Below are 56,051 nucleotides of genomic sequence, written 5' to 3'. Positions count from 1 at the left end.
GAACCCCAAAATACGGCGCCGCCGCAACCGGCTTACAATGGACCGGTCGTAGAGATTCCAGGCGTTGAGCCTCGTTATGAGCCAGTTAATCCGGGCACCAGCCAGGATTACAGCGTTAATGGCAAAAATTATCGCATCATCAAAGATCCGTCGAACTACAGCGAGGTCGGCCTGGCCACCTGGTACGGCGAAGAGGCACAGGGCAACCGCACCGCTACCGGCGAAGCCTACGATCCCGATGCGCTGACGGCCGCCCACCCTACTCTGCCGCTGCCGAGCTATGTGCGCGTGACCAATATCGCGAACGGCCGTCAGATTGTGGTGCGCGTTAACGATCGCGGCCCCTACACGCCAGGACGCATCATCGACCTGTCGCGGGCAGCCGGTGACCGTCTGAACATCTCCAATAATTCTCGGGTGCGGGTCGACTATATCAAGGTGGCTCCCGACGGTACGCTCTCAGGCCCGGGCACCATTGGTACTGTGGTCGCCAAACAGAGCTACTCGCTGCCTGCCCGCCCGGACCTGAGTGGTGGTGCGGTGATGAATGGCGGCAACGCCGCAAACGCTGAACCGCCTGCTCAAAACGTGGAAGCCATCAGCAACAGCACGCTGCAGGGCGGTGACAACATGGGCGCGCCGGTACAGAGCAGCGGCTTTCTTGGCGCACCTCAGCCATTAGCGAACGGCGTGCTGGAAGGCAGTGAACCACCCGCCGCCGCGCCTGCCAGTTCCGCACCAGCCGCCAGCAGTGCTGCTCCTGCAGTCGCCAGCGCCGCGCCGGCAGCCAGCAGTGGTGCCGCAGCCGGATATGTCGTACAGGTCGGTGCACTAAATGACCCGGCGCGTGCTCAGCAGATGATGAAAAGCCTGAGCCAGCGTTACGGTGTGCCCGGCAAGGTCGAAGACGCGGGCAACAACGTTTATCGCGTTCAGCTCGGCGGCTACAGCTCCCGCGCCGAAGCGGCTGCGCTACAACAGCGCCTGAGCAGTGAAGGCCAGACCGCCTCATTTATTACTAACACGCGTCGCTGATCGGTTTATCAGACAGCGACACGTTACGTCTGCTAACAACCCAATCATCACGCCCGGTGCCAGACTCACTGGCATTGGGTATGATGAGTGACATTTTTAACCTCAAACTCACGGATGTTGTAGTCCTACACATGAACACGCTGAAATCATCTCGTTTGCTGAAACGCCTGACAGTGGGATCACTGATCGCTTTCTCTCTCAGCCATGCTGCTATTGCTGATGACGTCAATCTCAAGACCATGATTCCGGGCGTGCCGGACATTGATGCCGAAGCGTATGTCCTTATCGACTACAACTCGGGCAAAGTGCTGGCAGAGAAAAACGCCGATGCACGCCGCGATCCTGCCAGTCTGACCAAGATGATGACCAGCTATGTCATTGGACAGGCCGTGAAAGCGGGCAAAATTCATCAGGACGATATGGTCACCGTCGGTCCGGATGCCTGGGCGACCGGTAACCCGGTCTTCAAAGGCTCCTCGCTGATGTTCCTGAAGCCAGGCGACCGCGTACCGGTTTCTCAGCTGACCCGTGGAATTGTGCTGCAGTCCGGTAACGACGCCTGTGTTGCGATGGCTGACTATGTCGCCGGCAGCCAGGATGCGTTCGTTAATCTGATGAACAACTACGTTAAAGCGATTGGCCTGCAGAATACTCACTTCGGGACCGTCCATGGTCTGGACGCTGAAGGTCAGTACAGCTCCGCGCGCGACATGGCGCTGATTGGCCAGGCGCTAATCCGCGACGTGCCGGAAGAGTATGCTGTTTATAAAGAGAAAGAGTTCACGTTCAACAATATCCGCCAGATGAACCGCAACGGTCTGCTGTGGGACACCAACCTGAACGTGGATGGGATCAAAACCGGTCATACTAACTCAGCCGGTTACAACCTGGTGGCGTCAGCGACCGAAGGCCAGATGCGCCTGATCTCTGCGGTCATGGGCGGTCATACCTTCAAAGGTCGTGAAACTGAGAGCAAGAAACTGCTCACCTGGGGCTTCCGTTTCTTTGAAACCGTTGCGCCACTGAAAGCGGGTAAAGAGTTCGCCTCTGAGCCGGTCTGGTTTGGTGATAATGACCGTGTACAACTGGGCGTGGAAAAAGATGCTTATCTGACCATTCCGCGTGGCCGTATGAAAGATCTGAAAGCCAGCTATGTGCTGACCAACACAGAACTGCATGCCCCACTGAAGAAAAACCAGGTTGTCGGCAGCATCAACTTCCAGCTGGATGGCAAGACGATCGAACAGCGTCCGCTGGTGGTGCTGAACGAGATCTCTGAGGGTGGTTTCTTTGGCCGTATCGTGGATTACATCAAACTGATGTTCCATCACTGGTTCGGTTAAGCGTAAAGGGTGATTGAAAAATCGCCCCTTCGTCCCCATTACCAGATATTATGATGCTCCCGCTCAGGCGGGAGCCTGTTTTTTATGCACCGGAGTAAATATGAAAACCAAACTGAATGAGCTGCTCGAATTTCCTACCCCGTTTACCTATAAAGTAATGGGTCTGGCGCAACCGGAGCTGGTTGATCAAGTGGTTGAAGTGGTGCAACGTCATGCGCCCGGCGACTACAGCCCTGAAGTTAAGCCGAGCAGCAAAGGCAACTATCACTCCGTAAACATCACTATCAACGCCACCCACATTGAGCAGGTCGAACGCCTGTACGAAGAGCTGGGCCAGATCGAAATTGTGCGGATGGTACTGTAATTTACGGGTCGGCAAGGCGCCGCTACCTGACGGTTTGCCGACATTATCCTCAGCGTTTTTTCCTTTAGCGGGCTATCGCTTTGTCAGTTGAAACCCTCTTTGTCCGCCAGTCCGGTCTGTCCGACTGGCAATCCGTCTCCGACGCCATGCACCACTATACTGACCAGCGCGATGACCAGAGTCGTGACGAAATCTGGCTGGTCGAACATCCTCCGGTCTTTACGCAGGGTCAGGCGGGAAAAGCAGAACATCTGCTGATGCCCGGTGATATTCCGGTGGTGCAGAGCGATCGTGGCGGTCAGGTCACCTATCACGGGCCGGGACAACAGGTCATGTATGTCCTGATCGATGTAAAACGCCGTAAGCTCGGCGTGCGCCAGCTGGTGACTTTTCTTGAAGAGACGGTGATCGCTACGCTGGCAGAATTCGGCGTCAGCGCCCGCGCCCGCGCAGATGCACCCGGCGTCTATGTCGGGGGAGAGAAAATCTGCTCGCTGGGATTGCGCATTCGCAAAGGCTGCTCGTTTCACGGTCTGGCGCTGAATGTGGCCATGGATCTGTCGCCTTTCCTGCGCATTAATCCCTGTGGTTACGCTGGCATGAGCATGACCCAGTTAAAACATTTCCAGCCAGAGGTGACCACAGAGCATGTACGCGCTCCGCTGGTCAGCGCCTTTGCGCGGCTGGCAGGTTATGAAAATGTTGAATGGATAGCAGGCGATCTTCCTGTTAAGCCTTAACGCAGAATGCGAATTTACAAATATGTAACTTTTCAGCGCTGAGGGTGGCTGCTTCGCAGGCGATGAGATGATATAATTTTTGCACTTTTTTCAAATAAAGTTGAAAGCCCCCTTCCCGGTTTGATTGGGAACGCTTTCCAATCGCAATCCGACCGGAACCTGCTGATTTATGAGTAAACCAATTCAGATGGAACGCGGCGTCAAATATCGTGACGCAGACAAAATGGCGCTGATCCCGGTGAAAACCGTGGCTGTTGAACGGCAGGAGATGTTGCGTAAGCCGGAATGGATGAAAATCAAGCTGCCAGCCGACTCCAGTCGTATTCAGGGTATCAAAGCTGCGATGCGCAAAAACGGGCTGCACTCGGTCTGTGAAGAGGCGTCCTGCCCTAACCTTGCCGAATGCTTTAACCATGGCACCGCCACCTTTATGATCCTGGGCGCAATCTGTACCCGTCGTTGTCCGTTCTGCGATGTGGCGCATGGCCGTCCTAATGCACCGGATGCTAATGAACCCGCGAAACTGGCGCAGACGATTGCCGATATGGGCCTGCGCTACGTGGTCATCACCTCGGTTGACCGTGATGATTTACGTGATGGCGGCGCGCAGCACTTTGCCGACTGCATCAGCGCGATTCGCGAAAAAAATCCCACCATCAAAATTGAAACACTGGTGCCGGACTTCCGTGGCCGTATGGATCGCGCGCTGGAGATTCTCACCGCGACGCCTCCGGATGTGTTTAACCACAACCTGGAAAACGTACCGCGCGTCTACCGTCAGGTACGTCCGGGCGCGAACTACGAGTGGTCACTGAAGCTGCTGGAGCGGTTCAAAGAAGCGCATCCGCATATCCCGACCAAATCGGGTCTGATGGTTGGCCTGGGTGAAACCAACGCCGAAATCGTGGAAGTGATGCGCGATCTGCGTCGCCACGGCGTCACCATGCTGACGCTGGGACAGTATCTGCAGCCGAGCCGCCACCACCTGCCGGTTCAGCGCTACGTCAGCCCGGCCGAGTTCGATGAGATGAAAGCAGAAGCGATGGCGATGGGCTTTACCCATGCCGCGTGTGGTCCGTTTGTCCGCTCTTCCTATCATGCGGATATGCAGGCTAAAGGCGAAGAAGTGAAATAATCACGAAGCCTCTCAGGAAGCTTAAAAAACAAAAAACCAGACTGGAAACAGCCTGGTTTTTTTATACGTGCCTGAAATGGCCTGAAATAAAAAGTAACAGTTATTTGCAGCAAATAACCGATTAATCTTTATGAACGACGCGTTCTGCCGGCACGTCTTCAGCCGTTGTTCGGGTTGCACTGGTATCTTCGTCTTTCATGGCTTTTTTGAAGCCCTTGATCGCGGAGCCCAGATCGCCGCCCAGAGAGCGCAACTTATTGGTACCAAAAAGCAGTACGATAAGCGCACCGATAATCAGCAGCTTGGCAATACTGATACCTTCCATATTTAACCTTTCAACTTTATCGAATCACGGTGACTGTTATTTACGCGCAGTTTGCCTGCGGCGACAACTGGAATCTGTAACAGAGTAAGATCTCAGATGAAGCGACTGAGAAACGCCTGGGTCCGTGGATGCTGCGGATTCGCAATCACCTCTTCCGGCGTACCCTGCTCAACCACCACTCCCCCATCCATAAAGACAACGCGATCGGCGGCTTCCCGGGCAAAGCTGATTTCATGGGTCACCACAATCATCGTCAATCCCTGGTCAGCCAGGGTGCGCATGGTCGCCAGGACTTCCCCCACCAGTTCCGGATCGAGTGCAGAGGTTGGTTCATCAAACAGCATCAGCTTCGGCTTGATTGCCAGCGCCCGCGCAATCGCCACACGCTGCTGCTGTCCACCCGACAGGTGACGCGGCCAGGCGTCCGCTTTATCACTTAATCCCACCGTCGCCAGCAGCGCTCGGGCGTGTGCCATCGCTTCCTGACGCGGAAATTTATGCACGCCGATGGGCGCTTCAATGATGTTCTGCAGCACCGTCATATGCGGATAGAGATTGAACTGCTGAAACACCATGCCGATTTTCTGACGCTGCCGGGCGATCTGGCGTGGCGAGAGCCGATGCAGCACATGCCCTTTCAGCACATAGCCAATCTGTTCTTCGCCGACCCGAATCGATCCGGCGTTCATCTCTTCAAGATGATTGATGCAGCGCAGAAACGTGGATTTGCCGGACCCGGAGGGTCCGAGAATCACCACCACTTCGCCGGGCCAGACATCCAGATCGATTCCTTTCAGGACCTGATTGTCGCCATAATTCTTCTGCACGTTACGGGCACAGACCAGGGGTTCACTCTGACTCATTGTTCCTCCCGCTGAGGTTGCGCGCTGCCCGCTACCGTCGCGGCGCGTCTGGGGACGCTGGCCACCCGGCGGGTGCCACGCGCATAGTAGCGCTCGATGGCGGACTGACCCAGATTGAGGATCGAGGTGATCAGCAGATACCAGATCACTGCCACCATCAGCATCGGGATGATCTCGAAGGTGCGGTTGTAGATCGCCTGCACCGAGTAGAGCAGATCGCCCATCGCGATCACGCTGACCAGCGACGTCGCCTTGATCATGCTGATCAACTGGTTGCCGGTGGGCGGAATGATAGACCGCATCGCCTGCGGAATAATGATGCGTCGCAGCGCCCGCGACCGGCTCATGCCAAAGGCTTGCGTGGTCTCCACCTGACCGTTATCCACCGACAGCAGACCGGCGCGAATAATTTCCGCCATATAGGCCGCTTCATTCAGTGCCAGCCCGGCAATGGCTGCCGTCAGCGGCGTAATCAGATCGTTGGTGTTCCAGCTGGCCAGCGTGACGCTGCTCCACGGCAGCGTCAGCGACAGCACGGGAAACAGCGTAGAAAGGTTGTACCAGAAGATCAGCTGCACCAGTAGCGGCGTACCCCGGAAGAACCAGATATAGAGTCCGGCGACGCCGCGCAGCAGCCGGTTTTCAGAGAGCCGCCAGACGCCCAGCAGCAGACCCAGCAGCGTGCCCAGTATCATCGACACGACCGTCAGCCCCAGAGTGACCTGCAACCCTTTCAGTACGGATTCTTCGGTAAACCACTTCAGCACCACCTGCCACTCAAAATTAGGATTGGTCGCCACCAGCCACAGCAGATTCGAGCCGATTACCAGCACCAGAATCCAGCTGATCCAGCGGCCGTAAGTGGGCGCGCTGCGGGCGAACGCCACGTCGCGCAGCTGCCCCTCGCCACTCTCATCGCGGTGCAGATGGCGAGACGGGCTCATTTGCTGACCTCTTTCGCCAGATTCAGCCCGGGCGCTTTGGTCATGTTGCCCTCAAGCTGCCACTTTTTCATGATCGCTGCATAAGTGCCGTTCTGATACAGCTCTTTGTAGGCATCCAGCACCACCAGGCCCAGCGGTGAGCCTTTTGGCACCACAGTACCCTGGAAGATATCGCCAAAACCGTTTTTGTGCCCTTTGCCCGCCAGTTCAAGTTGTCCCTTCGCCTGATTAACAAAGTAAGTCAGTGGAGCCTGTGATGAGAAGAAGGCATCGGAACGTTTAGAGCGCACCGCCAGAATAGACGAAGGCTGATCGGTAAAGGCCTGCACCGTCACCGCCGGCTTTCCATCGGCCACACACTGCGCTGACTGTTTACGGATAACCTGTTCCGCAGAGCCGGCGGCCATAACAGCAATACGCTTGCCGCAGGTGTCATCCAGCTGATTAATTTTTGCCGGATTCCCCTTCTGCACGCCGAACACCACAAACTCCTGCACAAAATCGACGAAGTCCACTTTCTGCTGGCGGTCCGGGTAATCACCAATCGGGCCAATCGCCAGCTGATAGCGACCCGCATTGATGCCGGTCAGCACGCCTGACAGGCCGCTCACCGTCGCATGCTCGATCTTCACACCCAGCAGTTGCGCCAGCGCGGTGGTTAGCTCCGCTGAGGCGCCCTCCATCGCGTGCGGGCCATTAACGATTTCATAAGGAGGAAATGAACCGTTGTTCACTGAAATCATTTTGCCCGCTTTTTTGATCTCATCCGGCAGCCGATCATGCAGCGCCTGGTCAACTTTTTGCACCGGAATAGCGTCGGCAGCCTGCGCCAGGGAGGCAGTCAGCCCCAGCGCCACGATTAAGGCGGTTGCTCTCTTCGTCATAAGGAATTCCTGGTTCAGCGGATCAGTTGAGTTCGGGACGGGCGAAGCGTCGGTTCTCCAGCACTGGCAGTACCCAGCGGGCATAGGCGACGCGCTCAGGGTCGAGATCGGCAAACAGTAGTGCGGGTGACTCCGCCGCATTCGCCACCGCGACGCCCAGCGGATCGACCACCAGACTGTTGCCGATATTGCGTGGGCCACACTCGCCCACTGCCACCATATAGCAGGTATTCTCCAGCGCACGGGCGCGGGTCAGTAACTCCCAGTGCATCTCTTTCAGCGGACCTTTAACCCAGGCTGCAGGCAGCACCAGTACGTCTGCACCATCCAGCACCAGCCGACGCGCCAGCTCCGGGAAACGTACGTCATAGCAGGTCATTAATCCGACTTTCATACCCGCGACGTCGATCAGCGGCGGAATGACGTGGCCCGGATTGACCCGCTGCGACTCCTGCATCGCAAAGGCATCGTACAGATGCAGCTTTTCATAGGCGGCGATGATCTCACCGTTACGAATAGCCACCAGCACGTTGAGCGCTTTTTGCTGGTCGGTGGGAACGTGAACGCTCATCATGGTGGTCAGCGCAGTGTGCTTGCTGGCGGCCAGCAACTGGCTCAGGAAAGGACCATCCAGCGGCTGTGCTGCCTTCAGCACTAAATCAGGGTCGGCAATATCACGCGCCAGCACACCTTCCGGCAGGACCAGCAGATCGGCCCCCCCGTCTGACGCCCGCTGCATTAAATCCAGACAGATATGAGCGTTGTCCTGCCATTCGCGGCTTACCGCAAACTGTCCCAGTGCCACTTTCATCATTTCTCTTCTCCCGCAGCGGCCGGAAACATCGCTTCCGGCGTCAGTAATTGGTGAGTCAGTCCCTGCTGATAAAGCTCGCGGCTAAAGTCCGCAATCATCTTCCTGTTAGCGCTAAAACCATTCTGATTCCAGTCCGCCGGTAATTCCTGCGCAGTGCGTCGCAAATCGTCCAGCAGCCACGGCGTGGTGTCGGCATATTTCTCTCTTTTCTGCATCCACAGCTGATAAGAGCGATCGATCACTTCACTTAACGCCACAGGCAGCCACGGATGTTCCGCCGCCAGCGCCGGTTTAAGGGCCAGAATATGAATGCCCGGCACATAGCCGACACGGTGAAAGTAGTCCCGTTCCGCCTGATAAAAATCGGTCTGCAGCTGCCGCAGACCCGAATCAGGCAGGAAAAAGCCCTCCGGCATAAAGGGAGTGAAGATGGCATCCAGCTCACCTGCCTGCAGCATCTCAATCAGCGGTCGCTCGTCAGGAGCCGGCTCAATGCGGCCGGGCCGGCCAAATCCCGCCAGCCGATCGACTATCGGATGCTCTGCCGTAAGACGACCGGCATACCAGAAGACATCATCAATTTCGACGCCTGCTTCACGCAGCACCGTGCGTGTCCAGGTATTACCCGAATCCTGCCAGCCGGTGACGCCAATCCTTTTGCCTTTCAGCTCTGCAGGCGTAGTGAGGGAGCTGCTGGCGGTGGTGATGATGCAGCGCTGACGGAAGCCGCGCATCAGAAAGTGCGGCAGGCCGAGTAAGGTTTCGTCGCCTCTGGCCCGGCTCTGGGCGTAGCGGCTGAAGGAGACTTCGCCCGCGTCATAATCAGGGCTGGTCGCCAGGTCATTCACCAGCGTGCCGACGCGGTCGATCTGCAGATCAAAGCCTTCCGGTCTGATATCGCCCAGCGCCAGTGGGGTGAAGTAGTCCCAGTCGCGTACCGCCAGTCTGATGAGTAGCTTTGCCATGATCTCTCCGTTTACGCTTCGCCGTCGGTAAGGGGCTTAAAATAGTGCTTGAATTTGATACTAGAGCCGTAATACTTATCTGAACAATCACTATTTTGTTACTGAACAAAGTATTTTCTTATGACAGAGAGCGTTGACCTCAACTGGTTTTGCAGCCAGATAACATCGCCTTCGGTGAAAGGCATCGCCCAGGCCGCCTCGGCACTAATTCGTGACGGACAGATCGCGACGGGTATGCAGATGCCCGCAGTGCGGGATATCGCGGAGCAGCTGGGCGTCAGTCCGGCAACCGTTTCTGCTGCCTGGGCGCAACTCAGAAAGCAGAAAGTACTGGCGGGCAAAGGACGCAGTGGCGTCTGGGTCAGTGGCAACACGGTGATGCCGCGTCCGATTCGCTTTGAGAAGATCGGTAACTACGGCGAAAACATCCTCGCCGATCTGACTCTGGCCTCGCCCGACCCTGCCCTGCTGCCTGATCTGCAGCAAGCGCTGCAGGCGGCCCTGCGCTCACCGCAACTCAATAGCTACACCCGTGAAGCGATTTCAGCGCCGCTGCTTCAGGCGATTAAGCCGCGCTGGCCCTATGCGGCAGAAGCGTTTCTGGCAACGGATGGCGGTTTTGATGCGATGAACCTGCTGGTACAGACCCTCGTCTCGCCGGGTGACCGGGTGATTATTGAAGATCCAACCGCAACCCGGCTGCTCGATATGCTGGATAACGTCGGCGCAGAGATCCTGCCGCTGGCGTGTGATGAGGAGGGTCCACTGCCTGAGGTCCTGTCTGTTCTGCTGGAGCAGGCACCGGTGATGCTGATCTATCAGCCCCGTACTCACTCCGCTACCGGGAACAGCATCAGCGTGGCGCGACGTCAGGCGCTGGCGCAGGTTCTGCAAATGAGCAACACGCTGATTGTTGAGGATGATGGAATTGGCGATCTCTCCGCGGAGGCGAGCTGGAGTCTGGGCGTCTGTTTTCCTGAGAGAACGCTACACATCCGTTCATTTTCCAAAGCCTACGGGCCGGATCTGCGGCTGGCCGTGCTCTCTGCCACCTCGGAGATGGTGAAGCGGATACAGTCATGGCGAAATTTTGGCGTCAGCTGGACCAGCCGCATTCTGCAGGACGCAGTCGCGTGGCTGCTGGAGGATGAGGCAACGCAACAGCAGATTGCCACTGCGCGCGCAATTTACCGGCAACGACGCGAAGCGATGCTGACGTCGCTGGCGCGGCGCGGTCTGCCTTTGCCGCTTCGCGACGGGTTAAGCCTCTATATCCCGGTAGCGTCGGAGCAGTTTGCCATGATTACGCTGGCGGCCCGCGGGATTGCGGTCGTGCCGGGCGAGCGCTGTCGGCTTGGCCCCACGCAGTTTATTCGCGTCAGCATCGCCAGCCTCAGGGATGAACAGCGGGAAATGATTGCCGGGGCACTGGTCATCGCCTCCGGACGGGAAGTTAACCCGCTTGCAGATCTTTGATGAGATAACGGGGGGACTCAGTATAACCTTCGCGGGCGTAGAACTGATTCGCCTTAAGACGTGACTGATGGCAATGAACTTCCATACGGTCGCAGCCACGACGCGCTGCCAGCGTTTCAGCGTGCTGAAGCAGCTGCTGGCCGACGCCTTTACTGCGCTCACCCTCTGCAATGCAGAAGTAGCTGATGCGGGCAAAATCACCGGCCAGGGCCAGTTGAGGAATAAAATGCAGGGAAAGAAAACCCAGCACCTGACTGCCATGTTCCGCCACCAGCAGCGCTTCACTGGGATCGCTGCATAACTGCGCCAGGCGCTGTTCAATGAAGATTTCGGTGCCGCCGTAGCCTAACTCGCTCAAAAGGGCACTCAACGCAAAACTGTCTTTCAATTCTGCCTGACGTATGTTCATCCTGCCTCCTCACTCACCGGGTTCTGTCGCTCAGTTATATAGCGTCGCAAACTAAAAAGCTGCATGTCAGGTTGTTATAAATATGTTACAGGAATTTATTGTGTACCGCCGCGCAGTTTGTGCGGCCACAGGGACGATACAGGAGGTTACGATGAAAGGGATGAAGCGCAGATTACAGCCATAAAAAAACCCGCCATCAGGCGGATTTTTAGAATTCTGACTGTTAACTTACAGACTGATAACGTTAGCAGCAGATGGGCCTTTAGCGCCGTCGGTGATTTCAAACTCTACGCGCTGACCTTCAGCCAGAGTTTTGAAGCCGTTGCTCTGGATTGCAGAGAAATGTACGAATACATCTTTGCTGCCATCTTCAGGAGTAATGAAACCGAATCCTTTAGATTCATTAAACCACTTAACGTTACCTTTGATCTTAGACATCTATATTACCTTTACATGAAAAATGGACACTAAACTGTGTCGGGGTCTAGTACAGCAATTGCTGAGGGATTTGTCCAGCATGATTTGATGAAAAAGTGATAAATATCGCCTTTCCGTGCGTCCATCACACTTTCCTGCTTCCGGACTTGCGAATCGTCCGTAAACAGCTAGCAGGTCGATGACCTGCACTGAACGCTAACCCGCTGGAAAGACGCACCTTTTCTCTTTAAGAGTTACAGAGCACTTACGTTAAAAAGAAAAATCTTATTAAGACGTATTCCTCTTCTTAATGAAGGCGACAGAAGTAAAAACGCAATTTTTTTATCTTCATCGGAACAGCGCTTTTCTCTGCCTGACCCATTTTTAAGGGCTCTCGTAGTCATTGCGGCACAAATGCTCATCAAATGAGCAAAAATTCTTAAATTTCTGAGCGCGGTTCCTGCTTTTAATTGCACCAGGATAAGCGTTAAGTGCCAATAATCCCAGTCAGAGTGGGGTGTTCGCGGATATTTTAACCAACAGCAAAGAAACATTGAGCGAGATCAATGAAGTGCTTTTTAGTGGTTGAATTCGCATTTGGCAACAAACAATCAGCGTTATAAGAAATTACGTTTCTCATCGCAGTCCGGAATAATGTTGCGCAGCAATAGATAAAATCTGCTTAACCGTACAGAGGCAGGCATCCGTCAGGGCGCATTAAAAAGGAGGATGAGACGCAGAATGGTGATGAAGATACGCTGTAGCCAGTGTGGAAGCGCACGGTTCGTTTTCACTGATTATCGGGAGGGTAAGCGCAACTTTCATGGTGCCTGCTGTGCATGCTGTAAAAAACAGCTGGGCTCACAGGATCTGCTACCGAATACGCCGATGGATCCCGTTAGCCAGTATTTGTTAGCAAGCCAGAAAACAGTTCGGGCACCTGATTAGGTGCCCGCCGTCGCTGAAGCTTTAACAAAACTATGACATCAGAAAATCAGTTTGAACACCCCTGTCAGGGTCAGTAAGCCCACGATAAAAATGATCGCGATAATCCACAGAATAATTTTCATTTCCTTTTCCCCTCACTGATTAAACATTTTTCCTGTAAGCAGTATAGACAGAAAAATTTGTCACGCCGCTTCACTCAGTGTTCAACTGCTCATAAGTTCAGCAGATTTTGCTTTTATTTATGTTCTGAGATAACGATCGCAACACCACTTCTTACTGGCCCTCTTTCTTCGTTTTACAGACCATTCCTGGCTAAAATTCAGGCGGCAAGGCAGGCCTCAGTAGTGATGAGATTGAAATGAGTCGCGAGGAGATCTTATGAGCACGATTAATACCAGCATGGGCCGCTACAGCCTTAAGGCAAAAAACAGCGGTAACCACATCAAAGGTTCTTTCGCCATCAACGATGAAGGCGGCACGCAGCTCTCTATGCAGGAGTTTGACGAGCACTATCTTGATGATGTGGTAAACAACGTTATCTATCCGGTCACCGGCGGCAATCGCGAAATTGCGCGAGCGCTACGCGAACAGATGGTCAAAGCCGGTTTTGAACCGCCTCATTAAGAGGCCAGATTTACGTTATTACAGACCTGTGGGCCGCTTTTTGCGGCCCTTTTTATATTCGTGGTTACAGGCTGCGAATAAGCCGGCTCTGGAGGCTGCCCGCGATACAAAAAGAAACGGGCCAGAGAGAAGCAAAGAGAGGAGCCGCTGGCAGGGTTGCCAGCGGCCAGAGGTTAAATCGCCCAGGAGAGCAGCAGGCAACCCACCAGACCACAGACCGAAATAATGGTCTCCAGCGCCGACCAGGAGCGAATGGTTTCGCCAATCGTCAGGTTGAAATACTCTTTGAACAGCCAGAAGCCAGGGTCATTAACGTGCGAGAAGATTACACTGCCGGAACCCACGGCGATAACCATTAATTCCGGGCTGGCACCGCTGGTGACAATCAACGGTGCCACAATGCCCCCGGCGGTAATCGCCGCTACCGTGGCAGAACCCAGGGCAATACGCAGCACAGCAGCAATCGACCAGGCCATAAAGATGGGTGAAAGCTGAGTCGAGTGCATCATGCTGGCGATATATTTATCCACGCCGCTGTCCACCAGCACCTGTTTGAAGGCCCCGCCACCGCCAATGATCAACAGCATCATGGCAATGATTTTGATCGAGTCGGTCAGGGTATCCATCACCTGTTCCATCGTACGACCGCGATTCAGGCCAAAGGTGAAGATCGCAATCAGTACCGCAATCAGCGTTGCCATTACCGGGTCGCCAAAGAACTCCGCATAGGGCAGCAGTACGTGGCCTTTTGGCAGCAGCATCTCCGCCACGGCACGCAGCGCCATCAGCACCACCGGCACCAGTGCCGTCCAGACGCTGACGCCAAAGCTGGGCATTTCCGCTTCGGTAAAGGTCTTCGGGTTATAAAGCCCCTGTGGAATCGGTTTGTCGATGTTTTTCAGAAAACGGGCATAAACCGGACCCGCCAGAATCACCGTAGGGATACCCAGCAGCGTACCGAACAGCAGCGTTTTACCCATGTCAGCATTAAACAGCGTGGCAATGGCTGTAGGACCAGGGTGCGGGGGAAGAAAACCGTGCGTCACTGATAAAGCAGCCGCCATCGGCACCCCGACATAGAGCAGCGGCACACGCGCCGACGCCGCCACGCTGAACACCAGCGGCAGCATCAGGACAAAGCCCACTTCGTAGAACAGCGCAAAACCGACGATAAAACCGGTCAGCACCAGTGCCCACTGAATATGCTTTGTGCCGAATTTTTCAATCAGGGTGGTGGCAATACGCTGCGCACCGCCGCAGTCGGCCAGCAACTTACCGAGCATGGCACCAAAGCCCATGATTAGCGCCAGGCTGCCCAGCGTGCCGCCTACGCCCGCTTTGATTGAGGTAATGACTTTATTTACCGGCATGCCCTGCATCACACCGACCGCCAGCGCCACCAGGATCAGCGCGATAAATCCATTAAGCTTAAAGCGAATCATCAGCAGCAGCAGTAACGCGACGCCGATCGCCACATAGAGTAATGGCATAGGTTTTCTCCACCTTGCGCACTGAAGGGAATTCAGTGTCGGTTTATTATCATGATCCCCGGAGGGCTGCAAAACAGTGCGCTGTAAGATGCTTACACATCCCGACAAGCGCTGTTACCGATAACATGTTAAGGGTAACATCCGCAGGAAAGCACCACCCCGCCGACGGTGAATTTCTGTTTTGCGAAGATGATCAACTTTTTGCCAGTGTGTTATCAGAAAGTTTGCCCATGCTGGCGCCGCGCTTTTCGTTACACTCAGATATTAGCGAAATGTAAAAAGGATGCGCTGGTGAGTGAGAACCTGAGTGAGCTGTACAGTAATCAACGAACCCTCTTTGGCCGCGGTAGTCTGGATAAACTGGTGCCGCTGCTGGCCGCCCGGTCACAACCTACCCTGCTGTTTTGCGGACAATCTTTCCTGCAGGGGCCGGCCTATGCCCGGATAAAAGCTGAACTCAACGATCACATTCTCGGTTATGAAATTGTCAGCCATGAAGCCTCGCCCACTGAGATCGATGGCTGGGTTGCGCGCTGGCGCGGTCATGTTGATCGGGTGGTCGCGATTGGCGGAGGCAGCGTGCTGGATGCGGCGAAAGCCTTTAGCGCCATGATCCAACACCCGCTGCCCACGGCCCGCTATCTGGAGAAGGTAGGTGACACTGCGGTTCAGCCCATCACGCTGCCGCTGGTTGCGGTTCCGACAACGGCCGGGACCGGCAGCGAAGTCACGCAAAATGCGGTGGTGACAGACCAGCAGGATATTAAGATCAAAGCGTCACTGCGCCACCCGGTCTTTGTGCCGGAGGTCGCGATTCTTGATCCGGATCTGCTGAAAGGCACGCCTGACAAGGTGCTGGCGACCTGCGGCATCGATGCTTTTACCCATCTGTTTGAAGCGTATCTCTCCGGCAAAGGCAACCTCTTCACCCGCCAGCTGGCGCTGACCGGTCTGCGTCAGTTTGTTCAGGCGTGGCCTGCCCTCAATCGCGAGGATGCGGCGGGTGACGCGGCACGTGAAGCAATGATGATGGCATCGTGGCTGGGGGGCGTCAGTCTCAGCAGCGCGGGGCTGGGGGTGATCCACGGTATTGCCGGGGAACTGGGCGCGATTAAGCCGTTCCATCACGGTGAAGTGTGCGGACGCCTGCTGTTTCCGTTCCTGGATCTGCTGTCTGACAGCCAGCAGCCGATGCAGCGTACGCTGATGGCGGAGCTGCACCCGCAGCTCTTCAGTGAATCCACAGATTCACCGGCACAGTTTCTGAAGCAGTGGCTGCAGCAGCAGGCCATCACGCCATTCTGGCAGGATGGCCCGTCGCTGAGCCGCACTGAGGTGGAGTGGATCCTGGCGCGTGCCAACAGTAAAAATTCGCTGGTGAATTACAGCCGCGAACAGATGCAGACGATGATTGCCCAGGCCTGGCACATCACGGCGTGATCAACGCGCTAACCTCCTTCACTGACCTGCCAGCCTGGCAGGTCATGCAGCAGCTCAGCGCTATCCTGGCACGTTCAGTCTCAGCGCCGCGGGGCGGCAAAAGGCCCCTCACCTGCCAGCATCTGCTCAATGATCTGCAACACGCCCTCCTCATTATTAGACGCCGCGGCAAAACGTGCCGCCTGCTTCACCCGCTCTGGCGCATTGTCCATGGCAAAACTGAAGCCGGACTGTTTCAGCATCTCCAGATCGTTACCGCCATCGCCAAAGGCCAGCACCTGGTCGTGCGTGATCCCCCAGCGTTTTGCCAGCAGATCCAGACCGTGCGCTTTGTGATTTCCCGGCACGATCAGATCGACCGAGCCATGACCGCTTGACGTCGCGGCCACGCGTCTTTGGTGCAGTCGCTCAATATCCGCCATCAGTGGCTCGATGTAATCATCCGAGAGGTTCAGCGCGAACTTAAACAGCCGGTCATCCTGCACCTCATCCAGATGATGAATCGGCTTCAGCCGGTGACAGTAATGGCGCATCTTCTTCAGCCAGCTCTCTTCCATGCCGTCGAAGTAATACGCGCTGTTACGACCACACAGCAGGTAACGCAGGCCGGGATAGTCGCCGTTTTGCAGGGTGCTGATTACCGCTTCAACGTCGCGGCGTTCAAAGGCACCGCAAAACAGCTCTTCATCACGGTCAATAATCCATGCGCCGTTTTCCGCCACAAAGGCGATATCGCTGGCGATCTCCGGGAAAAAGGATTTGAGCTGGTAGTACTGATTGCCGCTGGCCACCACAAATTTGATGTCGCGGGCGGTGAGTTGCTGATAGCAGGCGAGAAAGCGGGATCGATTGTACTGCTTATTGTCGTCCAGAAACGTGCCATCCATATCGACTGCAACCATCTTAACCGTCGTCATCATGACTCCTTACACAGGAAATTTTCAGCGTGGAGTCACAGGATAGCCGCTGGCGCAGCAAAACGGAAAGAAAGAGGGATGGCCGCAGCCATCCCTGGCGATCGGTTCAGGATAGAATCAGTTCAGGGCGCTGTTCAGCACCAGCGCGGTAATCACACCGGTCGCGGCAGCAATCAGCACATAATTGCCGTCGATGTTTGCCCAGTGATAACCGCGCGGCGGTTCACGCAGACCGCGTTCATGCCAGTCGGCTACGCGATAATGGTCGCCGCGGTATTCCTGCGGAACAGGATGGCCGCGACGGAAGTCGTGGCCCTGCCAGGCGAAATGGTCACGGTCATTGCGGGATTCTCTGCCACGATGGTTGTTATCTTCATCATGCCGATTATTGCCCATGTCGTGAGGCTTTTTATCATCATGGCGATTGTTGCCGCGGTCGCGATTCTGATCGGGGCCGCGATTGTCAGGACGTTTATCACTGTTCTGATGCGGCACCGGCTTACGCTGACCGTCATCATGATCGTCTGCCAGTGAAACCTGAGAGAAGAGCGTGCTGCATGTTAAAAGTGAAGCGATAAGCGTTAATGTTGTTTTTTTCATGATACTGCCTCCGAAAATAACGGCTGTTCAGGCACCGTTGATCGGCATCATGGCAATAATTCTGGCGGGAGGCATCTGTAAAAGTCTTAAAATCCGGTAACTTACACAGTATTACGCTTGCTTAGCGATTTCTTAACACAGGTCATATCTTTAAAACTCTTCTGACGCAATCCAGATGTTAACCGGGCAGCCTGGACATCACGTCTCAGGCTGACCCGTTAAAACCTGTTCAACGTGAGGGTGCTGAAATGCACCCCGACGCTTTACCCGGTTATGGCGTGCTGAGGATCACCGGCGCATCCGGCAACGCCGTGAACTGTTTTACGATATGGTGATAATCGGCCGTCGGATCGAGATCACGGAATACCTCTGGATAGAGATCTTTAGCCAGAATTTCCATACCGATGATGTTGTAAGGGTGATTATAAAAATGGTGATAAACGCCATAGACCCGTTTCTGTTTCACCGGTTCGATCTGCTCCAGGCCGGTTCGGCTCTGCAGGCGATTAAAAGTGGCGGTCACGTCAGTCTGACTGGCACCATAACCAAACGGCAGCACGTTGCTGTTCGGACGCTTCGAGCCGGTCATGATGTAAACGTCCGGCTTCATGGCGATAATCTTCTCCAGCGACACAAAACCTGAGCTGCCGGGCAGCAGCGCTGAGCCGATATTTTTCCCGCCGACCGCTTCCACCAGCGCACCCCAGCCGTTATGACCATGGGTAAAGCAGCAGTTGTCGCTGTTACCGGCAATCGGTTCAATAAATACCGTCGGCTTGTGCGGCACCTGCGCAATCTTTTGCTGAATCATCTGCCAGCGCTGCTGATAAAAATCGGCGTAGGCTTTTGCTTCGGTTTCGCGATTCAGAACGGTACCCAGCACTTTCACACTCTTCAGGGTGTTCTCTTTGGGGTGGAGCTCATCATCCAGGAACAGCACCGGGATATGCAGATTTTTCAGGGTAGCCAGCACGCCCGACTGCGTCAGTGCCGGTTTGGCGCGCAGCTGAGCAATCATCAGGTCGGGCTGCTTCGCCAGCACGCTCTCCAGATTGACCTGCCCCTGATCGTTAAAGCCCATATCCACAATCGATGCCGCCTGCGGCCAGCGCTGCTTCAGCAGATCCCAGGTCTGGGTATCCTGCTTTTTCGGCAGGTTATTCCAGGCAACGACCCGCTGAAACGGGTTCTGTCGATCCAGTAAGGCCAGCGCCATCACGTCGCGTCCGTCCTGCAAAATCACATGCTGCGGCTCTTTTTGCAGCGTAATTTTCTGACCATCCATATCAGTCACCGTGACCGGATAGGTGGTTGCCGCGCAGGCAGTTGACAGTAACAGTGTGGTGGCAGCAACAATCCCGATTTTCATTTTTCTCCTGTCCTTTAAAGGAATAATAATTATTCGCGTTAACTCTACCATGTGAAAAAGTAACAAATGTAAATATTGCTGACGAGATGCGTCTGACGGAGAGGGTTCACTGTGCGGCGGCTGGTTAAAACAGGGAGACCAGGGCTGGCGATACATGGAGAAATGACGCGTGGCGGGCAGAACAGCAGACGCCTCTCAATACCGCGGAGAGGCGCCTGTTGATTGATCTGTTACTTCACCAGCGAATAGAAAATCGCGGAGATGGCAATCAGACCAATCAGCACCACAAACAGGTTACTGATTTTCCCGCTGTACTTACGCATCGCCGGCACTTTGTGAATGGCATACATCGGCATCAGGAACAGGATCATGGCAATCACCGGCCCGCCCAGCGTCTCAATCATGCCGAGAATATTCGGGTCCAGCGTTGCCACCAGCCAGGTGGTAAGCAACATAAAGAGTGACGTCAGGCGATTCAGTCTGGCAGGCGCGATAGTTTTACCGCGGCTGCGCAGCGCCTTATTGACCATACCGTTAAACCCTTCGCGCGCGCCCAGATAGTGGCCGAGGAACGATTTGGTGATCGCCACGATGGCAATCAGCGGCCCGAGCCAGGCAATCATCGGCACCTGAAAATGGTTCGCCAGATAGGAGAGAATGGTAATGTTCTGCGCCTTGGCGGCATGGAGATCGTCAGGCGACAGACTCAGCACGCAGCTGAAGACAAAGAACATCACCGTCACCACCATCATCAGGTGCGAGCAGGCCAGAATGCGCGAGCATTTTTTCTCGGCGGCGTCGCCATACTCTTCGCGCTTCGCCAGTGCAAAGGAGGAGATGATGGGTGAATGGTTAAACGAAAAGACCATAACCGGTATCGCCAGCCACAGCGTCATCCACAGGCTGCTGCCCGCAGGCTGAACGTTCAGGGTTGAGAGTGCAGCCCCGTGCCAGTGCGGGATCAGATAGCAGGCCATCAGCATCAAAACCGCCACAAAGGGATAGACCAGCACGCTCATCGCTTTGACAATCATCTTCTCGCCAAAGCGCACAATGGTCATCAGGCCGACAATCAGCAGCAGCGACAGCAGCACACGCGGCGGCGGCACCAGACCGAGTTGGTTCACCATCAGGCTTTCCACCGTGTTGGTAATCGCCACGCTGTACATCAGCAGAATCGGGTAAATCGCGAAGAAATAGAGCAGCGTAATCAGCTTGCCCGCGCCAACGCCGAAATGCTCCTCGACCACCTCAGTGATATCACCCGCCGGATTTTTACCGGAAAGGACAAAACGCGTCAGGGCGCGGTGTGCAAAGAAGGTCAGCGGAAAGGCCAGCACCGCCATGATAATAAGCGGGATCAGCCCGCCGACACCGGCATTGATGGGCAGGAACAGCACACCGGCTCCGATTGCGGTGCCGTATAAACCCAGCATCCACATCGTGTCGGTTTTATGCCATCCCGTATCGACGTCACTCTCAAGCGCGCCCAGCGTGCCAGTTTGCGTGGTTTTCATCAGATAGTCCGTGTTAAAAGCCGCCAGTAAACCTGAGCCGTCAGGCAGGTAAACGTATGCCCCGCTCTCAGCCTCAGCTGCAGACGGATCGGTGAAGCGTAAAAATGATCCGCGCATACAAAGGTAATCGATTGCGTGCGCCACTTTTTACACTACCTGACGATAAAAGTTCAAGCCGCGAAGACAAACACGCATGGATTGATGATAAAACCGTCAGGTTGTGCAAAGTGACTGCGCGGCGATCATGCCATTTTTGCGCCCGCTTTACTGCCCTGAAAAGGTGATCCCTGTAACGATTAAGCGTAACGGGCTACGCTTTATCTGACGCTGTCGCGATCACGCCGACAGGGACACAGGAGAAAAGAATGAAAATTGCCTGCCTGGGATGGGGATCGTTAATCTGGAAACCTGGCGCACTGCCGGTGGCCAGTCAGTGGCATCATGATGGACCTGCCGTTCCGATTGAGTTTGTGCGCATCGCTGACGGCGGTGAACTATCAACGGCGATCTGTCTCAACGCCCGCCCGGTGACAGTGTTCTGGGCCTGGCTGAACACCGCCTCACTGGAGAGCGCCTGCCGCGCGTTGCGCATTCGGGAGGCGATACCAGACAGCCGCGTCGATGGCGTCGGCATGATGACGGTGACAGAAACCTCAGTGGGACCGCTGGCGGAATGGGCGCAGGCGAAAGGCATCGAAGGATTAATCTGGACCGGTCTGCCTGCCCGCATGGCGGGAGTTGAAGGGCAGATACCGACGCTGGATGATGCGCGACACTATCTGCAGAATCTCACCGGTGAAACACGTGAGCATGCTTTTCACTACCTCGGGCAGGTTCCGGCACAAATCAACACCCCTTACCGGCGCGCGCTGGCTGATCTCACTGGCTGCCAACCGGATGCGCCGTCTGTTACTGCCGCCGCCCTGCAAAGGCACTCACCCAGCCCGCCGATCTGAAATTGCCCCGCCTCCAGCACCGCTCGGCTTACTCCTCAAAGGGTTACTACACTTCAGGCAGGTTTCGATCTCAGATTCCCTGAGTCTTTCTCGCAGGCAGCCACACCTTCTGGTCTGGCCGCCCTTCCCCCGTCAGCAGGAGATCAAAAAATGAAAGCATTAACGTATCACGGCCCGCATAAAGTCAGCGTGGATAACGTACCCGACCCGGGTCTGGAAGCGGCCGATGACATTATCCTGCGCGTGACCGCTACCGCCATTTGCGGTTCAGACCTGCACCTTTATCGCGGCAAAATTCCCGGCACCGGGCATGGCGATATTTTTGGCCATGAGTTTATGGGCGAAGTGGTTGAGGCGGGCAGTGCAGTGACTGCCGTCGCCAAAGGCGATCGGGTCGTCATTCCGTTTGTGATCGCCTGTGGCGACTGCTTTTTCTGCCTGCTGAGCCAGTATGCCGCCTGTGAAAATACTAACAGCGGACGGGGTGCTATTCTGAACCGTAAAAACATCACGCCGCCCGCGGCGCTGTTTGGTTTCAGTAAGCTCTATGGCGGTGTGCCCGGCGGCCAGGCGGAGTATGTCAGAGTGCCGAAAGCCAATACCGGTCCGTTCAAGGTGCCGTCCATACTGTCAGATGAGAAAGTGCTGTTCCTGTCGGACATTCTGCCCACCGCATGGCAGGCGGTTAAAAATGCCGAAGTTAAACCCGGCTCCAGCCTGGCGATTTTCGGTGCCGGACCTGTGGGCCTGCTCAGTGCCGCCTGCGCCCGACAGCAGGGTGCCGAACAGATTTACATGATTGATCACAACAACTACCGCTTAAACTTTGCCCGCGATCGCTACGGCGTCATCCCGATTAACTTCGATGAGATCGATGATCCAGCCGGCTGGATTATCGAACACAGTACCGGCAATCGCGGTGTGGATGCCGTGATCGATGCCGTCGGGTTCGAGGCGAAAGGCAGCCTGACTGAAACCGTGCTCACCAATCTCAAGCTGGAAGGCAGCAGTGGTAAAGCGTTGCGTCAGTGTATTGCTGCGGTGCGGCGTGGCGGTATCGTCAGCGTGCCGGGCGTCTACGCCGGATTCATTCACGGCTTCCTGTTTGGTGATGCCTTCGACAAAGGGCTGACCTTTAAGATGGGACAGACACATGTGCATGCGTATCTGCCCGATCTGCTGAAGCTGATTGAACAGGGGCATCTGACGCCGGAAGAGATTGTAACCCATCATCTGCCGCTCGAAGATGCCGCTCGCGGCTACGATATTTTCGCTAAACGCGAAGAGGAGTGCCGGAAGGTGATTCTGGTGCCAGGCATGGCCGCCACGCAGGCCACGATTTAATCGCCTGAACCTCACTACCGGATCCCCGGCAGAGCTCGCTGCCGGGGATCGCATTTTAATACGGCTTGCGCTGAAGACTGCTTCGCCACTCCCGCCTCTCCAGCAGATGTTCATCCGGCGAGTCCGCCGTATCGACCTGACTCCCCTGCTCCAGCAGTCGCGCACTGCGTGAATGGGGATGACTTTCGCTGATCACCTGTTGTGAAAATGCACCAAACGATAACAGTAAAAACAGTAATGCACTGGCCGCCCTCACTTTCATACGCACACCTCTCTGATAACGGTGTCGCTATGCTGCCCGACGGGTTTTCATTTTCTGTCAGTAACAGGCAAAGTTATGTGGAAAGCGGGAACAAGCTGCGACGGGTTTAATCGCGGTTCATGATAGCCCGTCAGAACACATCTTAATTTTCCCTGCTTACCGTCCGTTTTTCTTCAGGAGGATGCCAGTGAACATCAATCAGTTTGATCAGCCAGTCGGTGAAGCCATGCCCGACTGGCAACCTGTCGCCAGACCGCCCAGTGCCTCCATCCACGGCCAGCACTGCATTCTCCTGCCATTAAGCATGGATCATGCGGAATCGCTGTTGCTGGCATTTATGCAGGCACCGGATGATCGGGACTGGACCTGGCTGAGCGCGGAGCGGCCCGCCTCACTGCCGCAGATGCAGCGCTGGATTGCGGATAAAGTGGCGGATGCGTCCCTGGTGCCCTTCACGGTCTGCGGGCTGAATCAGCAGCCCTGTGGTGTGGTCTCCTTCGCCAGCATAGAGCCAGAACATGGCACCCTTGAAATCGGTCACGTCACCTGGTCGCCGCTGATGCAGCGCAGTGCAATGGGCAGCGAGGCGATTTTTCTGCTGCTGCAACAGGCTTTTGCTCTCGGCTATCGTCGGGTGGCGTGGCGCTGTGATTCTACTAATGTCGCTTCACGACTTGCAGCTGAACGACTGGGGTTCCGCTTTGAGGGGCGTTTTCGTCAGGTAATGACTCGCAAACAACGTAACCGCGATACAGACTGGCTGTCGATAATCGACCGTGAATGGCCGGAGGTTCATCGCGCCCTGAGCGCCTGGCTGAGGGCGGATAATTTCAGCGTCGCAGGTCAGCAAAAGCGTCCGCTCAGTGCCTTTTTCGCCGACGTTAATCCCGGCAATGCCGACACGCCGCAACCTGAATACTGAGCTGGCGCTGGCAGCTAATGCAGCCGACGTACGCTCAGTGCCGCAGACCAGCGCTGTCGCTGACAACGCGGGCAGACGGCCTGCTGTTCCGCCTCTATCCTCTGCGTCTGGCCACAATGGGTGCAGGCGTAGAGCGCGCTGACCGGCACGGTGCTGTAATCCTGTCGGTGCTCTGGCGGCAGCACGCTTAATCCGGCGCGCATCTCGTCATCATCATAGAAATAGAGGCTGAGCTGACCATCGACTTCCACCAGCGCCAGCCGGATCTGCCCCAGATGCTCTACGCCGCTCTGGCGCAACTCCATATAGAACTCATCTTCGGAAATATTCAGCTGATCCAGACTTTCCAGCACATACAGGCCATCTTTAATCAGGGTAATGACGTCGCCCTGAATCAGCCGTGAAAAGCGCGGACTGTGTGACGTCAGCCAGGTGGTCAGGCGGTAGAGCGCCAGCAATACCACAAACACCATAATCACCGGCAGCACCGGTACATCGTCATAAAACGTGACGTCACCGGACGCAGAACCCAGCGTCAGAATCACCACCAGTTCGAACAGCGACAGCTGACGTACGCCGCGTCGTCCTGACACTTTCAGAAAAGTAAAAACCACCAGATAGGCGATCAGAACCCGCGCCACCACTTCAAATAAAAAGGTGGCTGGTTGATCGTTAAGTAAAAAACGGTGCCAGTCGAATGAGAACATAGTCGGTTAAACATCCTGTTTTAAGAGCCGCGCCGCTTAACCCGCCGCCTGTTGATCGCCCGCGGATTCAGGCCAGTAATAAGTCAATCTTGCCGCCAGCCCGTTAAAAGGCAAGCGAAGCAGTAACGTTAAAACAGGTAAGTCTGACCGCTCTGCATGTTGAGGAAAAGGTTAACAAAGCTGAAAATAACGCTGATGCGCTTCACGCTGCGCTTATCAACCCGACAGCACAGACAATAGTGAAAAATTCCTGTTTCTGAGTGGATGACTTTTGCCGCTACGCTTTTTCCTTTTCACTTCAATAATTTGCGAAGCATCCCTCCCTGTCTATACTTTCCAGTAAGGCTTCCGCAAAATCCGTTAACATTCAGAGAAGCCACTCTTTTTCCTGCCGATAGCGCCGCACGTTTAGTTCTGCTATCTCACGCATCCAAACCGCCACAGGCTCTGTTGCCTGCAATTTAGCGTCTGTGGCTTATGGCAAGGATCGCCAATCTGCTTTGCATACCTGTAACGCCCTGACCCGTTTCACAACGGCTCGTCAGCGGGAAGCGTGTTGCTTTTTTTCGGGAGATGCCATGACGCCCTTTTCCAGTTTCTGGCAGGCCGGCTATGAAGGTGCCGATCATATCAATCCGGCCGGTTTTGCGTTGTCGATGAACGATCTGAACCAGCATCAGGCGCGGGCGGCAGAAGATTATGCAGCACTGAGCCCCTTTGCCATTCGCACCGTGCGGGAAAGCGTCGGCTGGCGGCTATGTGAACGCGACGGCCGCTATGACTTCTCCACGGTCGCTGCACGGATGCAGGCCGCAGAGCAGCAGGGTATTCAGCTGAGCTGGACAATCTGTCACTACGGCTGGCCCGCGGGCGTTAGCCTGTTTGATCACGACTTTATCCCCCGTTTCGCTGCCTTCTGTGGCGCACTGGCCCGCTTCCTGGCGCCCTGGTATCAGCAGGCACCGATCTACTCTCCGATGAATGAGATCTCCTTTGTCAGCTGGGGCATCTCGGTCGGGCTGTTCCCCTGTGAGGCGATCCCGGAGCCGGAGCGGGCCGATGTCGCCAAGCGGCAGCTGGTACGCGCTACCCTGGCCGCCTGTGATGCGATCTGGCAGGCCGATCCGCGTGCCCGTGTGCTGCATTGCGATCCGCTGATCCATATCGCGCCCGATCCCGCCGATCCCGACAGCGGCCGTCTGGCACGTGAGATGTGTGACACCCAGTATCAGGCATGGGACATGCTCAGTGGTCGCCGTAATCCGGAGCTGGGCGGCGCACCCCGCTATCTCGATCTGATTGGCGTGAATTACTACCACGACAACCAGTGGGAACAGGGTTCAAACCGGCGGCTTTACTGGCATCTGGGCGACAGCCGACGCCAGCCGCTGCATCAGCTGCTGCTGCAGGTCTGGCAGCGTTATCAGCGGCCACTGCTGCTGGCGGAAACCAGCCACGTCGGCAGCGGCCGCGGCGCCTGGATCCGTGAGATCGCCACACAGGTTGCACAGGCGCAGCTGGCGGGCGCTGATCTGCTCGGCATCTGCCTCTATCCGATTCTCGATCGTCCCTTGTGGGAGGAAACCACCTTCTGGACCCGCAGCGGCCTGTGGGATCTCGATCTTCTGGGCGCCGATCCTTACGCCCGCCAGTTACAGCAGCCTTATGCCGACGCCCTGCATCAGGCGCAGCGCTTTTTGCAGCACATCCAGTCCCTACAACATCCCAGCCAGGAGCACACCATGAAACCACCTGTTCTCATCGTTTTCAGCCATTTACGCTGGGGTTTTGTTTTTCAGCGTCCGCAGCAGCTACTGACTCGCCTGGCACAGCACTATCGCGTACTGTTTGTCGAGGAGCCGGTCTGGCAGGCAGGGCCACCAGGCCTGCATCAGAGTTCGCCTGCCGCCAATATCACGGTGATCCAGCCACATACCGACAGCGACGCGCCCGGCTTTCACGACAGCCAGATCGCCCCGCTGCTGCTGCTGCTGACGCCGCTACTGGAGGAGGACGATCAGCCGCTGATCTGGTTCTATACGCCAATGGCACTGCCGCTGCTGACGCCTTTTGATCCGGCACTGGTAATTTACGACTGTATGGATGAGCTTTCGGCCTTCCAGAATGCGCCGCGCCAGCTGCAGCAGCGCGAATCGGCGCTCATGACCCGCGCCGATCTGGTCTTTACCGGCGGCTCCAGCCTCTATGAAGCGAAGCGTGATAAACACGCTCAGGTTTACTGCTTCCCCAGCAGCGTTGATGCCATTCATTTTGAACAGGCGCGCGATCGCACGAATCGTCATCCGTTACAGGATGCCATTCCGTCGCAGCGTCTGGGTTATTACGGCGTTCTGGATGAGCGTATTGACCTGCCGCTGATAGCCGCGCTGGCAGACAGCCATCCCGAATGGCAGATCATTATGGTCGGACCGGTGGTGAAAATTGATCCCGCCAGCCTGCCGCAGCGCCCCAATATTCACTGGCTCGGTCAGCAGCCGTATCAGGCTCTGCCGCAGTTTCTGGCGGGCTGGGATGTCTGTCTGATGCCGTTTGCCATCAATGCTTCGACCCGCTACATCTCCCCGACCAAGGTGCTGGAGTATATGGCGGCGCAGCTGCCGATTGTCAGTACTGCCATTGTCGATGTGGCGCGCCACTACGCAGAGGAAGTGGCGGTAGCAGAGACGCATGCGGAATTTATTGCCGCCTGTGAACAGGCAATGGCAATCAGTGCCGCAGAAAGGCTGGCGCTGGCGGGACGGATGCAGGCAAAAGTCGATGTCACCTCCTGGGATCGCACCGCAGAGCAGATACATGGCCTGATCCAGCAGGCGCTGACGCAGCGTCAGTCTGCTCTGAAGTCAGCCAGCCAGACCCGCGCGCAGGCTAACGTCATGCCTTTAACGCCAGCGATGCTGGAGAGCGACGCGGTGCCCTGCCTGATTATCGGCGCCGGACCGACAGGTCTGAGCGCCGGATATCACTATGGCGAAGGCGCAGTGCTGCTGGAGAAAAATAGCACCCCAGGCGGCTGGTGCCGCTCGATTGACGATCAGGGGTTCACCTTCGACTATGCCGGTCACATCATGTTCTCGCAGGATCCCTACGTGTTGCAGCTCTATGAGATGCTGCTGGGCGACAATCTGCACTGGCAGGCGCGCGAGGCCTGGGTTTACAGCGACGGTGTTTATACCCGCTATCCCTTCCAGTCCGCGCTACACGGCCTGCCGGTCGAGGTGGTAAAAGAGTGCGTGCTGGGCGCTATTGAAGCGCGCTATGGCGAAACAGCCGTCGCCGCTGTGCCGCTGGATCGGGCGCGTGCGCGGCGGGATTGCTGTGCGGATGGCGCAATCCCCGATGAGGGCAGCAGCACCGGCGTGGTGGAGGGCGAAGAGGATTTCCAACACTTTATTATGCGCACCTGGGGTAAAGGCATCGCGCGGCATTTCGCCCTGCCTTACAACCAGAAACTGTGGAAAGTGCCGCTGACCGACATGGAAACCTCATGGCTCGGCGGACGCGTGCCGCTGCCCGATCTGTCACAGATCATCGATGGTGCGCTGCAACCGCTGGCGAAACCAGTCGGCCCCAACGCCCGTTTCGGCTATCCGCTGCGCGGTGGCTTCCAGGCACTGATGTCAGGATTTTTACCGCACCTGAAATGCACGCTGGAGACCGATACAACATTGACGCGCATCTACCCGCAGGCGCATGTCGCCCTGCTGGCGGATGGTCGCCACTACCGGTATGAGCAGTTGATCAGCACCATGCCGCTGCCGGAGCTGATTAAGCTGATGGGTGATGAGGTACCGGAGAGCGTCCAGCTGGCGGCACAGCAGCTGCAGTTTGTGTCGGTGCGCTGTGTGAATCTGGGTATTGGCCGGGCTGACCTCACTGAAAAACACTGGATTTACTACCCTGGCGATACGCTGTTTCACCGCATCTTTGTGCAGGGTAATGCCAGTCCGCACTGCAATCCGCCGGGCGGTTTCGGCTTAACCTGTGAAATTACCTACAACGCGGCTAATCCGCTGCCGCTGGAGGGTGATGCGCTGATTGAGCGCTGCCGTCAGGATTGCATCCGGGTCGGCATGATCACCGCGGACGATCCGCTGCTCTGCGCATCTGAGGTTGATATGCCTTACGCCTACGTGGTCTATGACCATGCGCGCAGCGATAACGTGGCGTTGATCCGCCAGTGGCTGCTGACTCAGGATATCCATCTGTCGGGTCGTTACAGCGAGTGGGAATATTACAACTCGGATCACGCCTTCCTGGCCGGTAAACGCGCGGCCGAAAATGTCCGTTTGCAACATGTCAGCGCAGGGACGCTTGGCTGATCTGACGCAGCCCGTTATGAAAGACGCTGGCTGCACTTTGCGGCTTTCAGTGACTGCAACGCAGTGACCCGATTTTCCGCTTTCCGGGTGGCATTGTATTTTGCAATGCCATTGCCCAGTCCGAAATCCCCGACAAAGCCCAGCACGGTCAGGGCATTAAACTGGCCGGTCTGCTCGATATCACTCTGCACGCCGTGCGCTTTGACCAGCTCCTGATCCAGGGCGTTGCAGTTCAGCGTCGCTGTCTCTTGCGGCGTCACCGCAGCCGCCTGTGGATAATGCTTGGTCGCGCAGCCGGTCAATACCAGCGTCACCAGCACCACTAAGACTCTCTGTTTACTCATTTCTCACTGCCTGTTTTTTGCTCACTTAATAATGTTATCGGCAGCATACACCGGGAACATGAGTCTCTGACCTACCAATAATGGTCGAAACCGCTACGCTAATGTAGGATTCAGCGCGCTGCCGTCAGAGGCAGCCCGCTACCGACCGGAAGTCACGCAGCGAACGCACCTTACCCGTTCATCACTTCTGCAAGACCTTTCAAACAGTTAGCCAGCATGATGCTGCCAGCAGCAGCATTTAACGAGCAAAGCCTGAGCGTTAATTTGTGACGAGGCTGCCGCGCAAGCGAAGCCGGACACAGCAAATTTGCGCGTCGGGTTTATCAGAGTTTGTTCCAGATGAGGTTTCTCCATGCGTTTTAAAGGATTGAACATCGGGTTTTTCATTTTGATTCTGGCTATCGCCACCGTCGCATTTTTCGAGGTGCTTTCGCCCTACTTCTCGCCGATTTTATGGGCGGCAATTCTGGCGGTGATTTTCCATCCGCTGAAAACCTGGCTGCGCAGCCGACTGGGTGACCGCAACGGCGTGGCCGCGCTAATTACCCTGTTCTGTATCTGCCTGATTGTCTTCACGCCGCTGGCGATTATCGCCTCCTCGCTGGTGGTTGAAACCAACGCGGTCTATCACAAATTGCAGACCAACTCATCGCAGTTCCCGGCCGTGTTCGCCGATCTGCTGCAGCATCTGCCGCGCTGGGCGAAGCATTTCCTGGCTGAAAATAATCTGGATAACGCCGAACAGATTCAGCAGAAGCTCTCCTCATTTGCACTTAAGGGCGGTCAGTATGTCGCGGGCAGCGCCTTTATCATCGGTAAAGGGACGTTCAGCTTCACCGTCGGCTTTGGCATCATGCTCTATCTGCTGTTCTTCCTGCTGAAAGATGGCTCCTATCTGGTGCATCTGATTCTGGAAGCGCTGCCGCTTTCCACCTACGTGAAGCATCACCTGATGGTGAAGTTTGCTGCCGTGGCGCGCGCGACGGTGAAAGGTACGGTGGTGGTCGGTATCGTGCAGGGTATTCTCGGCGGGCTGGCTTTCTGGTTTACCGGCATCGACGGCAGCCTGCTGTGGGGCGCGCTGATGGCATTCCTCTCCCTGATTCCGGCGGTCGGTTCCGCTATCATCTGGGTGCCTGCGGCGATCTTCTTCTTCGCCACCGGCGCACTGTGGAAAGGGCTGTTCCTGGTTGGTTTCTTCGTGGTGATTGTCGGTCTGGTAGATAATATTCTGCGTCCGCTGCTGGTCGGCAAAGACACCAAAATGCCTGACTATATGATCCTGATCGCCACGCTGGGCGGCATGGAGATTTACGGCATTAACGGTTTTGTGATCGGTCCGGTCATTGCTGCCCTGTTTATCGCCTGCTGGAATCTGCTCTCCGGCCGCGATAACCGCGAAAACATCGAAGTCATCGACGAAGAAGTGATCGAAGAAGGCAAAAAACAGTCTGAGACAGCCGCAGAAGCTGCAGCTGAAGCGGCGTCTGCGGCAGCCGATGCGGCCGCTGAAGCGGAAATCAAAGTGTCGGCATTAGCGGCGGCGGAAAGAGAAGCCGCAGAAAGAAAGGCGGCGGAAAACAAAGCGTAATCCGGTTCAGCCATAAAAAAACCCACCTTTCGGTGGGTTATTTTTTTACCTGAAAACCAGCGTCTTAGTTGGTCGCTTTGTTTTTCAGATCTTCAGCACCCTGCTTGGTTTTATCCCAGCCTTTTTCAGTGCCTTCTTTGGTTTTGTGCCAGCCTTTCTGAGCACCTTCGGTGATTTTGCTACCGGTGGTGTGGCTTTTGCCTTCAGCGGCGTGCTCAGACTTCAGCTTCAGCTCTTTGCCTTCGTTCTGGGTCTGATGCAGTTTTTCTTTCGCGGTGTCAGCGCCTTTATGCGCTTCCGCAACGGTGTTATCGGTAGTGGTAGCAGCAAATACTGGCGAGGCCAGCAAAATAGCAGACAGTGCAATAATTGATTTCTTCATAATTCCCTCTGTATTCATCGTTGCCGTGTAGGTTTTAATCCTGGCATAGCCTTCCCAGGAAAGATTTAAGAATAAACCAGGAATGAAAAAGGGCCAGTTTTCACCAGAAAAAGACGCTGACTGTAGCTTTTTTATCCATTACCAGAGCGCCAGCTGCGGATCGTCGTCCGGTTTCGGCTTATTCCGGCTCACGCGAGCAGGGGGTGCGGGCTGCTGCATCTGCCGGGTGATCCACGCCAGTAACACCGTCACGACATACTCCTGCTGCTCAGCACTCAGCGGCTGATGCTGCCCGATGTGGTGCCACTTGCTCAGACAGCCACGACAGCAGGTCGCGGTGGCGTGCTGGGCGATAAACACCGGATGACCGCGCATCGGCGTCTGTTTACCATCATTTTCCGGCTGAGCAGGCGCCAGTCGCTGTGCGACAAACTCTGCGGCGTGCTGTCGCAAAACCGGCTCGCCTTTGCTGCTCGCATAATCGTACTCAGCGCGTCCCAGGCGAAAGCGCTGACGAAACGGCGAACGTGCCAGCCGGGTAAACAGGTCGTCAGACACGTTCATACTGATTGCCGGTTACTCATATTTACGCCCTGCCAGATAGCTGACGCCCTGTGGTCCGAACGCTTCGCGATGCAGTTCATTCGGCTGCAGGTGAAACGTCTCGCCAGGAGAGTAAGTGGTATCGCCCTGCTCGGTACTGATAGTGATGTCACCCGTGAGAATCAGGGCCAGCGCTTCAAAAGGATGGACGTGATTATCAAGCCGGGCTGATGCGGCACGCTCAATCAGCAGTGGCTCATCAAAACCCTGTTCGGCTAACAATTTTCTGAATTCGTGTTCTGTCATCGCAACGCCTCAATATGGAACTGATCCTAAGCAGTGTAGACGATCTTTATCGCCGCTTATGGCATGGAACGGGTACGTAAAGTCGCGCAAACAGGGTTGTTCACGGGTCAGGCCGATGCTGTACTTGCCGTCTCGTTCCCCATTTTGACAGCAGGATGATGTAAAAGTATGTCTTACCCTCAAAGAACGGCTCTGTTGCTGATTAATCAGCGCTCACGTAAAGGACGCATTGAGGCGAGTCGGGCGCAGACGCTGCTGGCTCAGGCTGGCTTCACCCTGCTGCAACCGGACGAGGATGAGACCTGTAGCTACAGCCAGCTCATCGCGGCGTATGCCGGTCGCGTCGATGCGGTGATCGTCGGCGGTGGCGATGGCACGCTTAACGCAGCCGCGCCGGGACTGATGCAGACCGGCCTGCCGCTGGGCATTTTACCGCTGGGCACCGCCAACGATTTTGCCCGTACGCTGGGCATTCCCGCCAGCCTTGAACAGGCGGTGAAAATTATCGCAGACGGGCAGTTGCGCGCCGTGGATCTGGGGGAAGTGAATCAGCACCTGTTTCTTAACGTCTCCAGCATCGGCTTTTCGGCCGAGCTGGCGCATAACCTTACGGCGGAATCGAAAAAACGCTGGGGTGTGGGCGGTTATGCCCTGGCGGCTTTACGGCTGCTGCGGCAGAGCCGTCCGTTCAGCGCCACGCTGGTGCATCAGGGTCAGCGGATACCAATCAAAACGGTTCAGGTGTCGGTGGGCAACGGGCGCTTCTACGGCGGTGGCATGACAGTGGAACAGCGCGCAGCACCCGACGATGGGCTACTGGATGTCTACAGCCTGGAGTTGCAGCATAGCTGGCAGCTGATTGCGCTGCTGCCCTTTCTGCGGCGCGGCACCCATGGCCGCTGGCGCAACGTGCGGGCATTCAGCACCACGGAACTGACCATTGAGACGCGTCGTCCTCACTATATCAATGCAGACGGCGAGATTGTCGGTCAGACACCCGCACATTTTCGCCTGCTCACCCGTGCACTGCGGGTTTATGCACCCGCCGGTCAGTCAGTCAGATAACGCAGGATTAATGCTTAGCGACATTATTTTCGGCGTATTCGATCTGTTCAGAGAGGTTGCTGACCAGTTTTTTTGCCATCTCAATGGTCAGGCCAAGAAAGAGCGTCTCCTGCGGAGCCTGCTCGCGGGAGGCCTCAGGGTCGAGGTAGCTGAACTGCAGGACCAGCGCCTTATGATTGCTTAAGGGGCCAATATGCCAGCCGGTAACCGGATAGAAGATAAAACGATTAAATTCATTCACTTTGATCCTGACTATACAAGCATAACGCTGATTGGGGTCAGGCCAGCTCTGATAATAAAACATGAGTGGAGTGCTGAGTCTGAACTAAATCCACAGGATTACAAGGGAAGCGGGAGAATAAGCGCAGCGTTAAACGGTTAGCATCGTTGCGGTGCCTGGAGCCTGACCTGACAGGCAAATGCCGGTAAATCATGCCAGCGCCTCCTGTTAACCGAGGCGCTGGCGTAGGTGAATCCTTTCCGGTCAGAGGCTATAACCAGCGCCCGGCTAATCAGTCTGCGGAATAATCGAGATATGGCCATTAACCTCCAGCACCGCATATTTAATCTGATTGAACCGCTCCAGCCCCGGACCGGATCGCGCCGCTTCCAGCACATCGTCAGGACTGATGCCGGTCATCTTCAGGCGGATCAGGAACGGAAACCCATCATTACGTTAATCGTAGCGCAAAGGCGCAGTTTCAGAATTGCGCCAAACGTCTCAGTATCCAATGCTGCCTGACGACGATTACAGCCAGCCCGATCGGCGCAGTTTAGCCCACAACCCGCCGCAGGCCAGCAGCGTCAGCCCAACCGCCAGCGGATAGCCATACAGCGACTTCAGCTCCGGCATATGTTCGAAGTTCATGCCGTACATGCTGAACACCACGGTCGGGATCACCAGGATCGCGCCCCAGCCCGCCAGCTTTTTGACCACCTCATTCTGCTGCACTGTCACCAGCGCCAGATTGACCTGCATGGCGCTGGTCAGCATCTCACGCATATCTTCCGCGTCGGTGACCACATGGCGGGCGTGATCCTGCACGTCGCGGATATAGGCGCGCAGCGGACGCGGGATCAGATCTTCATGCAGGTGGATAAGCTGGTTACAGATCTCTTCCACTGGCAGCGCTGCATTGCGTAGTGACAGCAGATGACGCCGCATGGTGTAGACTGACTGGACCGACTTACGGTCAAATTCGCTGGTGAAGAGATCGTTCTCCATCTGCCCCACCCGCTCATTCAGTGAGGTGGAGAGCGCGGCATAACGATCAACAATGAAATCAAGCAGGCAGTAGAGCGGCCAGGCAGGGCCAAGCTTCAGCAGCGCCGGATTTTCAGACGCCCGCTGCCGCACCGGTGTATAGCTTTCAGATGCGCCATGACGGATGCTGATCAGGAATTTTTTTCCGACAAAGAAGTGGGTTTCGCCCAGTTCGCAGCTGTCATCCTTTGCACAAACCGTCTTGACCACGATAAACAGTGAGTCACCGTAATGTTCGATTTTGGGTCGCTGATGGGCATTAAGCGCATCTTCAACCGCCAGTTCGTGCAGGCCGAACTCCTCTTTAATCTTCGCCATAAATTCAGCGTCTGGCTGCAACAGCCCGAGCCAGATAAACGCTTCCGGCTCTTTGATCACTTCACTGATATCTTCGACGTCGACCTCTTCGCCCGCACTTCCAGGACGATAAACCCTGCTGCTTACGATCATCTTCTGCATTCCCGTTGTGACAGTACATGCAGCTTAGCCAAAGCCGGGCCGGTAACCGGATAAAAACAGTAAGGATTTGCTGCGACTCCACTATCAGCGGGTTACCACTTCAGGCCTAATCCGGTTGAGAAGATGCCTTCGTTAAGGGTATCGGGAATGCCGCTGACCAGATTGCGATGATAGCCAAGGTGCAGCGTTGACCAGGAGGTCAGGCTGTAACGCATCCCGACTTCGGCATCCAGCATAAATACTCCGTCATCATCCAGTGAGTGACCGACATCGCCGTTGCTGTAAAGCGTGACCGACTTGCCCAGCAGATAGCGCTGATAGTTCCAGCGCAGCGAGCCGCCAAAGTGCCGCTCTTCGCGATCGTCGCTGTAGCCATACTCAAAGGCACCGCCAAGCAGCGAGAGTGAGAAGGAACTGAGTTCAGTGTCCCACAGCTGATAACCCGGGCCAGTGCCGAGCAGCGCCTGCCGTGAGAGGTTCTCTACCCAGTCGCGCTTGTAGGTCGCGCGGGTCTGCCAGAAGAACTGCTCACTGACCAGATAGTCGAAGGCGTAGCGCAGGCTGTAGTTATTGGTGTTGATGCTCGCGTTTTCCTGCTCGCGATTGTAGGTCGCACCGATATCGTGCCGCCATTTGCCCTGGTTCAGTTTAGTGTTGAGCGCAAAGCTGTAATCATCGGTTTTGGTCGAGGCTTTTTTGACCTTCACACCCGCATCGATATTGCCGGTCCAGGCAAGCTGATCGGTGCGGACTTTGGCTTTCATAAACTCATCGATGCGACTGACAGAGACCTGCTGCTCCTGCTCATTGCGTTCCACCCAGACATAACCGGGATCGGACGAAGAGAGCCGCACCTGATAGTGTTCGCCGGTCTTTTTGTTTTCGACATTAACCGGATTGTCGCTGGCGAGCGTACTGACCGCATTCCACGCCAGGGTGACGGTGCCCGCGTAGTGTGTCTCAATCGCCAGCTTGCCGTCGCTGAGGTAACGGATCGTGCCGGTCAGCCGATCGCCATTATTCAGCCAGACGGTATCGGCTGCGGCCTGCTCTGCCCATCCGGTACAGCAGAAGATGACCAGCAGCCGGGTCAGTAAGATGGCGCAACGCATAGCTTTCCCTGTAAAGGCGTCGTTCGGTATGGACGACGCGTCACCGCAAATTCGGACCTGACAATTAAGCTGATTCCGCGATGATATGCAATGAAGTCAGGAAAGGTCGTGCAGGGCTTTGCCGGATGGCGGACCCAGCGTGAAGTCGCTGAAACGGATCGCCAGCCCCTCGCGTTCAGGCGAACAGCCCATCACGCCGACAAAACGCCGCGCCTGACCTGGCCACGGGCAGAGTCGCAACAGCGGCCAGGTCAGCCCGTCGGTGGAGTACTGAATTCTCAGCGCCCCTTTTTCCAGCGTGGCGCGCAGCCAGAACTGACGCGCATCACCAGGGAATACACCGGTAGACCAGTCAGAACACTCACGCGTGACCACGCTGCCGATGGCAGGCTGGTCATCGTTAAACTCAATGCCCGCTTTAACCCAGTGCGTTTCACTGTCCTGAATAAACAGACCGGCCTGATCGTAGAGCTGGCTGAAGTCCGCACTCACCTGCACCTGAACGGTAAAATCATTTTCCACCCAGAAGCCAAAAGCGTGGCCGCTATGCCGTTCGAAGCCGTACCAGGTGCGCTGCCAGAAATCGCTGTTTAACGCGGTTTCGAACTGTAGCGTATCGCCATCCAGACTGTGTACCGGCGGCTGATTAATCCAGACGCCGCCTTCGGTGGTCAGTGAGCTGACTGCGGACATAGGCACTCCTTTATGTGAGTTAAATCGTCTGCGTTCGGGCAGACCCGGGCGCGGCGACAGGCCTGATTATCATAGCGTTGATTGGTGAAACAGCCGGAGAGGATCGCGGCCAATCTGAACATGCCGGAGTGGAAAGTGCTTAGCTGAGCAGACCCGAAACTGTAAACATCGGGATCGGTTAGCGATTTCGTTTTTTCGTGTCGCGTAAACAAATAACCGCGTTCAGGTCCAGTCGGCTTAACTATTTCATTTTGTTAATTGCCTGGCGCAAACCGCGATTAACAACCAGGCTTGTTCTGTCTGAGGGCAACTGAACTCATCAAACATAAGGATTAAGTCAACATGGTAGATAAATCAGAGATTCTGGATCACGCACAGGTTGTTGATGTGAATGGCGAACACGTCGGGATTGTTGACCATTTCGAAGGCGACGACAAGATCAAGCTGGCGAAAAGCGATCCTGAAGCAGGCGGCAAGCACCACATTATTCCATTCAGCTGGGTGAAAGACGTTGATGATAATAAAGTCATCCTGTCTAAATCTAAAGCGGATGTCGAAAGCGAGTGGCAGTCTGCATAAAGCGTTAGCCGTGGCACCTGCCACGGCTTATTTCTTTTCTGCACGTTACGCTATTTTTGGTTATCACCCTGCCCGAACCCGCTTATTTTATCGCTCTGCCCTTCTGCTCATCTGTAGGAATACCGCTTTCTGCATTCCTCTCAACAGATATACCAAAACTGTTATGTCTTCTCACAGGCTGATATTTTCTGCCTGCGATGAGGAATAACAGCCAAATACGCCGTCGATCAGCGGATAACTTTCTGAACCGGGTAATTCAAAATGCCACCATTCGGTTGCAATACCGGTAAAGCCACCACCCAGCATGATGGCATTAAGCATCAGCCGGTTGCGCTGTGCCTGAAGTGGCACCGCAGGATGATAAGGATGGGAATGTTCACTCATCTCATCGAAGCCGGTCCCCATATCCACGATTTCACCCTGCTCGTCGATCAGCGTCACGTCTACCGCCGTACCACGACTGTGGTTTGATCCGCGCGTCAGCGGTGCAACATAATCCTGATTAGGGCAGGCCTGCCACAGAATTGCCTGCGCGGCAGGTGGCCTGTACGCGTCGAGGATCAGCAGCGAATAGCCCGCCACGTTTGCAATATCGATACTTTTCGCCAGCGCTCTTGCCGCATCAACATGCAGCAGACAGCGTGCGTCGCGGTAGATCGGCTGACCGGTCAGGTTGTCGGCGGTGGCGTATTTCAGATCGATGGCTGACTGAGGAAAGGCCTCAGCAATATCAAAAAGATTTTTTTACTTTCCATGACGGAGTGCTCCCTGTTTATGTGCTCTGTGGCGGGCTGGCCGGAGAGGAGGGTTATGAGGCGGCTATAATGGCATTGCGGCGGGAGGAAAAAAAGGTGTCGTAAATTTTTGGGTCCGGGCGTGGTGTGGCAGTTTGTTTACTCAGAATTGTGGCTGGCAGGTTTAAAGGCTTGAGAGATGAGTACAGGCGGAATAATCAGTTACCTGAATTCAGGATCTGTAGCGCTTTATAAATAATTACAGTCAGATGAAAGGCAATATTTCAATTCCAGAAAATTCTAATTCTTTATCACTTTTACTTCATATGAAAGTGCAGCAGTTAATTACTTTATTTTGCGATCTGCGCCGCAAATAATAGCATTTTAACTGTGAGGAAACTCGCTGATTTACATCAATTTTCATCTGGACTTTATTCATATTTGTTGATTATATATACAGATATTTAGCGCGAACCAGAGGTGTTGGAGCACCCCTGGATCGCTAATCACAACCACTATTTAGCGAGAATAGAGATCATGACTGAGTCAGAGTGTAATGCAGTTGGTTTAAATCCAGAAGACCCTTCCATTACCCGGCGTAAATTAACGGTGAGTTACGCCAGCCGGTATCCAGACTATATCCGTATTCCCTCGATTATTATGAAAGGCCAGTGGCTGGCAGCCGCCGGATTTACTACCGGCACCGAAGTTGAGGTGAACGTCACAGAGGGCCGTATTGTACTGACCGTGAAGCCACCCGAGCCGGTCGATGAGCAACTGGTTAATGCGTTAGCGCAGCTGAACAAGCTGCCTGCAAGAAAACAGAAGCAGGTGCTGGCATTGTCGGGTGTGGTTGCGGGTTAATGGCGTTGAGGTGAAAGGATGCCGCTTCGGGTTGGGGAGCGGCAGATTGAGGTTGTCACATGATAAGTGTGCAAATCACTATTTGAATGCTGTTATTTATCGCTAATATTCAGCATTCATTCTAAAGCAATCACCATTTTTTCTAAAAAGATCAATTAATCTAGAAAATACCTCAATAGTTATGCTGTGGGACGCTCATTCCAGGCATCATGTGCCAGTAGATTAACGTCTTTATAAAGGTGTGTGATTTTCTCATAATTAAATGCAACCTTTCCCATATACCCGGTTTGCGGACAATTTCGCCAATCATGTTAGTGGAACAGCTAAAATAAAAGTACGGGTGCGCATTTTCTGCCCAGACCACAGTTGAACCTGGGATCTGTTTTATGCCTTATCGGCCTTAATCCCACCCTGTAGTGAACTTTCGTTTAGTGGATCAGTGTCGCAAGCATGCCATGCATCAATTTGAGATCCTTTGCAACTCCAGCTATTTTAGGATCTGAAAATCACGTTTACTCAGACCGAATTTTTACAGAGGCACTGTTATGGACAACTACTGGGACACGAAAAGACTCTCAAACTACTTTCTGACGATGGCAAACCTTGAATCTAATCATTTAGTTAACACAGCCATTTCACTTTCTCAATTTCATCTTAAGGATGCGCTTGTAAGACTAAAATTTCAGGATGAGGTGCGCGAGTTCGCTCGTCTACAGATCCATACGATTCGTACTTCGAATTCTGACGAGCAGTGTCAGGAGTGCATTCAGAATCTGAAGCAGGAAAGCCAGCATCTCAGGATTCAGGACAGAATGCTCAGAACGGGTGAAGCTGTTATATCGTCTTCAGTGCAGTTTTATCATGACCACGAAAAGGTCATTGGGTATGTAATCAATGGTATTGGAGTGGTGTTGAGTGGCTTACAGATTGTGGCAGGAGTCGGTCTGATTGTAGGTTCTGTAACTACGGGTAATGTTTTAGGTGTTGTAGCGGGTTCAACTCTGGTGATGAATGGAGTGGGATCAGGGATTGAGAGCATAGGGAAACTCAGCGGTGTGGCTCATCCATCAAATCCAATAAGAGACAAATATGAAGATGTTGCAGATTTTCTTGGCTTTGATAAGCGCCTCGGATTATTAACCTATCAGGTAGTTGATTTGACAACATCATACTATGGCATTTTCAAGCTGACTTTAAAGCCAGAGGCCTGGAGACTGTACAAATATCTGCCAACTGACTATTACCGCAAAGTTCAGGTTACGAGTAAGCCTGCGCTCGCGTTAAAAGGCGCTGGAGCAGTCTATAATGGGGCTGGAATAGGTTTGAACCTTTATCAAATGAAAAATAGCCCCGTACAAAACTAACCTCTGGTTTTTTTAATAAACCGGTTTGCTTTCCAGGCCAGGTTCAGAGGGGTAACAAAATAGACTACAAGGAATGCAAACGTCAGGACAATAATATATGGAATGGCATTTGAAGCATCCGCATTGAAAATGCCATCCAATCCAATCAGGATCAAAATAACAAGGGCGATGACTCCGCCCCAGAAGCGTTTACTCAGATCAATCACGAGGCTTTGGAGTGTATCTTTTTTTGACTCGTCTTTTTTAATAATGCTTTTGAGCTTACCAATGTCTTTAGCAGAGAAGCCGTTATCATAAAGTTCTTGCTCAAATTCGTTCATCTGATTCATCCTGAATGACGTTGCGATACGTGCGAAATATAGCACAGTGAACCCGGCGCATGCTAACCAACTGGCTTGCTCTGGTATCAATGTTTCCTCACTTTTGCAGGCTCTGCCTGAACATCAAGCTGAAATCCTAAAGCGCAAAATATAATAGCGCTCAATATAAACAGCAGGATAAACAACAAGCACATTATAAGCCTCGAAAAATCAAAGACCTGTTCAAAACGCCATGAAAGTACTGATGACAATTAATTTCGTGGAGAAGAATAAGAGTAAAACGTTGAGGTATGCTTCTGAGAGTTAAGCAAAAGTGAGTCTCGGGATGCAATGCAGAAGAGAATTTGGTACGCCCTACAGGATTCGAACCTGTGACCTACGGCTTAGAAGGCCGGTGCTCTATCCAACTGAGCTAAGGGCGCATGGAGATGGCACGGATTATACGTCGGGAAGCGGGTACGTCAACGTTTTTGCCGTTTCACCGCAGCGAAGTGCTGCGGTAATAACCAATTGGCGTCAGTGACGCCTGCGCCATTCGCTGAGCGACATGAGTTTGCTGGTGCCGGTAAATTCTCCTTCCAGCTCAATCCCTTGTGATGTGAAACGCGCATTGTATTGCTCACGAAGTGCGTGCAGCTCCTGGCTGTCCGGCTCCAGCTGGCGCAGAAAGCCCAGCGCGAGCAGCAACTGCTGGCGGCTGATAAGCGGTGGAAAACCGGCACGACTGAGAATGGCATGCCAGCGCTGGCTGTTCTCCTCGCTGCCGTCAACAATCAACACCTGCCAGATCAGCAGTACCGCTGCGCCGTTATGCAGGTGCGTTTCATTATCGCTGCTGAGATAGTCGGTAAACTCTTTCGCCGCCTCTTTACCCATCATAGAGAGCATTGATTCCACCTGTACCGGTGGCAGCTGCAGCCGTTTGCTGAGCCGCTGAGCGGCGTGGCGTGGGCCAGCGGTGAGCAGCTGAAATCCAGCGACAAACACCACCGCCAGAGTAGCAAGCATTATCCAAATCATTACATCGTCCCCGGATTGTCCTGCAGATATCATACGCATGCAGGCAGGCACTCGTCGCGACGAAAAAGCCAGAAAGCGCATACGCGGCTGAAACTGTGACTGACAGCGCGCCGCGCTTCTGACAAAATAGCCCCTTCCCCGATTCAACACAACACAGTGGATTTCCTCTCTGATGGCAGCAAAAATTATTGACGGTAAAACGATTGCGCAGCAGGTGCGCGTTGAGGTTGCGGAAAAAGTGAAGCAGCGCCTGGCCGCCGGAAAACGTGCGCCAGGTCTGGCCGTGGTTCTGGTGGGTGAAAACCCGGCATCGCAGATCTATGTGGCCAGCAAACGCCGCGCCTGTGAAGAGGTCGGTTTCCACTCCCGCTCTTACGATCTGCCTGCCACCACCCGCGAAGCTGAGCTGCTGGAGCTGATCGATAAGCTCAATCAGGACAACGAAATCGATGGCATCCTGGTGCAGCTGCCGCTGCCAGCGGGCATCGATAATGTGAAGGTGCTGGAGCGCATCACGCCGGATAAAGATGTTGATGGCTTCCACCCTTATAACGTTGGCCGCCTGTGCCAGCGTGCGCCAACCCTGCGTCCCTGCACGCCGCGCGGTATCGTGACGCTGCTGGAGCGCTACAACATCGACACCTACGGCCTGAACGCTGTGGTGGTCGGGGCGTCCAACATTGTGGGTCGTCCGATGAGCATGGAGCTACTGCTCGCGGGCTGCACCACTACCGTGACCCATCGCTTTACCAAAGATCTGCGCCATCACGTTGAGCATGCCGATCTGCTGGTCGTTGCGGTGGGCAAGCCAGGCTTTATTCCGGGCGACTGGATTAAACCCGGTGCCATCGTTATCGACGTGGGCATTAACCGTCTGGACAGCGGCAAAGTAGTGGGCGACGTTGATTTTGACAGCGCATCAGAGCGCGCTTCTTACATTACCCCGGTACCGGGCGGTGTCGGACCGATGACAGTCGCAACACTGATTCAAAATACGCTGCAAGCGTGCGAAGAGTTTCACGATAAAGAGGACGTTTAAATGGCAAGTTTTTCACTGGGTAAATTCCCGCATGTCGATCTGTGTGACCTGCTGAAGCTGGAAGGCTGGGTTCAGAGCGGCGCACAGGCGAAAGTCGTGATTGCCGAGGGTGAAGTGAAGGTCAACGGCGCGGTAGAGACCCGTAAGCGTTGCAAGATCGTTGCCGGTCAGACCGTGGAATTTGCCGGTTTTCGCATCACTGTCGTCGAGTAATTCCCGGGCGTCCCTGCGGGGACGCTGTCACAGCAGTTCATCCCCCGCGACACACGTCTCCCCTTCCCGCTGTTCCAGTGCAATATGATTCACCGCCGTATGCTGCGCAATCAGCGTTGCAAGCCGGGGTGAATGGCTGGTGATCCAGAGCTGGCTGTACTGACTGGCTTCGGCGATTAAACGCGCCAGCGCAGGCAACAGATCTTCATGCAAACTGTTTTCCGGCTCATTCAGTGCCATAAAGGCGGGTGGGCGCGGGCTGAGCAGCGCCACAACCAGACAGAGAAACCGCAGCGTGCCGTCTGAAAACTCCGCGCTCTCCAGCGGACGCAGAATGCCGTGGCGGGACATCAGCATCTGAAAGCGACCGTTCTGCACGTCGACGTCAAACTGGCTGTCGGGAAACGCCTGCGTCATCACCTCAGACAACAGTTCTGAATGACCACGCTCCACGATGGTTGCCCAGGCTGCTGCCAGATTGCTGCCATCATGGCTCAGCACCGGCGCACGCACCCCAATCTGTGGCGCACGTATCGGTGAGCCAGGCCAGACGGCGAACTCATGGTAGAAGCGCCACTGCTGCAGCCGCTCGCGTAACTGCGACAGCTCCGGGTAGAGATGGGGTTCACCCAGCTGACCAAACAGCGACTCTTCAGGATGCAGCACCGCCGGATAAGCGACGCGATCCCCTTCAACGTTGTGCAGAAAAGCAGTCTGATTTTCGCGCTGCATGATGCAGGCAGAAGGGCGACGACGCTGGCCGCTGAGCCAGAGCCGCTCCTGCTTCACCAGCGGATCAAGATTGAACAGGCTGGTCGACAGCGGCTCGGGAAAGCCAATCTCCAGCTGGTAATCCATATCATCCATCACCACGGCCAGCTCCAGACGCTTTGGATCGTGTCGGCGATCGCCCCGGCGCAAGCCACCCGCCCACATCGTTTTCTGAATGCCGCCTTCGTCAGCCAGTGCCAGCGCCAGACGACCGGAGACCGCTTCGTGCAGCAGTCGCACCGCTTTGTAGAGGTTAGATTTACCGCAGCCGTTGGGACCGCTCACCACATTCAGCTGCTGCAGTGACAGCGTCAGGTTACGTATTGAGCGGAAGCCGCGGATCTGAATCTGTTCAATCGCCATAATAAAAAAGGGCGATTGCTCGCCCTCTCCGGTTTATTTTCGACGCCAGCTGGAGCCTTGTGGCCCATCCTCGACGATGACCCCCAGCGCGTTAAGCTTGTCGCGTGCGATGTCCGCTTCCGCCCAGGCTTTGGCGGCACGCGCATCGGCACGGGCTTTCACCCAATGTTCGATCTCGGCAACCTCTTCGTCATTCACCTGCGCGCCGCTTTGCAGGAACAGCTCAGGATCCTGCTGCAGGATGCCCAGCACGTTAGCCATCTCACGCAGCTTCGACGCCAGCCCATGTGCTGAAGCGCCATCTTCGCTTTTCAGGCGGTTAACTTCACGCGCCATATCGAACAGCACCGAGTAGGCTTCCGGGGTGTTGAAATCATCGTCCATTGCGCTGCGGAAACGCGCTTCAAACGCTTCGCCGCCGTGCGCTTTAACGCTGCTGTCGGTGTGACGCAGTGCGGTATAAAGACGCTCCAGCGCCGCACGCGCCTGGTTCAGGTTATCTTCGCCGTAGTTAAGCTGGCTGCGATAGTGACCGGACATCAGAAAGTAACGCACTGTCTCCGCATCATAATGTTGCAGCACGTCACGCACGGTGAAGAAGTTGCCGAGCGATTTAGACATCTTCTCGCGGTCAACCATCACCATGCCGGAGTGCATCCAGTAGTTAACGTAAGGACCGTCATGGGCGCAGCTCGACTGGGCGATTTCGTTTTCATGGTGCGGGAACATCAGGTCCGAACCGCCGCCGTGGATGTCGAAATGGGTGCCCAGCTGTTTGCAGTTCATCGCCGAGCACTCGATATGCCAGCCAGGACGACCGTTGCCCCACGGCGATGACCAGGCTGGCTCATCCGCTTTAGACATTTTCCACAGCACGAAGTCCATCGGATTACGCTTCACGTCCGCGACTTCAACCCGCGCGCCCGCCTGCAGCTGCTCCAGATCCTGACGCGACAGTGCGCCATAATCGGTGTCGCTCAGCACATCAAACATCACGTCGCCATTGTCCGCCACATAGGCGTGATTGCGGGCGATCAGCGTCTGCACCAGCTCAATGATTTCAGCAATGTGGCGGGTGGCGCGCGGTTCCTCATCAGGTGGCAGGATCCCCAGCGCGGCGAAGTCGTTGTGCATCTCGCCAATCATACGGTTGGTCAGCGTTTCGATGCTCTCACCGTTTTCATTGGCGCGTTTGATGATTTTGTCGTCAATGTCGGTGATGTTACGTACATAGTTAAGCTGATAACCGAGGTAACGCAGGTAGCGCGCCACCACGTCAAACGCCACGAACGTCCGCCCATGACCAATGTGACAGAGGTCATACACCGTGATGCCGCAAACATACATCCCGATTTTACCGGCATGAATGGGTTTGAATTCCTCTTTCTGTCGACTCAGGGTGTTATAAATCTTAAGCATTGAACGGTTCCGTTTTTGCGTGTGGTTGGCTTTTTTAAGTATCCAGACATTGTGCCGTATTTTTATCGCTCGCGCGACGCAAAGCAAGCCAACTGCGCCGTGCTGCTGACGCGTCATTGGAAATTATGATATAAGAACGGTCGACTAAAAGGGGTACGCCAGTTAACAGCGCGATCCCGGCAACTGATCACAACCTTTACAGGACAACAAAAATGGTAACTTTCCAGACGAACCATGGCGATATCGTAATCAAAACTTTCGATGATAAAGCGCCGGCAACCGTACAGAACTTCCTGGATTACTGCCGTGAAGGTTTTTACGACAACACCATTTTCCACCGTGTCATCAACGGCTTTATGATTCAGGGCGGTGGCTTCGAGCCGGGCATGAAGCAGAAAGCTACCAAAGATGAAATCCAGAACGAAGCGAACAACGGTCTGAAAAACACCAAAGGTACGCTGGCAATGGCACGTACCTCTGCACCGCACTCTGCGACCGCACAGTTCTTCATCAACGTAGCTGACAATGACTTCCTGAACTTCCGTGACGAAAGCGTTCAGGGCTGGGGCTACTGCGTATTTGCAGAAGTGGTTGAAGGCATGGACGTGGTCGAGAAGATCAAAGCCGTTTCTACCGGCCGCAGCGGCATGCACCAGGATGTGCCAAAAGATGACGTCGTGATCCAGAAAGTGACCGTCAGCGAGTAATGTCCCGCACGCTGTTTATCGCAGATCTCCATCTGTGTCAGGAAGAACCGGCGATTACCGCCGGTTTTCTGCATTTTTTACAGCGCGAAGCGCCCCACTGCGACGCGCTCTATATTCTCGGCGATCTGTTTGAAGCCTGGATTGGCGACGACGATCCCAATCCGCTGCATCAGCAGATTGCCAGCGCCCTGCGCGCCCTCACGGTTCCCGTCTGTTTTATTCATGGCAACCGCGACTTCCTGATTGGCCGACGCTTTGCGCGCGCCAGCGGCATGACGCTGCTGCCGGAAGAACAGGTACTGACGCTCTACGGCCATCGACTGCTGATCATGCACGGCGATACGCTCTGCACGGACGATGCGGGTTATCTGCGCTTTCGTGCCAAAGTGCACAATCCCTGGATTCAGCGACTGTTCCTGGCGCTGCCGTTATGGATACGAAAACGCATTGCCGCCCGGATGCGCGCCGACAGCAAACAGGCCAACCAGCACAAATCCCAGACCATTATGGATGTGAATCAGGATGCCGTGGCCGCCGCGATGCTGCGCCAGCAGGTGCCGCTGCTGATCCACGGCCACACCCATCGCCCGGCAATCCATACGCTGAGCTTAAAAGGTGAAACGGCGCAACGCGCGGTGCTGGGTGCCTGGCACAGCCGTGGTTCGATGATTCAGCTCGACGCCAGCGGCATTCAGCTTATCCATTTCGACTTCTGATCGCCGGTTAAATCCACGACATCTGGCCGACGCAACCGTTTTCCTTGCGTCGTTGTCATGCTATTCTCGGTGCCCTTCAAAACCTGTCCGCCCGGCCAGGTCTGTTTGTTTATTCACAGGAGTTGACCGCATGTCATCCAACGCCCCGGCCCGCATCGCCATTGTTATGGGTTCCAGAAGTGACTGGGCCACCATGCAGTTCGCCGCTGAAATCCTCACCAGCCTGGACGTCCCTTTTCATGTTGAAGTGGTCTCTGCGCACCGCACCCCGGATAAACTGTTCAGCTTCGCCGAAACGGCAGCCGGTAACGGTTTGCAGGTGATTATTGCTGGCGCAGGTGGCGCAGCCCATCTGCCGGGTATGCTGGCGGCCAAAACGCTGGTGCCGGTGCTGGGTGTGCCGGTGCAGAGTGCGGCCCTGAGCGGCGTCGATAGCCTCTATTCGATTGTGCAGATGCCGCGCGGTATTCCGGTCGGTACGCTGGCGATTGGCAAAGCGGGTGCGGCTAATGCCGCCCTGCTGGCGGCGCAGATTCTGGCGCTGCATGACAGTGCGCTGGCATCCCGCCTGAATACCTGGCGTGAGAGCCAGACCGATGAGGTGCTGAACCATCCCGATCCGCGGGTGGATGCATGAAGCCGGTCTGCGTACTGGGCAACGGCCAGTTAGGCCGTATGCTGCGCCAGGCGGGTGAACCGCTGGGCATCGCGGTCTATCCGGTAGGTCTGGATGCCGACCCTGCCTCCCTGCCGATCGCTGACAGCGTAATCACCGCCGAAATTGAACGCTGGCCGGAAACGGCGCTGACGCGTGAGCTGGCGAGTCATCCAGCTTTTGTTAACCGTGATATTTTCCCACGTCTGGCCGATCGCCTGACGCAGAAACAGCTGCTGGATCAGCTGGGGCTTGCCACCGCGCCGTGGCAGTTGCTGGCGGATAAAAGCGAATGGCCAGCGGTGTTTGATTCACTGGGCGAGCTGGCGATTGTGAAAAGCCGCACCGGCGGTTACGACGGGCGGGGTCAGTGGCGTCTGCGTGCTGATGAAACTGACCAGCTGCCAGAGGCATGCTACGGCGAAAGCATCGTTGAGCAGGGCATCAACTTTTCCGGTGAAGTGTCACTGGTCGGCGCGCGCGGTCACGATGGCTCGATGGTGTTCTATCCGCTGACGCATAACCTGCATCAGGACGGCATTCTGCGCACCAGCGTGGCACAGCCGCAGGCGGATCAGACACAGCAGCAGCAGGCCGAAGCGATGCTGAGCGCGATCATGCAGGCGCTGAATTACGTGGGCGTGATGGCGATGGAGTGTTTTGTGACGCCAGCCGGACTGCTGATCAATGAGCTCGCACCGCGTGTACACAACAGTGGTCACTGGACACAGAACGGTGCGTCGATCAGCCAGTTTGAGCTGCATCTGCGCGCCATTCTGGGCCTGGCCTTACCGCAGCCGGTGGTGTTTGCGCCGTCGGTAATGGTGAATCTGATTGGTACCGACGTGAATCTCAGCTGGCTGCAGCAGCCGCTGGTGCATCTGCACTGGTACGACAAAGAGGTACGTCCGGGTCGTAAAGTGGGCCACCTCAATCTGACCGACAGCAATGCAGAGCGGCTGAAAGCGGCGCTGAATGCGCTGGTGCCTCAGCTTCCGGAAGAGTACGCCAGCGGCATCGCCTGGGCCGTTGAAAAGCTGTAGTTTCCCTGAACCCGTTACCCGATTGCGGGTAACGGGTGCGTCTCGATAAAGGTCAAAGGCGGCCTGGCGCCGCCTTATTTCAGCCCTGCCTTATGCCGCATCAAACTTCCTGAACAGCGCTTTCCCTTTCAGTAACCGGACTCCCAGCCAGCCGCCACAGAGCGATAACAGCAGCGCGCCACACAACGGCAACGCCAGCCATAATGTCCAGTCAGGCTGCCATGGGAAGTCGAAAATCTTAGTCTGTAATCCCCACAGCGCCGCTTCTGCTCCCATTGCGGCCGCCACGCCGGAGACCACGCCGAGCAGCGCAAACTCACACCACAGCGTGGTGCGCAGCAGGCGTTTGCCCGCACCGAGCGTGCGATAGACCACCAGTTCCTGCCGACGCTGCCGCATCCCGACCTGAATCTGCGCCAGCAACAGCAACACACCGCAGGCAGTGACCAGTACCACCATGATCTCCAGCGCCCGGCTGACCTGCGTCAGTACCTGACCGATCTGCTGCATAATGCTGCCGATATCCAGCAGACTCAGCGCCGGGAAAGCACGGTTCAGCTGCGCCAGCAGAACAGGATTCGCCTCCATGCGGAAGCTGGTGAGCCAGGTCTGCGGCTGGCTGTCGAGCGCACCCGGCGGGAAGATAAAGAAGAAGTTCGGCTTCAGACTTTCCCAGTCCACTTTACGCAGGCTGGTAATACGGGCGCTGAACGTCTGCGTATCACCGTCGAACGTCAGGGTATCGCCGAGCTTCAGCCCCAGCCGATCCGCCAGCTCCACTTCCATCGACACTTCACCCGCTTTCGGCGGCCAGTTGCCTGCCACCAGCGGATTGTGATCCGGGCGATCGGCCAGCGCCGTCAGGTTAAGCTCGCGGTTAAGGGCATTATCCAGTTTCGGATCGGCCGGTTTACCGTTGAGTTCGCTAAGCCGCACCCGCGCAATCGGATAGAAGGTTTCAGGCTTAATCTGATGCGCTTGCAGGAAATCACGCACCTGCGGCACCTGATCCGCCGTCATGTTGAGCAGGAAGAAGTTCGGGCTATCCGCCGGTAACTGCTGCTGCCAGCGATCCAGCAGATCGCCGCGCATCACCAGCAGCAGCGCCAGCAGCATAAACGACAGCGAAAAGGCCGCGAGCTGGCTCAGCGTCATCCCGGGCTGGCGCAGCAGCCGGTTGATCGCCAGTCGCAGTGCCAGATTGCGTACCACCAGCCGACGCAGCAGCAGCAGGGTTCCCCAGCCGAGTAACGCCAGTAATCCCGCCAGCACCACCACACCCGCCAGCAGCGCCCAGAGCATTTTACTGCCGCCGACCAGCAGCGCTAACAGCGCCACCACCACCACGATCATTACCGGAATATAAAATTTCAGCGGCCAGAGATTTGCCACCGCATCGCGCCGCAGCACCCGCAGCGGCTGGGTTGCCAGCAGCAGACGATAGGGACGCAGACCCACCAGCAGCGAAATCACAAACAGCGAACCCACCGCCCAGATCCACGGCCAGACGCTGGCCGCCGGTAAGCTGGCAGGCAACACGGGTTTCAGCATCGTCATCAGGATCGCTTCCACGCCCTGCCCCACCACACCTCCGGCAATCGCCGCCAGCAGCAGCACCGCCAGCCACTGACCGATGATCAAACGCTGCAATGCGCCCTGCGTCGCGCCAAGGGTTTTCAGCACCGCCACCAGATCGTAGCGGCTGCGGCAATAGTGGCTCATGGCAACCGCCACAGCCGCAATCGCCAGCATCAGCGTCAGTAAGGCCGAGAGCAGCAGGAATTGTTGCGCGCGCTGCATCGAACGGCCCAGCGCATCTTCTGAGTTATCTACGCTGATCCAGCGCTGATCCGCCTTCAGCTGTGGTTGAATCCAGCGGTCATAGCGGGCCAGCTGCTCAGGATTGCCGGAGAATTTATAGCGCCAGGTGATGCGACTGCCAGGCTGAATCGCACCGGTTCTGGCGGCATCCGCCAGATTGATCAGCAGGCGCGGTGCCATCTCAAACGGGTTAAAGCCGCCATCCGGCTCCTGAATCACCTCACCGCTGACGCGCAACTGGGTATCTCCCACTTCCAGCATGTCGCCCACTTTCAGATTCAGCAGCGCCATCAGGCGCGGTGCCGCCAGCGCGGTGCCTGCCTGGGGCCGCAGCCCCGGCGGCTGCGTCTGCAGCGTGCCAAACATCGGGTAGCGGTCATCCACCGCTTTGACGGAGGCGAGCTGCGGTGACTGATCTGCAAAAGTCATGGTCATAAAGATGAGCTGGGAACTGACCGTCAGGCCGGTTTCCCGCGCCTTTTCCAGCCAGGCTTCGGGCGCAGCATCGGTGCTGCGCAGCGTGCGGTCACCGGCCATAAAATCACGGCTCTGCTGATTCAGCCCTTTTTCCATACGATCGCTGATCGACCCCAGCGCCAGTACGCAGGCCACCGCCAGCGTCAGGGCCAGCCAGACAATCAGCAGCGAGGGCGAACGCCACTCGCGCCAGAACCAGCGCCAGATCATTGCTCCTCCCACAATTTACCGTCGCGCAGCCGCAGACGACGATCGCAGCGCGCCGCCAGTTGCTCGTCATGCGTCACCAGAATCAGCGTGGTTGCGAAGTCGCGATTAAGGGAAAAGAGCAAATCGGCGATGCGATCACCGGTTTTACGATCGAGGTTGCCGGTCGGCTCATCTGCAAACAGCAGACCCGGACGACCACTGAAGGCGCGGGCCAGCGCGACACGCTGCTGTTCACCGCCTGACAGCTGAGCGGGCAGATGATGCAGACGTTCACCCAGCCCGAGCAGCGTCAAAAGTTCCCGTGCCTGTTCGCGGCTCTGGCGGTCGCTGTCGCCGCGCAGGAGTGATGGCAACTGGACGTTCTCCTGCGCATTCAGGGTCGGCACCAGCATGAATGACTGAAACACAAAGCCGACCTGCCGGGCACGCAGGGCCGCACGCTGCTCTTCGTTCATCTGGTGCAGCGGCTGCCCCAGCAGATGAACTTCGCCGCTGCTGCCATCGTCCAGCCCGGCCAGAATGCCCAGCAGGGTTGACTTGCCGGAGCCGGACTCGCCAATCAGCGCAATGGTCTCGGCTGGTTTGACAACCAACTCAACTCCGGTGAGGATGGTTAACTGATGCTCTCCCTGACCGACGGACTTAGTAAGATGATGAACTTCAACAATGTTTTCCGCTGGCATTATCCCTTCCTGTTATTGATTCTTCTGATGGCGTCGCGTCTTGCTGCGGCAGATACCCTGATGGTGCTGGGCGACAGCCTGAGTGCAGGCTATCGTATGTCTGCCACGGCGGCCTGGCCCAGCCTGCTCGATAAGCAGTGGCAGCAAAAACCGAAAGTGGTCAACGCCAGCATCAGCGGCGATACTGCCGCACAGGGACTGGCGCGTCTGCCTGCGCTATTAAAACAGCATCAGCCGCAATGGGTGTTAATCGAACTGGGCGGTAACGATGGTCTGCGCGGTTTTCCGCCTGATGCTATCGCGCAGAATCTGAGTAAAGTCATCGACGATGTCAAAGCCGCCAATGCAAAGCCGCTGCTGATGCAGATCCGCCTGCCCGCCAACTATGGCCGCCGCTACACCGAAGCGTTCAGCGGCATCTACCCTGGCCTGGCGCAGCAGCATGATATTCCTCTGGTGCCCTTTTTCATGGAGCAGGTCTATCTGAAGCCCGGGTGGATGCAGCAGGATGGCATTCATCCTAATCCTGATGCCCAGCCGTTTATCGCCGGGTTAATGGCAAAAGAACTGGCTCCCTTAGTTAAGCAGCCGTAGCGCGCCTGGATGCGCAAAAAGGGTAAAGAAATGCAAAATAACCTAACCTTTAAAATTAAAATAAAAAAATCAATAAGTTACATTATATTCTATAGATAGTGGCGATGAAATGGCGACGCAAAATCAACTACTTATCTGATTTACTATTTTCATTAGCGGGCCGTTTTAGAGGATGATCATCACCTGAAATTTGCAGTGAGATGTTGATAAATTACTCCCCTTGCACTAAACCTAGATTATGGTTGATAAATAAGCTAATTATGTTAAAAAATGCTATAAACCCTTTACATTCAATTTGTTAGCCGTGTCCATCGTTAAATTGCAAATAATTAGCTTGCAACTTATTAAGCCAATGAAATTTAAGGATTTATTTTTATGTTCGACTTGCATTCTTCCACAAATTTCCCTTGATACTTGTTGTCAATCACTGTTATTCTTGCCCGACAAAATTCATACGGTCTTGGACGTTCCTAAGTCTTAGACGGTAGTAGTAGAAGTCACACCACCACCAAGGAGTAGCTATTATGAAGAAGACTTTTGAAGTAGGTTTTGGCGAAGGCTAACCATCCAAATATTTTTCTTTCAAGTTACACTGAGACCTCCATTTTGGAGGTCTTTTGCTATGGAGTCTTAAAAAGTGGCCCGAAATCTTGTTGTTATATCCTCAACAGCATTATTGATTTTTATTTTTGCACGAGGTTTGTTTACTTTTATCTATCCTCAAGTGCTGCCTTTTAGCATTGCAATATTTGACTGGCTAATCGTTATGTCAGGTGCAGGAGCTGTAATTTCTTACACCTTTTGTTTTATTGATAAAAAATACCCTGACACAAAAGAATTCCTTCCGATCTTCAGTTTTATTTGCTACACAATTGTTTTGATTGGCTATGCCATATTGAGATACCTTCCTACCTATCAAACATCCCTCTCCATAATTGTTACAGGAATGCTCGTAGGAATGGGGTGGTGGATTCAATGTATCACTTCCTCTGCAAATAGTAGACGCTCTCACACCCTGAATATGATTATCAATACTAGGACTAGTCCCGAGTATCAAAAACAACTTCGCAATAGTACGAAACTCTATCGCGGTATGCGATATGTTCCACAGGAACTATCTGAGTGGCGCTGTAACCCAGACAAAGAAGAATATAAAAACATCTGCGTACCGGATACATATCGTGATGCCATCAATGGATTATTGTACATTCTTAACTATTTCGAATTCTTGGCGCAGGGGATTAAGTTTAAGGATTTGGATGATGAATTATTAAGAGAGTGCTTCTCAAGTTTCTTAAAAGGAATTGAGCGGCGGGGATTCCATATGATTTTAGAATCTCAAAAGCAGGACCCACTTGCCTTTGTTGGTATCATTGAGTTATCAAAAAAATGGAATAATACTTCTTTTGTTGAGACTCACAGGGCAAATCCTAATACTACTGAGCTTGGGATTTCTTACCCTTCGAATGATATAGTAGAAAAAATGATTGCTGGTGATGATTCTGTTAAGTGAATATAACTTTGGACTATCACCAGATATGCAGGGTAAATTAATTTAAAAATCAGGCCGCGATATTAGCGGCCTGATTTCTATAATATTAAATCAAGACAGGCCTTCATGAAGAATCTTTTGGAAGTATTTGCTTCCTGCATCAGATTGCATTTCTTCCCAGCTATTGTAACTTGTATTTTTTATGATAAAGGATTCCCATTCATCATCAGGTATTGCCTTAAAATCTTCCGGCGTTTCTACTTTAAAACCTGACTTTTCAAACATATCCTCCAAAGAAGTAAATGATGAGCATGCCGCCAAAAAATCTTTATTAAAGAGCTCTGCGAAACTAACGGACTTTGTTTCAGCTATTTTACTTAGATTTTTAGAAAGTTTATTGATGCCATCACTGAAGTTCTTTCCCATTCTATACCTCCGCTAAATTAGTATGTATTGTACAATTTAAACCTCATACTATCAGTCAGCCATAGAGCTAAAAACTAACTTCGATTCTTTCTTGCTTAATAATGTAAGTCACTTTCTTATGATTCTGGCTTCGTAGATAGATTTTTTCCCTGAGCAAAAAGCAGCCTGCCATGCATTCTCGTCATGCGCAATTAGAAATAAAACAGAGGAATTTTTTTTATAATTTGATTGCTATACATTTCAGTTTTACTAAGAACAATAATTCTCGCGTCACCCTTGCCCCGTCTGGGCTTGGTGGTTTCGCAGCATCAGGGGGATGTAGATCCAATTGAGATCCCAACACAGACCCAAAATCAACAATTCCCTTTAATTTCATATTGATAGCAATCTCCCTTTAACCATCCGAGATCCGCAAAACTGAAAAGCACTGAAATTCTTTTCATTCTGTTCAGTTGGCGAACTCTTGTAGCAAGCCAGCAGCCATGCGCTCTGGCCATGCTGTTTGTAAAAAAATAAAACTGAAAAATTTTTATGATCCAAAACCTGCAGGCGGGTGCGGTGTAGCGCCGATTTTGTCTGCGCAGCGATTATTTTGCCGGGGCTGACGCGCAGCCAGTGCCACGCTCTGCGGATGATCTGTAAGGGGTAATCGTGCGTGATGGTTGCGCCTGCGCGTGGCGCAGCGTGAGTCTGAGGCGTTCTGATGACGGGTAATAAAAAACCCGCTGTGATAGCGGGTCTGGATGCTGTCTTACTTGCCGATAACGGGGGAATACTTCGTACTGAGTGCGGCGGCCTGCTGGCCACTCTGTGCGATGACGCTGCTGTTCGTGGGCTGACCGGTTGACGGGTGCGTATGACTGGCCAGCTGTTCAGCCAGCTGCTGCACAAGTGCCACGGTATCGAGCATCAGCTGGGCAACGTTAATCTTCTCTGAACCAATCCACACCACCGGCGCGATAATTTCCTGACGCGTCCCGGCAATGCTCTGGCGCAGCTGGCCAATTTTCTCAGTCAGTGCCTGCCCGACTTTTATGGCCGCGCTGCCGGTGACGTCTGTTTCCGCATTACCGCCCACTGTAATCAGCTGGCTCTGCTGCACGGCCACGCTGTAACTGCCGGTAGTGACATGCTGAATGGCTCCGGCCATCAGTGACGCCGTTCCGATCACCGTGGTCCTGTCCGTTGCTTTCACAGTCGTTTCCCTGCTGACCAGCTCACGCTTTTCAGTATCGGCTTTAACCTCCCGGCTCATGGACGTTTCACGGATGGCCTGATCGGTCTGGCGCTCCCAGTCTCCCGCCTGTGTTACCCGCTGTGATACTTCCGCGCGCTGCTGCTGCAGCTGTTCTCCCGGCTTAACGTCCGGCAGGCTGGTCCCTTCCGGCATCGTCTGGCGCACAAACGGCTTGTCCGGGCGTCCGCCGGTAAAACCGACCTCAACCAGCGTACCCTCTGGCGGGAACTGGAACATACCGGAATCATTACCGGCCATCGGTACGGGTAACGGCACGGCAGGATAAACCGGCGTACTGCCGTCCGGATTGCCGTCAGCATCAAGCAGCTGCAGATCGACGGCATAGCGCGGCCTGAAGGGGTCAGCAAAGTTTCCGCTTTTAACCGCCTCTGTCG

At 54.9% G+C, this 56,051-nt stretch carries 58 protein-coding genes and 1 tRNA gene (2 of these 59 only partly in view); 25 read left to right on the top strand and 34 right to left on the bottom strand.

All coding sequences use genetic code 11. The features are described 5' to 3' along the window. The 5 genes from rlpA to lipA all read left to right on the top strand — a co-directional run. Nucleotides 1-1,035 carry the 3' portion of an endolytic peptidoglycan transglycosylase RlpA gene (gene rlpA / locus IBT54_RS10525; protein WP_013357095.1) on the top strand. The gene continues 63 nt to the left of window position 1, outside the view, so 1,035 of the gene's 1,098 nt are visible here — the last part of the coding sequence; its start codon lies off the left edge, out of view; its stop codon occupies nt 1,033-1,035. A 131-nt stretch (nt 1,036-1,166) separates the two neighbouring features. Beyond that, the gene (gene dacA / locus IBT54_RS10520; RefSeq protein ID WP_033732040.1) at nt 1,167-2,378 is read left to right on the top strand and encodes a D-alanyl-D-alanine carboxypeptidase DacA; all 1,212 of its coding nucleotides are present in this window, start codon (nt 1,167-1,169) and stop codon (nt 2,376-2,378) included. A gap of 100 nt (nt 2,379-2,478) precedes the next feature. Continuing rightward, nucleotides 2,479-2,742 carry a DUF493 family protein YbeD gene (ybeD, locus tag IBT54_RS10515; RefSeq protein WP_013357093.1) on the top strand — a complete coding sequence of 88 codons (264 nt, stop codon included), beginning with the start codon at nt 2,479-2,481 and terminating at the stop codon, nt 2,740-2,742. A gap of 80 nt (nt 2,743-2,822) precedes the next feature. Continuing rightward, the gene (gene lipB, locus IBT54_RS10510) at nt 2,823-3,482 is read left to right on the top strand and encodes a lipoyl(octanoyl) transferase LipB (protein WP_201252137.1); all 660 of its coding nucleotides are present in this window, start codon (nt 2,823-2,825) and stop codon (nt 3,480-3,482) included. A 169-nt stretch (nt 3,483-3,651) separates the two neighbouring features. Further along, nucleotides 3,652-4,617, top strand: a complete 966-nt coding sequence (lipA, locus tag IBT54_RS10505; RefSeq protein ID WP_013357091.1) for a lipoyl synthase — start codon at nt 3,652-3,654, stop codon at nt 4,615-4,617. A 121-nt stretch (nt 4,618-4,738) separates the two neighbouring features. On the opposite strand, the gene tatE is transcribed toward lipA, so the two are convergent. The 6 genes from tatE to IBT54_RS10475 form a co-directional block, all read right to left on the bottom strand. After that, a complete protein-coding gene (tatE, locus tag IBT54_RS10500) occupies nt 4,739-4,942 on the bottom strand; it encodes a twin-arginine translocase subunit TatE (RefSeq protein WP_003854033.1) in 204 nt (67 codons plus the stop codon). 92 nt (nt 4,943-5,034) lie between these two features. Further along, nucleotides 5,035-5,805, bottom strand: a complete 771-nt coding sequence (locus IBT54_RS10495) for an amino acid ABC transporter ATP-binding protein (RefSeq protein WP_147788536.1) — start codon at nt 5,803-5,805, stop codon at nt 5,035-5,037. Beyond that, entirely contained in the window at nt 5,802-6,749 is a 948-nt protein-coding gene (locus IBT54_RS10490; protein WP_201252136.1) for an amino acid ABC transporter permease, read from the bottom strand. Before IBT54_RS10490 ends, IBT54_RS10495 begins: the two co-directional genes overlap by 4 nt. Further along, on the bottom strand, nt 6,746-7,633 hold the full coding sequence (locus IBT54_RS10485) for an ABC transporter substrate-binding protein (RefSeq protein ID WP_201252135.1): 888 nt from the start codon (nt 7,631-7,633) through the stop codon (nt 6,746-6,748). The genes IBT54_RS10490 and IBT54_RS10485 overlap by 4 nt, the downstream gene beginning before the upstream one ends. A 22-nt stretch (nt 7,634-7,655) precedes the next feature. Further along, the gene (locus tag IBT54_RS10480; protein WP_201252147.1) at nt 7,656-8,444 is read right to left on the bottom strand and encodes a deaminated glutathione amidase; all 789 of its coding nucleotides are present in this window, start codon (nt 8,442-8,444) and stop codon (nt 7,656-7,658) included. Next, the gene (locus IBT54_RS10475) at nt 8,444-9,412 is read right to left on the bottom strand and encodes an ABC transporter substrate-binding protein (RefSeq protein WP_013357087.1); all 969 of its coding nucleotides are present in this window, start codon (nt 9,410-9,412) and stop codon (nt 8,444-8,446) included. Before IBT54_RS10475 ends, IBT54_RS10480 begins: the two co-directional genes overlap by 1 nt. Before the next feature lie 120 nt (nt 9,413-9,532). On the opposite strand from IBT54_RS10475, the gene IBT54_RS10470 reads away from it, so the two are divergent. Further along, nucleotides 9,533-10,888: a PLP-dependent aminotransferase family protein gene (locus IBT54_RS10470; protein ID WP_201252134.1), complete on the top strand. Its 1,356-nt coding sequence runs from the start codon at nt 9,533-9,535 to the stop codon at nt 10,886-10,888. On the opposite strand, the gene IBT54_RS10465 is transcribed toward IBT54_RS10470, so the two are convergent. Then, entirely contained in the window at nt 10,866-11,297 is a 432-nt protein-coding gene (locus IBT54_RS10465) for a GNAT family N-acetyltransferase (RefSeq protein ID WP_013357085.1), read from the bottom strand. The two genes, IBT54_RS10470 and IBT54_RS10465, sit on opposite strands and share 23 nt — an antisense overlap. A gap of 228 nt (nt 11,298-11,525) precedes the next feature. After that, nucleotides 11,526-11,735, bottom strand: coding sequence for a transcription antiterminator/RNA stability regulator CspE (gene cspE, locus IBT54_RS10460; RefSeq protein WP_006118399.1), 210 nt, complete (start codon nt 11,733-11,735; stop codon nt 11,526-11,528). A 1,305-nt stretch (nt 11,736-13,040) separates the two neighbouring features. On the opposite strand from cspE, the gene IBT54_RS10455 reads away from it, so the two are divergent. Beyond that, nucleotides 13,041-13,286, top strand: coding sequence for a hypothetical protein (locus tag IBT54_RS10455; protein ID WP_013357084.1), 246 nt, complete (start codon nt 13,041-13,043; stop codon nt 13,284-13,286). 173 nt (nt 13,287-13,459) lie between these two features. Here the strand turns inward: IBT54_RS10455 and gntT are convergent, their stop codons facing one another. Continuing rightward, nucleotides 13,460-14,776, bottom strand: coding sequence for a gluconate transporter (gene gntT / locus IBT54_RS10450; RefSeq protein ID WP_013357083.1), 1,317 nt, complete (start codon nt 14,774-14,776; stop codon nt 13,460-13,462). A 291-nt stretch (nt 14,777-15,067) separates the two neighbouring features. On the opposite strand from gntT, the gene IBT54_RS10445 reads away from it, so the two are divergent. Beyond that, on the top strand, nt 15,068-16,216 hold the full coding sequence (locus IBT54_RS10445; RefSeq protein WP_201252133.1) for an iron-containing alcohol dehydrogenase: 1,149 nt from the start codon (nt 15,068-15,070) through the stop codon (nt 16,214-16,216). Between the two features lie 80 nt (nt 16,217-16,296). On the opposite strand, the gene IBT54_RS10440 is transcribed toward IBT54_RS10445, so the two are convergent. The 4 genes from IBT54_RS10440 to IBT54_RS10425 form a co-directional block, all read right to left on the bottom strand. Next, on the bottom strand, nt 16,297-17,133 hold the full coding sequence (locus tag IBT54_RS10440) for a Cof-type HAD-IIB family hydrolase (RefSeq protein ID WP_033782286.1): 837 nt from the start codon (nt 17,131-17,133) through the stop codon (nt 16,297-16,299). Between the two features lie 117 nt (nt 17,134-17,250). Then, the gene (locus tag IBT54_RS10435; protein ID WP_013357080.1) at nt 17,251-17,733 is read right to left on the bottom strand and encodes an RcnB family protein; all 483 of its coding nucleotides are present in this window, start codon (nt 17,731-17,733) and stop codon (nt 17,251-17,253) included. 271 nt (nt 17,734-18,004) lie between these two features. Beyond that, on the bottom strand, nt 18,005-19,102 hold the full coding sequence (locus IBT54_RS10430) for an ABC transporter substrate-binding protein (protein WP_013357078.1): 1,098 nt from the start codon (nt 19,100-19,102) through the stop codon (nt 18,005-18,007). Nucleotides 19,103-19,332: 230 nt separating this feature from the next. Then, nucleotides 19,333-20,619, bottom strand: a complete 1,287-nt coding sequence (locus tag IBT54_RS10425; protein ID WP_201252132.1) for an HAAAP family serine/threonine permease — start codon at nt 20,617-20,619, stop codon at nt 19,333-19,335. A 365-nt stretch (nt 20,620-20,984) separates the two neighbouring features. Between IBT54_RS10425 and IBT54_RS10420 the strand changes: the two genes are divergently transcribed. Next, complete coding sequence (locus tag IBT54_RS10420; RefSeq protein ID WP_013357076.1) at nt 20,985-21,575, top strand: hypothetical protein; 591 nt, start codon at nt 20,985-20,987, stop codon at nt 21,573-21,575. A gap of 150 nt (nt 21,576-21,725) precedes the next feature. Then, on the top strand, nt 21,726-22,919 hold the full coding sequence (locus IBT54_RS10415; RefSeq protein WP_013357075.1) for a zinc-dependent alcohol dehydrogenase: 1,194 nt from the start codon (nt 21,726-21,728) through the stop codon (nt 22,917-22,919). Between the two features lie 55 nt (nt 22,920-22,974). Here the strand turns inward: IBT54_RS10415 and IBT54_RS10410 are convergent, their stop codons facing one another. Further along, nucleotides 22,975-23,181, bottom strand: a complete 207-nt coding sequence (locus IBT54_RS10410; RefSeq protein ID WP_013357074.1) for a hypothetical protein — start codon at nt 23,179-23,181, stop codon at nt 22,975-22,977. A 187-nt stretch (nt 23,182-23,368) separates the two neighbouring features. Between IBT54_RS10410 and IBT54_RS10405 the strand changes: the two genes are divergently transcribed. Then, nucleotides 23,369-24,103: a GNAT family N-acetyltransferase gene (locus tag IBT54_RS10405; RefSeq protein ID WP_201252131.1), complete on the top strand. Its 735-nt coding sequence runs from the start codon at nt 23,369-23,371 to the stop codon at nt 24,101-24,103. Between the two features lie 14 nt (nt 24,104-24,117). On the opposite strand, the gene IBT54_RS10400 is transcribed toward IBT54_RS10405, so the two are convergent. After that, the gene (locus tag IBT54_RS10400; protein ID WP_013357072.1) at nt 24,118-24,810 is read right to left on the bottom strand and encodes a YetF domain-containing protein; all 693 of its coding nucleotides are present in this window, start codon (nt 24,808-24,810) and stop codon (nt 24,118-24,120) included. A gap of 578 nt (nt 24,811-25,388) precedes the next feature. Between IBT54_RS10400 and IBT54_RS10395 the strand changes: the two genes are divergently transcribed. After that, a complete protein-coding gene (locus tag IBT54_RS10395) occupies nt 25,389-29,150 on the top strand; it encodes an NAD(P)-binding protein (protein ID WP_147788542.1) in 3,762 nt (1,253 codons plus the stop codon). Between the two features lie 14 nt (nt 29,151-29,164). Here the strand turns inward: IBT54_RS10395 and IBT54_RS10390 are convergent, their stop codons facing one another. Continuing rightward, entirely contained in the window at nt 29,165-29,494 is a 330-nt protein-coding gene (locus tag IBT54_RS10390) for a hypothetical protein (protein ID WP_013357070.1), read from the bottom strand. 352 nt (nt 29,495-29,846) lie between these two features. Here IBT54_RS10390 and IBT54_RS10385 point away from each other — a divergent pair, with 352 nt between their 5' ends. Beyond that, nucleotides 29,847-31,085: an AI-2E family transporter gene (locus IBT54_RS10385; protein ID WP_013357068.1), complete on the top strand. Its 1,239-nt coding sequence runs from the start codon at nt 29,847-29,849 to the stop codon at nt 31,083-31,085. 64 nt (nt 31,086-31,149) lie between these two features. On the opposite strand, the gene IBT54_RS10380 is transcribed toward IBT54_RS10385, so the two are convergent. From IBT54_RS10380 to IBT54_RS10370, 3 genes are all read right to left on the bottom strand, one after another. Then, nucleotides 31,150-31,467, bottom strand: a complete 318-nt coding sequence (locus tag IBT54_RS10380) for a hypothetical protein (RefSeq protein ID WP_033731819.1) — start codon at nt 31,465-31,467, stop codon at nt 31,150-31,152. A 138-nt stretch (nt 31,468-31,605) separates the two neighbouring features. Then, complete coding sequence (locus IBT54_RS10375) at nt 31,606-32,031, bottom strand: DUF4186 domain-containing protein (protein ID WP_201252130.1); 426 nt, start codon at nt 32,029-32,031, stop codon at nt 31,606-31,608. Nucleotides 32,032-32,043: 12 nt separating this feature from the next. Further along, a complete protein-coding gene (locus IBT54_RS10370; RefSeq protein WP_013357065.1) occupies nt 32,044-32,316 on the bottom strand; it encodes a cupin domain-containing protein in 273 nt (90 codons plus the stop codon). 168 nt (nt 32,317-32,484) lie between these two features. Here IBT54_RS10370 and IBT54_RS10365 point away from each other — a divergent pair, with 168 nt between their 5' ends. After that, the gene (locus IBT54_RS10365; protein WP_201252129.1) at nt 32,485-33,381 is read left to right on the top strand and encodes a lipid kinase; all 897 of its coding nucleotides are present in this window, start codon (nt 32,485-32,487) and stop codon (nt 33,379-33,381) included. Nucleotides 33,382-33,388: 7 nt separating this feature from the next. Here the strand turns inward: IBT54_RS10365 and IBT54_RS10360 are convergent, their stop codons facing one another. From IBT54_RS10360 to IBT54_RS10340, 5 genes are all read right to left on the bottom strand, one after another. Next, complete coding sequence (locus IBT54_RS10360; RefSeq protein WP_041457185.1) at nt 33,389-33,622, bottom strand: hypothetical protein; 234 nt, start codon at nt 33,620-33,622, stop codon at nt 33,389-33,391. A gap of 267 nt (nt 33,623-33,889) precedes the next feature. Continuing rightward, the gene (locus tag IBT54_RS10355) at nt 33,890-34,021 is read right to left on the bottom strand and encodes a hypothetical protein (RefSeq protein ID WP_013357062.1); all 132 of its coding nucleotides are present in this window, start codon (nt 34,019-34,021) and stop codon (nt 33,890-33,892) included. Between the two features lie 108 nt (nt 34,022-34,129). Further along, nucleotides 34,130-35,095 carry a magnesium and cobalt transport protein CorA gene (locus IBT54_RS10350; RefSeq protein ID WP_201252128.1) on the bottom strand — a complete coding sequence of 322 codons (966 nt, stop codon included), beginning with the start codon at nt 35,093-35,095 and terminating at the stop codon, nt 34,130-34,132. 101 nt (nt 35,096-35,196) lie between these two features. Beyond that, nucleotides 35,197-36,216, bottom strand: a complete 1,020-nt coding sequence (locus IBT54_RS10345; RefSeq protein ID WP_095707577.1) for a DUF481 domain-containing protein — start codon at nt 36,214-36,216, stop codon at nt 35,197-35,199. Nucleotides 36,217-36,312: 96 nt separating this feature from the next. Further along, nucleotides 36,313-36,909 carry a DUF1349 domain-containing protein gene (locus IBT54_RS10340; protein WP_195857261.1) on the bottom strand — a complete coding sequence of 199 codons (597 nt, stop codon included), beginning with the start codon at nt 36,907-36,909 and terminating at the stop codon, nt 36,313-36,315. A gap of 342 nt (nt 36,910-37,251) precedes the next feature. On the opposite strand from IBT54_RS10340, the gene IBT54_RS10335 reads away from it, so the two are divergent. Beyond that, complete coding sequence (locus IBT54_RS10335) at nt 37,252-37,488, top strand: DUF2171 domain-containing protein (RefSeq protein WP_013357057.1); 237 nt, start codon at nt 37,252-37,254, stop codon at nt 37,486-37,488. Nucleotides 37,489-37,659: 171 nt separating this feature from the next. On the opposite strand, the gene ddpX is transcribed toward IBT54_RS10335, so the two are convergent. Then, on the bottom strand, nt 37,660-38,217 hold the full coding sequence (ddpX, locus tag IBT54_RS10330; protein ID WP_201252146.1) for a D-alanyl-D-alanine dipeptidase: 558 nt from the start codon (nt 38,215-38,217) through the stop codon (nt 37,660-37,662). A 542-nt stretch (nt 38,218-38,759) separates the two neighbouring features. On the opposite strand from ddpX, the gene IBT54_RS10325 reads away from it, so the two are divergent. Together IBT54_RS10325 and IBT54_RS10320 are read left to right on the top strand one after the other, a co-directional pair. Beyond that, nucleotides 38,760-39,086: a SymE family type I addiction module toxin gene (locus IBT54_RS10325; RefSeq protein ID WP_201252127.1), complete on the top strand. Its 327-nt coding sequence runs from the start codon at nt 38,760-38,762 to the stop codon at nt 39,084-39,086. A gap of 545 nt (nt 39,087-39,631) precedes the next feature. Next, entirely contained in the window at nt 39,632-40,450 is an 819-nt protein-coding gene (locus IBT54_RS10320; protein ID WP_201252126.1) for a DUF4225 domain-containing protein, read from the top strand. Here the strand turns inward: IBT54_RS10320 and IBT54_RS10315 are convergent. The 3 genes from IBT54_RS10315 to IBT54_RS10305 all read right to left on the bottom strand — a co-directional run bounded on the left by IBT54_RS10315 (nt 40,447) and on the right by IBT54_RS10305 (nt 41,790). Next, nucleotides 40,447-40,770 carry a hypothetical protein gene (locus IBT54_RS10315; RefSeq protein ID WP_201252125.1) on the bottom strand — a complete coding sequence of 108 codons (324 nt, stop codon included), beginning with the start codon at nt 40,768-40,770 and terminating at the stop codon, nt 40,447-40,449. The two genes, IBT54_RS10320 and IBT54_RS10315, sit on opposite strands and share 4 nt — an antisense overlap. A 345-nt stretch (nt 40,771-41,115) precedes the next feature. Beyond that, nucleotides 41,116-41,192: transfer RNA gene (locus IBT54_RS10310), tRNA-Arg, on the bottom strand. Between the two features lie 94 nt (nt 41,193-41,286). Then, the gene (locus IBT54_RS10305; RefSeq protein WP_201252124.1) at nt 41,287-41,790 is read right to left on the bottom strand and encodes a DUF1198 family protein; all 504 of its coding nucleotides are present in this window, start codon (nt 41,788-41,790) and stop codon (nt 41,287-41,289) included. A gap of 172 nt (nt 41,791-41,962) precedes the next feature. On the opposite strand from IBT54_RS10305, the gene folD reads away from it, so the two are divergent. Together folD and ybcJ are read left to right on the top strand one after the other, a co-directional pair. Further along, nucleotides 41,963-42,829 (top strand): bifunctional methylenetetrahydrofolate dehydrogenase/methenyltetrahydrofolate cyclohydrolase FolD, encoded by an 867-nt coding sequence (gene folD / locus IBT54_RS10300; protein WP_013357051.1) that lies wholly within the window; start codon nt 41,963-41,965, stop codon nt 42,827-42,829. Then, complete coding sequence (ybcJ, locus tag IBT54_RS10295) at nt 42,830-43,042, top strand: ribosome-associated protein YbcJ (protein WP_013357050.1); 213 nt, start codon at nt 42,830-42,832, stop codon at nt 43,040-43,042. Between the two features lie 27 nt (nt 43,043-43,069). On the opposite strand, the gene IBT54_RS10290 is transcribed toward ybcJ, so the two are convergent. Further along, nucleotides 43,070-44,176, bottom strand: a complete 1,107-nt coding sequence (locus IBT54_RS10290; RefSeq protein ID WP_201252123.1) for an AAA family ATPase — start codon at nt 44,174-44,176, stop codon at nt 43,070-43,072. 33 nt (nt 44,177-44,209) lie between these two features. Next, nucleotides 44,210-45,595: a cysteine--tRNA ligase gene (gene cysS / locus IBT54_RS10285; RefSeq protein WP_041456690.1), complete on the bottom strand. Its 1,386-nt coding sequence runs from the start codon at nt 45,593-45,595 to the stop codon at nt 44,210-44,212. 212 nt (nt 45,596-45,807) lie between these two features. Here cysS and ppiB point away from each other — a divergent pair, with 212 nt between their 5' ends. From ppiB to purK, 4 genes are all read left to right on the top strand, one after another. Then, nucleotides 45,808-46,302 (top strand): peptidylprolyl isomerase B, encoded by a 495-nt coding sequence (gene ppiB, locus IBT54_RS10280; protein ID WP_013357047.1) that lies wholly within the window; start codon nt 45,808-45,810, stop codon nt 46,300-46,302. Further along, complete coding sequence (gene lpxH, locus IBT54_RS10275) at nt 46,302-47,018, top strand: UDP-2,3-diacylglucosamine diphosphatase (RefSeq protein ID WP_201252122.1); 717 nt, start codon at nt 46,302-46,304, stop codon at nt 47,016-47,018. Before ppiB ends, lpxH begins: the two co-directional genes overlap by 1 nt. Before the next feature lie 130 nt (nt 47,019-47,148). Then, complete coding sequence (gene purE, locus IBT54_RS10270; RefSeq protein ID WP_195857270.1) at nt 47,149-47,655, top strand: 5-(carboxyamino)imidazole ribonucleotide mutase; 507 nt, start codon at nt 47,149-47,151, stop codon at nt 47,653-47,655. Then, nucleotides 47,652-48,716 carry a 5-(carboxyamino)imidazole ribonucleotide synthase gene (gene purK, locus IBT54_RS10265; RefSeq protein ID WP_201252121.1) on the top strand — a complete coding sequence of 355 codons (1,065 nt, stop codon included), beginning with the start codon at nt 47,652-47,654 and terminating at the stop codon, nt 48,714-48,716. The genes purE and purK overlap by 4 nt, the downstream gene beginning before the upstream one ends. A gap of 90 nt (nt 48,717-48,806) precedes the next feature. On the opposite strand, the gene ybbP is transcribed toward purK, so the two are convergent. Next, complete coding sequence (ybbP, locus tag IBT54_RS10260; RefSeq protein ID WP_201252120.1) at nt 48,807-51,224, bottom strand: putative ABC transporter permease subunit YbbP; 2,418 nt, start codon at nt 51,222-51,224, stop codon at nt 48,807-48,809. Further along, nucleotides 51,221-51,907, bottom strand: coding sequence for a putative ABC transporter ATP-binding protein YbbA (ybbA, locus tag IBT54_RS10255; protein WP_010259059.1), 687 nt, complete (start codon nt 51,905-51,907; stop codon nt 51,221-51,223). Before ybbA ends, ybbP begins: the two co-directional genes overlap by 4 nt. Here ybbA and tesA point away from each other — a divergent pair. Beyond that, nucleotides 51,875-52,501: a multifunctional acyl-CoA thioesterase I/protease I/lysophospholipase L1 gene (tesA, locus tag IBT54_RS10250; protein ID WP_187266175.1), complete on the top strand. Its 627-nt coding sequence runs from the start codon at nt 51,875-51,877 to the stop codon at nt 52,499-52,501. The genes ybbA and tesA overlap by 33 nt on opposite strands. A 637-nt stretch (nt 52,502-53,138) precedes the next feature. Beyond that, a complete protein-coding gene (locus IBT54_RS10245) occupies nt 53,139-54,014 on the top strand; it encodes a DUF4760 domain-containing protein (RefSeq protein ID WP_201252119.1) in 876 nt (291 codons plus the stop codon). Between the two features lie 90 nt (nt 54,015-54,104). On the opposite strand, the gene IBT54_RS10240 is transcribed toward IBT54_RS10245, so the two are convergent. Together IBT54_RS10240 and IBT54_RS10235 are read right to left on the bottom strand one after the other, a co-directional pair. Continuing rightward, the gene (locus IBT54_RS10240) at nt 54,105-54,419 is read right to left on the bottom strand and encodes a hypothetical protein (protein ID WP_201252118.1); all 315 of its coding nucleotides are present in this window, start codon (nt 54,417-54,419) and stop codon (nt 54,105-54,107) included. A 751-nt stretch (nt 54,420-55,170) separates the two neighbouring features. Further along, nucleotides 55,171-56,051: the 3' portion of a hypothetical protein gene (locus IBT54_RS10235; RefSeq protein WP_201252117.1), read on the bottom strand. It continues 799 nt past the right edge of the window; the window shows 881 of its 1,680 coding nt (coding positions 800-1,680); its start codon lies off the right edge, out of view; its stop codon occupies nt 55,171-55,173.

The organism is Pantoea sp. S62, assembly GCF_016658625.1.
Classification (GTDB): Bacteria; Pseudomonadota; Gammaproteobacteria; order Enterobacterales; family Enterobacteriaceae; genus Pantoea; species Pantoea vagans.
This window is presented reverse-complemented; position numbering and strand designations above follow the sequence as displayed.

Bases quoted from the DNA above. Each gene is read 5' to 3' on its own strand.
- dacA (WP_033732040.1), top strand. From the start codon at position 1,167: ATGAACACGCTGAAATCATCTCGTTTGCTGAAACGCCTGACAGTGGGA.
- ybeD (WP_013357093.1), top strand. From the start codon at position 2,479: ATGAAAACCAAACTGAATGAGCTGCTCGAATTTCCTACCCCGTTTACC.
- lipA (WP_013357091.1), top strand. From the start codon at position 3,652: ATGAGTAAACCAATTCAGATGGAACGCGGCGTCAAATATCGTGACGCA.
- tatE (WP_003854033.1), bottom strand. From the start codon at position 4,942: ATGGAAGGTATCAGTATTGCCAAGCTGCTGATTATCGGTGCGCTTATC.
- IBT54_RS10495 (WP_147788536.1), bottom strand. From the start codon at position 5,805: ATGAGTCAGAGTGAACCCCTGGTCTGTGCCCGTAACGTGCAGAAGAAT.
- IBT54_RS10490 (WP_201252136.1), bottom strand. From the start codon at position 6,749: ATGAGCCCGTCTCGCCATCTGCACCGCGATGAGAGTGGCGAGGGGCAG.
- IBT54_RS10485 (WP_201252135.1), bottom strand. From the start codon at position 7,633: ATGACGAAGAGAGCAACCGCCTTAATCGTGGCGCTGGGGCTGACTGCC.
- IBT54_RS10480 (WP_201252147.1), bottom strand. From the start codon at position 8,444: ATGAAAGTGGCACTGGGACAGTTTGCGGTAAGCCGCGAATGGCAGGAC.
- IBT54_RS10475 (WP_013357087.1), bottom strand. From the start codon at position 9,412: ATGGCAAAGCTACTCATCAGACTGGCGGTACGCGACTGGGACTACTTC.
- IBT54_RS10470 (WP_201252134.1), top strand. From the start codon at position 9,533: ATGACAGAGAGCGTTGACCTCAACTGGTTTTGCAGCCAGATAACATCG.
- IBT54_RS10465 (WP_013357085.1), bottom strand. From the start codon at position 11,297: ATGAACATACGTCAGGCAGAATTGAAAGACAGTTTTGCGTTGAGTGCC.
- cspE (WP_006118399.1), bottom strand. From the start codon at position 11,735: ATGTCTAAGATCAAAGGTAACGTTAAGTGGTTTAATGAATCTAAAGGA.
- IBT54_RS10455 (WP_013357084.1), top strand. From the start codon at position 13,041: ATGAGCACGATTAATACCAGCATGGGCCGCTACAGCCTTAAGGCAAAA.
- gntT (WP_013357083.1), bottom strand. From the start codon at position 14,776: ATGCCATTACTCTATGTGGCGATCGGCGTCGCGTTACTGCTGCTGCTG.
- IBT54_RS10440 (WP_033782286.1), bottom strand. From the start codon at position 17,133: ATGACGACGGTTAAGATGGTTGCAGTCGATATGGATGGCACGTTTCTG.
- IBT54_RS10435 (WP_013357080.1), bottom strand. From the start codon at position 17,733: ATGAAAAAAACAACATTAACGCTTATCGCTTCACTTTTAACATGCAGC.
- IBT54_RS10430 (WP_013357078.1), bottom strand. From the start codon at position 19,102: ATGAAAATCGGGATTGTTGCTGCCACCACACTGTTACTGTCAACTGCC.
- IBT54_RS10425 (WP_201252132.1), bottom strand. From the start codon at position 20,619: ATGAAAACCACGCAAACTGGCACGCTGGGCGCGCTTGAGAGTGACGTC.
- IBT54_RS10420 (WP_013357076.1), top strand. From the start codon at position 20,985: ATGAAAATTGCCTGCCTGGGATGGGGATCGTTAATCTGGAAACCTGGC.
- IBT54_RS10415 (WP_013357075.1), top strand. From the start codon at position 21,726: ATGAAAGCATTAACGTATCACGGCCCGCATAAAGTCAGCGTGGATAAC.
- IBT54_RS10410 (WP_013357074.1), bottom strand. From the start codon at position 23,181: ATGAAAGTGAGGGCGGCCAGTGCATTACTGTTTTTACTGTTATCGTTT.
- IBT54_RS10400 (WP_013357072.1), bottom strand. From the start codon at position 24,810: ATGTTCTCATTCGACTGGCACCGTTTTTTACTTAACGATCAACCAGCC.
- IBT54_RS10395 (WP_147788542.1), top strand. From the start codon at position 25,389: ATGACGCCCTTTTCCAGTTTCTGGCAGGCCGGCTATGAAGGTGCCGAT.
- IBT54_RS10390 (WP_013357070.1), bottom strand. From the start codon at position 29,494: ATGAGTAAACAGAGAGTCTTAGTGGTGCTGGTGACGCTGGTATTGACC.
- IBT54_RS10385 (WP_013357068.1), top strand. From the start codon at position 29,847: ATGCGTTTTAAAGGATTGAACATCGGGTTTTTCATTTTGATTCTGGCT.
- IBT54_RS10380 (WP_033731819.1), bottom strand. From the start codon at position 31,467: ATGAAGAAATCAATTATTGCACTGTCTGCTATTTTGCTGGCCTCGCCA.
- IBT54_RS10375 (WP_201252130.1), bottom strand. From the start codon at position 32,031: ATGAACGTGTCTGACGACCTGTTTACCCGGCTGGCACGTTCGCCGTTT.
- IBT54_RS10370 (WP_013357065.1), bottom strand. From the start codon at position 32,316: ATGACAGAACACGAATTCAGAAAATTGTTAGCCGAACAGGGTTTTGAT.
- IBT54_RS10365 (WP_201252129.1), top strand. From the start codon at position 32,485: ATGTCTTACCCTCAAAGAACGGCTCTGTTGCTGATTAATCAGCGCTCA.
- IBT54_RS10355 (WP_013357062.1), bottom strand. From the start codon at position 34,021: ATGACCGGCATCAGTCCTGACGATGTGCTGGAAGCGGCGCGATCCGGT.
- IBT54_RS10350 (WP_201252128.1), bottom strand. From the start codon at position 35,095: ATGATCGTAAGCAGCAGGGTTTATCGTCCTGGAAGTGCGGGCGAAGAG.
- IBT54_RS10345 (WP_095707577.1), bottom strand. From the start codon at position 36,216: ATGCGTTGCGCCATCTTACTGACCCGGCTGCTGGTCATCTTCTGCTGT.
- IBT54_RS10340 (WP_195857261.1), bottom strand. From the start codon at position 36,909: ATGTCCGCAGTCAGCTCACTGACCACCGAAGGCGGCGTCTGGATTAAT.
- IBT54_RS10335 (WP_013357057.1), top strand. From the start codon at position 37,252: ATGGTAGATAAATCAGAGATTCTGGATCACGCACAGGTTGTTGATGTG.
- IBT54_RS10325 (WP_201252127.1), top strand. From the start codon at position 38,760: ATGACTGAGTCAGAGTGTAATGCAGTTGGTTTAAATCCAGAAGACCCT.
- IBT54_RS10320 (WP_201252126.1), top strand. From the start codon at position 39,632: ATGGACAACTACTGGGACACGAAAAGACTCTCAAACTACTTTCTGACG.
- IBT54_RS10315 (WP_201252125.1), bottom strand. From the start codon at position 40,770: ATGAACGAATTTGAGCAAGAACTTTATGATAACGGCTTCTCTGCTAAA.
- IBT54_RS10305 (WP_201252124.1), bottom strand. From the start codon at position 41,790: ATGATTTGGATAATGCTTGCTACTCTGGCGGTGGTGTTTGTCGCTGGA.
- folD (WP_013357051.1), top strand. From the start codon at position 41,963: ATGGCAGCAAAAATTATTGACGGTAAAACGATTGCGCAGCAGGTGCGC.
- ybcJ (WP_013357050.1), top strand. From the start codon at position 42,830: ATGGCAAGTTTTTCACTGGGTAAATTCCCGCATGTCGATCTGTGTGAC.
- IBT54_RS10290 (WP_201252123.1), bottom strand. From the start codon at position 44,176: ATGGCGATTGAACAGATTCAGATCCGCGGCTTCCGCTCAATACGTAAC.
- cysS (WP_041456690.1), bottom strand. From the start codon at position 45,595: ATGCTTAAGATTTATAACACCCTGAGTCGACAGAAAGAGGAATTCAAA.
- ppiB (WP_013357047.1), top strand. From the start codon at position 45,808: ATGGTAACTTTCCAGACGAACCATGGCGATATCGTAATCAAAACTTTC.
- lpxH (WP_201252122.1), top strand. From the start codon at position 46,302: ATGTCCCGCACGCTGTTTATCGCAGATCTCCATCTGTGTCAGGAAGAA.
- purE (WP_195857270.1), top strand. From the start codon at position 47,149: ATGTCATCCAACGCCCCGGCCCGCATCGCCATTGTTATGGGTTCCAGA.
- purK (WP_201252121.1), top strand. From the start codon at position 47,652: ATGAAGCCGGTCTGCGTACTGGGCAACGGCCAGTTAGGCCGTATGCTG.
- ybbP (WP_201252120.1), bottom strand. From the start codon at position 51,224: ATGATCTGGCGCTGGTTCTGGCGCGAGTGGCGTTCGCCCTCGCTGCTG.
- tesA (WP_187266175.1), top strand. From the start codon at position 51,875: ATGATGAACTTCAACAATGTTTTCCGCTGGCATTATCCCTTCCTGTTA.
- ybbA (WP_010259059.1), bottom strand. From the start codon at position 51,907: ATGCCAGCGGAAAACATTGTTGAAGTTCATCATCTTACTAAGTCCGTC.
- IBT54_RS10240 (WP_201252118.1), bottom strand. From the start codon at position 54,419: ATGGGAAAGAACTTCAGTGATGGCATCAATAAACTTTCTAAAAATCTA.